At 73.7% G+C, this 57671-nt stretch carries 49 protein-coding genes (1 of these 49 only partly in view); 24 read left to right on the top strand and 25 right to left on the bottom strand.

From position 1 onward, the window contains the following. The 3 genes from gyrA to DQ240_RS04505 all read right to left on the bottom strand — a co-directional run. Positions 1-2423: the 5' portion of a DNA gyrase subunit A gene (gene gyrA / locus DQ240_RS04515; protein WP_113838420.1), read on the bottom strand. The gene continues 46 nt to the left of window position 1, outside the view; only the first 2423 of its 2469 coding nucleotides appear in the window; its start codon is at positions 2421-2423; the stop codon falls past the left edge of the window. 94 nt (positions 2424-2517) lie between these two features. Beyond that, the gene (gene gyrB / locus DQ240_RS04510; protein ID WP_113838419.1) at positions 2518-4566 is read right to left on the bottom strand and encodes a DNA topoisomerase (ATP-hydrolyzing) subunit B; all 2049 of its coding nucleotides are present in this window, start codon (positions 4564-4566) and stop codon (positions 2518-2520) included. A gap of 309 nt (positions 4567-4875) precedes the next feature. After that, positions 4876-6300 (bottom strand): APC family permease, encoded by a 1425-nt coding sequence (locus DQ240_RS04505; protein ID WP_113838418.1) that lies wholly within the window; start codon positions 6298-6300, stop codon positions 4876-4878. Positions 6301-6421: 121 nt separating this feature from the next. Here DQ240_RS04505 and DQ240_RS04500 point away from each other — a divergent pair, with 121 nt between their 5' ends. Beyond that, positions 6422-7939, top strand: coding sequence for an SDR family oxidoreductase (locus DQ240_RS04500; RefSeq protein ID WP_113838417.1), 1518 nt, complete (start codon positions 6422-6424; stop codon positions 7937-7939). Positions 7940-7961: 22 nt separating this feature from the next. Here DQ240_RS04500 and DQ240_RS04495 read toward each other — a convergent pair whose 3' ends face one another. From DQ240_RS04495 to dnaA, 7 genes are all read right to left on the bottom strand, one after another. Next, a complete protein-coding gene (locus tag DQ240_RS04495; RefSeq protein WP_255410872.1) occupies positions 7962-9623 on the bottom strand; it encodes an ABC transporter ATP-binding protein in 1662 nt (553 codons plus the stop codon). Positions 9624-9733: 110 nt separating this feature from the next. After that, entirely contained in the window at positions 9734-10684 is a 951-nt protein-coding gene (locus tag DQ240_RS04490) for a hypothetical protein (RefSeq protein WP_113838574.1), read from the bottom strand. Positions 10685-10750: 66 nt separating this feature from the next. Next, complete coding sequence (locus DQ240_RS04485; protein WP_113838416.1) at positions 10751-11251, bottom strand: DUF721 domain-containing protein; 501 nt, start codon at positions 11249-11251, stop codon at positions 10751-10753. Beyond that, entirely contained in the window at positions 11248-12423 is a 1176-nt protein-coding gene (gene recF, locus DQ240_RS04480) for a DNA replication/repair protein RecF (protein WP_113838415.1), read from the bottom strand. Before recF ends, DQ240_RS04485 begins: the two co-directional genes overlap by 4 nt. 85 nt (positions 12424-12508) lie before the next feature. Continuing rightward, a complete protein-coding gene (gene gnd, locus DQ240_RS04475) occupies positions 12509-13471 on the bottom strand; it encodes a phosphogluconate dehydrogenase (NAD(+)-dependent, decarboxylating) (protein WP_233498492.1) in 963 nt (320 codons plus the stop codon). Positions 13472-13526: 55 nt separating this feature from the next. Beyond that, the gene (gene dnaN / locus DQ240_RS04470; RefSeq protein ID WP_233498491.1) at positions 13527-14705 is read right to left on the bottom strand and encodes a DNA polymerase III subunit beta; all 1179 of its coding nucleotides are present in this window, start codon (positions 14703-14705) and stop codon (positions 13527-13529) included. Between the two features lie 772 nt (positions 14706-15477). Further along, positions 15478-17187: a chromosomal replication initiator protein DnaA gene (gene dnaA, locus DQ240_RS04465; protein ID WP_113838414.1), complete on the bottom strand. Its 1710-nt coding sequence runs from the start codon at positions 17185-17187 to the stop codon at positions 15478-15480. Between the two features lie 650 nt (positions 17188-17837). Here dnaA and rpmH point away from each other — a divergent pair. The 8 genes from rpmH to DQ240_RS04425 all read left to right on the top strand — a co-directional run bounded on the left by rpmH (position 17838) and on the right by DQ240_RS04425 (position 23375). Then, the gene (gene rpmH / locus DQ240_RS04460; protein WP_029430705.1) at positions 17838-17975 is read left to right on the top strand and encodes a 50S ribosomal protein L34; all 138 of its coding nucleotides are present in this window, start codon (positions 17838-17840) and stop codon (positions 17973-17975) included. Between the two features lies 1 nt (position 17976). Continuing rightward, the gene (rnpA, locus tag DQ240_RS04455) at positions 17977-18345 is read left to right on the top strand and encodes a ribonuclease P protein component (RefSeq protein ID WP_113838413.1); all 369 of its coding nucleotides are present in this window, start codon (positions 17977-17979) and stop codon (positions 18343-18345) included. Next, positions 18342-18728, top strand: coding sequence for a membrane protein insertion efficiency factor YidD (gene yidD / locus DQ240_RS04450; protein WP_233498490.1), 387 nt, complete (start codon positions 18342-18344; stop codon positions 18726-18728). Before rnpA ends, yidD begins: the two co-directional genes overlap by 4 nt. Beyond that, the gene (gene yidC / locus DQ240_RS04445) at positions 18721-19818 is read left to right on the top strand and encodes a membrane protein insertase YidC (RefSeq protein ID WP_199589064.1); all 1098 of its coding nucleotides are present in this window, start codon (positions 18721-18723) and stop codon (positions 19816-19818) included. The genes yidD and yidC overlap by 8 nt, the downstream gene beginning before the upstream one ends. Before the next feature lie 82 nt (positions 19819-19900). Next, positions 19901-20479 (top strand): protein jag, encoded by a 579-nt coding sequence (locus DQ240_RS04440; protein ID WP_113838412.1) that lies wholly within the window; start codon positions 19901-19903, stop codon positions 20477-20479. Then, positions 20476-21174, top strand: a complete 699-nt coding sequence (gene rsmG, locus DQ240_RS04435) for a 16S rRNA (guanine(527)-N(7))-methyltransferase RsmG (protein WP_113838411.1) — start codon at positions 20476-20478, stop codon at positions 21172-21174. Before DQ240_RS04440 ends, rsmG begins: the two co-directional genes overlap by 4 nt. Before the next feature lie 90 nt (positions 21175-21264). Further along, complete coding sequence (locus tag DQ240_RS04430; RefSeq protein ID WP_113838410.1) at positions 21265-22350, top strand: ParA family protein; 1086 nt, start codon at positions 21265-21267, stop codon at positions 22348-22350. Continuing rightward, positions 22347-23375, top strand: a complete 1029-nt coding sequence (locus tag DQ240_RS04425) for a ParB/RepB/Spo0J family partition protein (RefSeq protein WP_113838409.1) — start codon at positions 22347-22349, stop codon at positions 23373-23375. Before DQ240_RS04430 ends, DQ240_RS04425 begins: the two co-directional genes overlap by 4 nt. 41 nt (positions 23376-23416) lie before the next feature. Here DQ240_RS04425 and DQ240_RS04420 read toward each other — a convergent pair whose 3' ends face one another. From DQ240_RS04420 to DQ240_RS04380, 9 genes are all read right to left on the bottom strand, one after another. Then, positions 23417-24412, bottom strand: a complete 996-nt coding sequence (locus tag DQ240_RS04420; RefSeq protein WP_113838408.1) for a D-alanine--D-alanine ligase — start codon at positions 24410-24412, stop codon at positions 23417-23419. Next, positions 24409-25815, bottom strand: a complete 1407-nt coding sequence (locus DQ240_RS04415; RefSeq protein ID WP_233498489.1) for a PLP-dependent aminotransferase family protein — start codon at positions 25813-25815, stop codon at positions 24409-24411. The genes DQ240_RS04420 and DQ240_RS04415 overlap by 4 nt, the downstream gene beginning before the upstream one ends. 140 nt (positions 25816-25955) lie before the next feature. Continuing rightward, the gene (locus DQ240_RS04410; protein ID WP_113838406.1) at positions 25956-27110 is read right to left on the bottom strand and encodes an N-acetylmuramoyl-L-alanine amidase; all 1155 of its coding nucleotides are present in this window, start codon (positions 27108-27110) and stop codon (positions 25956-25958) included. 145 nt (positions 27111-27255) lie between these two features. Then, positions 27256-27582 (bottom strand): thioredoxin, encoded by a 327-nt coding sequence (trxA, locus tag DQ240_RS04405; RefSeq protein WP_113838405.1) that lies wholly within the window; start codon positions 27580-27582, stop codon positions 27256-27258. A gap of 87 nt (positions 27583-27669) precedes the next feature. Continuing rightward, complete coding sequence (gene trxB / locus DQ240_RS04400) at positions 27670-28647, bottom strand: thioredoxin-disulfide reductase (protein ID WP_113838568.1); 978 nt, start codon at positions 28645-28647, stop codon at positions 27670-27672. A gap of 93 nt (positions 28648-28740) precedes the next feature. Continuing rightward, the gene (locus DQ240_RS04395) at positions 28741-30387 is read right to left on the bottom strand and encodes a hypothetical protein (RefSeq protein ID WP_113838567.1); all 1647 of its coding nucleotides are present in this window, start codon (positions 30385-30387) and stop codon (positions 28741-28743) included. Positions 30388-30463: 76 nt separating this feature from the next. Then, positions 30464-32242 carry a murein biosynthesis integral membrane protein MurJ gene (gene murJ / locus DQ240_RS04390; RefSeq protein WP_233498487.1) on the bottom strand — a complete coding sequence of 593 codons (1779 nt, stop codon included), beginning with the start codon at positions 32240-32242 and terminating at the stop codon, positions 30464-30466. A 206-nt stretch (positions 32243-32448) separates the two neighbouring features. Beyond that, the gene (locus tag DQ240_RS04385; protein ID WP_147261936.1) at positions 32449-34773 is read right to left on the bottom strand and encodes a DUF6049 family protein; all 2325 of its coding nucleotides are present in this window, start codon (positions 34771-34773) and stop codon (positions 32449-32451) included. Next, the gene (locus DQ240_RS04380) at positions 34770-35246 is read right to left on the bottom strand and encodes an NUDIX hydrolase (protein WP_113838402.1); all 477 of its coding nucleotides are present in this window, start codon (positions 35244-35246) and stop codon (positions 34770-34772) included. The genes DQ240_RS04385 and DQ240_RS04380 overlap by 4 nt, the downstream gene beginning before the upstream one ends. A gap of 42 nt (positions 35247-35288) precedes the next feature. On the opposite strand from DQ240_RS04380, the gene DQ240_RS04375 reads away from it, so the two are divergent. Continuing rightward, a complete protein-coding gene (locus tag DQ240_RS04375) occupies positions 35289-36791 on the top strand; it encodes a CCA tRNA nucleotidyltransferase (RefSeq protein WP_113838401.1) in 1503 nt (500 codons plus the stop codon). A gap of 104 nt (positions 36792-36895) precedes the next feature. Further along, complete coding sequence (locus DQ240_RS04370) at positions 36896-37840, top strand: hypothetical protein (RefSeq protein ID WP_113838400.1); 945 nt, start codon at positions 36896-36898, stop codon at positions 37838-37840. Here DQ240_RS04370 and DQ240_RS04365 read toward each other — a convergent pair. Next, positions 37784-39112 (bottom strand): MFS transporter, encoded by a 1329-nt coding sequence (locus DQ240_RS04365; RefSeq protein ID WP_199589062.1) that lies wholly within the window; start codon positions 39110-39112, stop codon positions 37784-37786. The two genes, DQ240_RS04370 and DQ240_RS04365, sit on opposite strands and share 57 nt — an antisense overlap. Positions 39113-39242: 130 nt before the next feature. Between DQ240_RS04365 and DQ240_RS04360 the strand changes: the two genes are divergently transcribed. Then, positions 39243-39902 (top strand): YqgE/AlgH family protein, encoded by a 660-nt coding sequence (locus DQ240_RS04360; RefSeq protein ID WP_113838399.1) that lies wholly within the window; start codon positions 39243-39245, stop codon positions 39900-39902. A 144-nt stretch (positions 39903-40046) separates the two neighbouring features. On the opposite strand, the gene DQ240_RS04355 is transcribed toward DQ240_RS04360, so the two are convergent. The 3 genes from DQ240_RS04355 to DQ240_RS04345 form a co-directional block, all read right to left on the bottom strand. Further along, a complete protein-coding gene (locus DQ240_RS04355) occupies positions 40047-40820 on the bottom strand; it encodes a hypothetical protein (protein WP_113838398.1) in 774 nt (257 codons plus the stop codon). Positions 40821-40920: 100 nt separating this feature from the next. Next, positions 40921-42000, bottom strand: a complete 1080-nt coding sequence (locus DQ240_RS04350) for an inositol-3-phosphate synthase (protein ID WP_113838397.1) — start codon at positions 41998-42000, stop codon at positions 40921-40923. A gap of 71 nt (positions 42001-42071) precedes the next feature. Beyond that, positions 42072-42695 (bottom strand): PadR family transcriptional regulator, encoded by a 624-nt coding sequence (locus DQ240_RS04345; protein WP_113838396.1) that lies wholly within the window; start codon positions 42693-42695, stop codon positions 42072-42074. 165 nt (positions 42696-42860) lie between these two features. Between DQ240_RS04345 and DQ240_RS04340 the strand changes: the two genes are divergently transcribed. The 3 genes from DQ240_RS04340 to DQ240_RS04330 all read left to right on the top strand — a co-directional run bounded on the left by DQ240_RS04340 (position 42861) and on the right by DQ240_RS04330 (position 47387). Further along, on the top strand, positions 42861-43274 hold the full coding sequence (locus DQ240_RS04340; protein ID WP_113838395.1) for a DUF5318 family protein: 414 nt from the start codon (positions 42861-42863) through the stop codon (positions 43272-43274). A 171-nt stretch (positions 43275-43445) separates the two neighbouring features. Then, complete coding sequence (locus DQ240_RS04335; RefSeq protein ID WP_113838394.1) at positions 43446-45839, top strand: transglycosylase domain-containing protein; 2394 nt, start codon at positions 43446-43448, stop codon at positions 45837-45839. 21 nt (positions 45840-45860) lie between these two features. Beyond that, entirely contained in the window at positions 45861-47387 is a 1527-nt protein-coding gene (locus DQ240_RS04330) for a glycosyltransferase family 87 protein (RefSeq protein WP_233498486.1), read from the top strand. On the opposite strand, the gene DQ240_RS04325 is transcribed toward DQ240_RS04330, so the two are convergent. After that, positions 47368-48180: a deoxyribonuclease IV gene (locus tag DQ240_RS04325; protein WP_113838392.1), complete on the bottom strand. Its 813-nt coding sequence runs from the start codon at positions 48178-48180 to the stop codon at positions 47368-47370. The two genes, DQ240_RS04330 and DQ240_RS04325, sit on opposite strands and share 20 nt — an antisense overlap. Positions 48181-48289: 109 nt before the next feature. On the opposite strand from DQ240_RS04325, the gene DQ240_RS04320 reads away from it, so the two are divergent. The 7 genes from DQ240_RS04320 to DQ240_RS04290 all read left to right on the top strand — a co-directional run bounded on the left by DQ240_RS04320 (position 48290) and on the right by DQ240_RS04290 (position 54873). Further along, positions 48290-49363, top strand: a complete 1074-nt coding sequence (locus DQ240_RS04320; protein WP_147261935.1) for a hypothetical protein — start codon at positions 48290-48292, stop codon at positions 49361-49363. Between the two features lie 217 nt (positions 49364-49580). Continuing rightward, a complete protein-coding gene (rpsF, locus tag DQ240_RS04315; protein ID WP_113838390.1) occupies positions 49581-49871 on the top strand; it encodes a 30S ribosomal protein S6 in 291 nt (96 codons plus the stop codon). 2 nt (positions 49872-49873) lie between these two features. Then, positions 49874-50362 carry a single-stranded DNA-binding protein gene (locus DQ240_RS04310; RefSeq protein WP_113838389.1) on the top strand — a complete coding sequence of 163 codons (489 nt, stop codon included), beginning with the start codon at positions 49874-49876 and terminating at the stop codon, positions 50360-50362. 106 nt (positions 50363-50468) lie between these two features. Further along, positions 50469-50705, top strand: coding sequence for a 30S ribosomal protein S18 (gene rpsR / locus DQ240_RS04305; RefSeq protein ID WP_014378671.1), 237 nt, complete (start codon positions 50469-50471; stop codon positions 50703-50705). A 2-nt stretch (positions 50706-50707) separates the two neighbouring features. Beyond that, entirely contained in the window at positions 50708-51163 is a 456-nt protein-coding gene (gene rplI / locus DQ240_RS04300; RefSeq protein ID WP_255410870.1) for a 50S ribosomal protein L9, read from the top strand. Positions 51164-51707: 544 nt separating this feature from the next. After that, entirely contained in the window at positions 51708-54320 is a 2613-nt protein-coding gene (gene dnaB / locus DQ240_RS04295; RefSeq protein ID WP_113838388.1) for a replicative DNA helicase, read from the top strand. Positions 54321-54417: 97 nt separating this feature from the next. Next, positions 54418-54873 (top strand): hypothetical protein, encoded by a 456-nt coding sequence (locus tag DQ240_RS04290; protein ID WP_199589058.1) that lies wholly within the window; start codon positions 54418-54420, stop codon positions 54871-54873. Between the two features lie 127 nt (positions 54874-55000). Here DQ240_RS04290 and DQ240_RS04285 read toward each other — a convergent pair whose 3' ends face one another. Beyond that, a complete protein-coding gene (locus tag DQ240_RS04285) occupies positions 55001-55699 on the bottom strand; it encodes an NUDIX domain-containing protein (protein ID WP_113838387.1) in 699 nt (232 codons plus the stop codon). A gap of 93 nt (positions 55700-55792) precedes the next feature. Between DQ240_RS04285 and DQ240_RS04280 the strand changes: the two genes are divergently transcribed. Together DQ240_RS04280 and DQ240_RS04275 are read left to right on the top strand one after the other, a co-directional pair. Beyond that, positions 55793-56791, top strand: coding sequence for an SPFH domain-containing protein (locus DQ240_RS04280; protein ID WP_113838386.1), 999 nt, complete (start codon positions 55793-55795; stop codon positions 56789-56791). Next, positions 56788-57666, top strand: coding sequence for a hypothetical protein (locus DQ240_RS04275; RefSeq protein WP_113838385.1), 879 nt, complete (start codon positions 56788-56790; stop codon positions 57664-57666). Before DQ240_RS04280 ends, DQ240_RS04275 begins: the two co-directional genes overlap by 4 nt. Positions 57667-57671 lie beyond the last annotated feature (5 nt).

The raw sequence follows: 57671 nt of genomic DNA, 5'->3' as shown, positions 1-57671 counted from the left end.
ATGGAGACGTCCTCCGGCAAGTTCATGAGCTTGACACCCATCGTGGCGCGGTCCTTGTTGTGCCGCACGCCGTTGACCGGGGTGCGGATCACGCCGCCGCCGGAGGTGATGGCGTACAGCTCGTCCCCGAGCTGCACCGCGAGCGCCCCGACCAGGTTGCCCTTGCGGGCCTTCGGGTCGGCGGTGAGCACGCCCTTCCCGCCCCGGCCCTGGTTCGGGTAGTTCTCGATGCCGGTGCGCTTGGCGAAGCCGCGCTCGGTCGCGACGAGGACGTCGACCCCTTCCTCGACGACCATCATCGACAGCAGACGGTCGTCGGGAGACAGCGAGATGCCGCGGACACCCTCGGTCGCCCGGCCCATCGGCCGCAGCGTGGCGTCGTCGGCCTTGAAGCGGATCGACATCGCCTTGCGGGTGACCAGCAGCAGGTCCTGCTCGGGGTCGATCAGCGCCGCCCCGACGAGCTCGTCGCCGTCGCGCAGGTTGATCGCGATGACGCCGCCGCTGCGCGGGGAGTCGAAGTCGGTCAGCCGGGTCTTCTTGACCTGACCCTTCGCCGTCGCCAGGACCAGGTACGGCGCGACGCCGTAGTCCTTGATCTGCATGACCTGGGCGATCTTCTCGTCGCCCTGGAAGGCCAGGATGTTGGCCACGTGCGCGCCGCGGGCGGTGCGGTTGGCCTCGGGCAGCTCGTAGGCCTTGGCGCGGTAGACGCGGCCCTTGTTGGTGAAGAAGAGGATCCAGTCGTGGGTGGAGCCCACGAAGAAGTGGTCGACGATGTCGTCCTGCTTCAGCTGCGCGCCCATGACGCCCTTGCCGCCGCGGCGCTGCGACCGGTAGAGGTCGCTCTTCGTCCGCTTGGCGTAGCCGGTGCGGGTGATGGTGACGACGACCTCCTCCTGCGCGATGAGGTCCTCCATGGAGACGTCGCCCTCGTTCGCGATGAACTGGGTGCGCCGGTCGTCGCCGTACTTCTCCACGATCTCGGCGAGCTCGTCGCGGACGATCTGCCGCTGCCGCTCGGGGGAGTCGAGGATCGCCTGCAGGTCGGCGATGCGCGCCTCGATCTCGGCGAGCTCGTCCATGATCCGCTGCCGCTCGAGGGCGGCCAGCCGGCGCAGCTGCAGGTCCAGGATCGCGACGGCCTGGATCTCGTCGACGTCCAGCAGCTCCATCAGGCCGGTCCGTGCGGCGTCGGCCGAGGCGCTGTTGCGGATCAGCGCGATGACCGCGTCGAGCTGGTCCAGCGCCTTGGCGTACCCGCGCAGGATGTGCGCGCGCTCCTCGGCCTTGCGCAGCCGGTAGCGGGTCCGGCGCTGGATGACCTCGATCTGGTGGTTGACCCACTGGCGGACCAGCTCGTCGAGTCGCAGGGTGCGCGGGACGCCGTCGACGATCGAGAGCATGTTGCAGCCGAACGACGTCTGCAGCTGGGTGTGCTTGTAGAGGTTGTTCAGCACGACCTTGGCGACGGCGTCGCGGCGCAGCGTGATGACCAGGCGGCGGCCCACGCGGTCGGAGGACTCGTCGGCGATCTCGCTGATCCCCTGGAGGCGCCCCTCCTTGACCGACTCGGCGATCGACTCGGCCAGGTTGTCCGGGTTCACCTGGTAGGGCAGCTCGGTGACGACGAGCTGCACCCGGCCCCGGGAGTCCTCCTCGACGGTGACCACGGCGCGCATGCGGACCGAGCCGCGGCCGGTGCGGTAGGCGTCCTCGATGCCCTCGCGGCCGACGATCAGCCCGTGCGTCGGGAAGTCGGGGCCCTTGATCCGCTCCATGCACGCGGTGAGGGCCTCCTCGGCCTCCGCCTCGGGGTGCTCGAGCATCCAGAAGACGGCCTCGGCGACCTCGCGCAGGTTGTGCGGCGGCATGTTGGTCGCCATGCCGACCGCGATCCCGGCCGAGCCGTTGATCAGCAGGTTCGGGATGCGGGACGGCAGGACCAGCGGCTCCTGGGTCCGGCCGTCGTAGTTGGCCTGGAAGTCGACGGTCTCCTCGTCGATGCCGGCGAGGATCTCCATCGCCAGCGGCGTCAGCCGGCACTCGGTGTACCGCATGGCGGCCGCCGGGTCGTTGCCCGGGGAGCCGAAGTTCCCCTGACCGTCGATCAGCGGGTAGCGCATGGACCAGGGCTGGGCCAGCCGGACCAGGGCGTCGTAGATCGCCGAGTCGCCGTGGGGGTGGTAGTTGCCCATGACCTCGGCCACCGGGCGGGCGCACTTCACGTAGCCGCGGTCCGGGCGGAAGCCCTGGTCGTACATCGCGAACAGCACGCGCCGGTGCACCGGCTTCAGGCCGTCGCGCACCTCGGGGAGCGCGCGGCCGACGATCACGCTCATCGCGTAGTCGATGTAGCTGCGCTGCATCTCCTGCTGGAGGTCGACCGCCTCGATGCGGTCGCGGGCAGGGGTCTCGGTCACGTGGGGATCTCTCCGGTTCGTACGCGGATGAAGGACCCCGTCCTCCCCACCCTTCGCAAGCTCAGGGCGGGACCCGAGACGGGGCCGAATGGGCTTACACGTCGAGGAAGCGGACGTCCTTGGCGTTGCGGGTGATGAAGCTGCGACGGGCCTCGACGTCCTCGCCCATGAGGATGCTGAACAGCTCGTCCGCGGCGGCGGCGTCCTCGAGGGTCACCTGGCGCAGGATCCGGGTCTCGGGGTTCATGGTGGTCTCCCACAGCTCGCTGGCGTTCATCTCGCCGAGCCCCTTGAACCGCTGGATCATCTCCTCCTTGACCTTGCGACCGCTCTCGGCGCCGGCCTTGACGACGGCGTCGCGCTCCTTGTCGCTGTAGGCGTACTCGTCACCGATCTTGCCGCCCCACTTGATCTTGTACAGCGGGGGCTTGGCCAGGTAGACGTACTGCCCCTCGACCAGCGGCCGCATGAAGCGGAACAGCAGGGTCAGCAGCAGCGTGCTGATGTGCTGGCCGTCGACGTCGGCGTCCGCCATCAGGACGATCTTGTGGTAGCGGAGCTTCGAGATGTCGAACTCGTCGTGGATGCCGGTGCCGAAGGCCGTGATCATCGACTGGACCTCGGTGTTCTTGAGCACCCGGTCGATGCGCGCCTTCTCGACGTTGATGATCTTGCCGCGGATGGGCAGGATCGCCTGGAACATCGAGTCCCGGCCGGACTTCGCCGAGCCGCCGGCCGAGTCGCCCTCGACGATGTAGACCTCGGAGTTGCGCGGGTCGGTGGAGCGGCAGTCGGCCAGCTTGCCCGGCAGCCCGCTCACCGACAGCAGGCTCTTGCGGGCCAGCTTGCGGGCGTCCTGCGCGGCGCGGCGGGCGCGGGCGGCCGACGACGCCTTGGTGATGATCGTCTTCGCCTCGGCCGGGTTGGACTCGAACCAGTGTCCGATCTGCTCGTTGCAGACGCGCTGGACGAAGCCCTTGACCTCGGTGTTGCCGAGCTTGGTCTTCGTCTGTCCCTCGAACTGCGGGTCGCCGAGCTTCACCGAGACGATGGCCGCGAGGCCCTCGCGGATGTCGTCGCCGGTGAGCTTCTCGTCCTTCTCCTTGAGCAGCTTCTTCTCGACGGCGTACCGGTTGACGATCGAGGTCAGCGCCGCGCGGAAGCCCTCCTCGTGGGTGCCGCCCTCGTGGGTGTTGATGATGTTCGCGAAGGTGTGCACCGACTCCGAGTAGGCGTCGGACCACTGCATCGCGACCTCGAGCGACATCGCGGTGTCGTTCTTGCCGGTGCCGTCGGCGGAGAAGCTGATCACCGACTTGTGGATCGGCGTCTTGCGGCGGTTGATGTGCGCGACGTAGTCGACCAGACCGGCGTCGTACCGGTAGGTGATCTCGGTCGGCTCGAACGCCTCCGCCTCGTGGCCGGCCTCCGGGGCGGCCTCGGCGAGGGTCACCTCGTCGGAGAGACCGGTCTCGGCCTTGCTGTGCCCGGGGCGCTCGTCGCGCAGGACGATGGTCAGCCCCTTGTTCAGGAAGGCCATCTCCTGCAGGCGGCGGTTGATCGTGTCGAACGAGTACTCGGTGGTCTCGAAGATGTCGCCGTCGGCCCAGAAGGTGATCGCGGTGCCGCGCTTCTTCGTGGGCCCGACCTGCTCGAGCGGACCCGGCTTGGCGTAGGAGTAGTTCTGCCGCCACTCGATGCCGTTGTGCGCCCAGACCGTGACGTCCAGGCGCGTGGACAGCGCGTTGACGACGGTGACGCCGACGCCGTGCAGACCGCCCGAGACGCCGTAGCTCTTGCCGTCGAACTTCCCGCCCGCGTGCAGGACGGTCATGATCACCTCGACGGTGGGGCGCTTCTCCACCGGGTGCATGTCGACCGGGATGCCACGGCCGTTGTCCTCGACGCGGACGCCGCCGTCGGCCAGCAGGGTCACCCGCACCGTGTCGCAGTAGCCGGCCAGTGCCTCGTCCACCGCGTTGTCGACGACCTCCCACACCATGTGGTGCAGGCCGCGCTCACCGGTCGACCCGATGTACATGCCGGGGCGCTTGCGCACGGCCTCCAGGCCCTCGAGGACCGTGATGGACGAGCCGGAGTAGCCGTTGTCGGTCGTGCTGTCGGTCTTCGGTCGAGCGACCACGTGGGACCCTTCTGTCGCGCAACCGGCGGCCCGGGCGGCCCACTGCCGAGGGGCGCCCCGAGGGCGCAGGAGGGCACTGAGCCGGTTGCTGGCGGTGTTCGCCGTCCAGACTACCGGGTGGTCCGACGGGAACGACGCCGTCGAGCCCCTCAGCGCGTTCCTGCGCCACTCCCGGCACGTCCGCCACCACCGGGACTGCCCCCGGGGACGACGCGCCGTCTCCGGGCCGCTGGCGGTGGCCGCTGCCCCGGCCCCCGCGCAGGGGCCCGCGTCGAGCGGAGCGAGGCGTGGAGGGCGAGGGGTCCTTCCTCAGTTGCGCGGGCCGTGCGGGGCGTCGCCGCTGAGGTGGGTGGGGTCGAGCACGGCCGGCCCGGCGCCGGTGCGCTTGTTGACCGCGACGGTCACCAGCCAGAGCACCACGCCGATGGCCAGCAGGATCCCCGCGATGCGGTACTGCTCGGCGGCCCGCCCGGAGAACGGCGTGGCCAGGAAACCGCAGGCCAGGGCCCCGACGACGGGCAGGACCGTCGGCGTCCGGAAGTGGTCGGCGTCGACCCGGTCCTTGCGCAGCACGAGGACGGCGACGTTGACGACGGTGAAGACGACGAGCAGCAGCAGCGCCGTCGTCCCGCCCAGCGCGGGGACCTCGCCGACGAAGGTGATCAGGCCGAACGCCAGGAGCGTGGTGAAGAGGATGGCCGTCCACGGGGTGCGCCGGCCGGGCAGCACGCGGCCCAGCAGCGGCGGCAGCACCCGCTCGCGGGCCAGGCCGTAGACCAGCCGGCTGGCCATGAGCATGTTGATGAGCGCGGTGTTGGCGACGGCGAACATGGTGATGACGCCGAACAGGCTCAGCGGGAAGTCCGGCGCCCCCGCCTCGACCACCCGCAGCAGCGGCGGGGTGTCGGGGTCGCTGAGCTGGTCGGCGGGGACCAGGGCGATGGCGGAGACCGACACCAGCACGTAGATCAGGCCGGTGATCAGCAGCCCGGTCAGCAGCACCTTGGGGAAGATCCGCCGCGGCTCCTTGGTCTCCTCGGCCATGTTGACCGAGTCCTCGAAGCCGACCATCGCGAAGAACGCCAGGCCGGTCGCGGCGATGACGCCGGCCAGCACGCCCTTGTCGCCGGTGTCGAACTCGGTGACCCGGCCGAAGTCGCCGTCCCCGCCGAACAGCGCCCACGCACCGATCCCGATGATGATCAGCAGGCCGGAGAGCTCGACGCAGGTGAGGACGACGTTGCTCTTCACGCTCTCGCCGACGCCGCGCAGGTTCACCGCCGCGACCAGCGCCATGAAGCCGAGCCCGATGAACGTGATGCCCCAGCCGTTGATGTCGACCTCGAACACCTCGGCGGCGTTCTCGCTGAAGGCGCGCGCGGCCGTCGACGCCGACGTGATGCCGGAGCTCATGACGGCGAAGGCGACGAGGAACGTGACGAAGTGGATGCCGAACGCCTTGTGCGTGTACAGCGCGGCGCCGGCGGCCTGGGGGTACTTGGTGACCAGCTCCAGGTAGCTGAACGCGGTGATCAGCGCGACCACGAACGCGATGAGGAACGGCAGCCAGACGACCCCGCCGACCTCGGCGGCCACCGTGCCGGTCAGGGCGTAGATCCCGGTCCCGAGGACGTCGCCCACGATGAAGAGCAGGAGCAACCCCGGGCCCATGACCCGCTTCAGCGGCGGCTGGCCGTCGGTGGTGGTCTCCTCGCCGGTCTGCGCGCTCGCCATGTGCCGCCTCCTGCTCGTCCCGGTGCCCGGCGACCTCCGCTGGCCGTGGTCGAGATGATCTCCGCCCCGGCGTCGGCCCGCGACTCGGCGGCGACCGGCCGCAGCGCCGACACTCGGGCGCATGGCCCCGACCGCCGCCCGTCCGAAGACCTGCCTCGTCACGGGCGCCAGCGGCTACGTCGGGGGCCGGCTGGTGCCCGAGCTGCTCGCCGCCGGCCACCGGGTCCGGGTGCTGACCCGGTCGCCCGAGAAACTCCGTGACCACCCGTGGGCCGGTGCGGTGGAGATCGTCCGCGGGGACGCCGGCGACCCGGAGGCGGTGGCCGCGGCCTGCACCGGCGCCGACGTCGTCTACTACCTGATCCACAGCCTCGGCACCGGCCCCGCGTTCGAGGAGACCGACCGCCGCACGGCGGAGGTCATGGCCCGGGCGGTCGGTCCGGCCGGCGTCGGGCGGCTGGTGTACCTCGGCGGGCTCGACCCCGACGACGAGGAGCTCTCCGCGCACCTGCGCTCCCGCGCCGAGGTGGCGGCGATCCTGCTGGGCTCCGGGGTGCCGACGGTCGTGCTGCGCGCCGCCGTCGTCCTCGGGTCGGGCTCGGCGTCGTTCGAGATGCTGCGCCACCTCGCCGAGCGGCTGCCGGTGATGGTCACACCGCGGTGGGTGCACAGCCGGATCCAGCCCATCGCGATCCGGGACGTGCTGCGCTACCTCGTCGCCTGCGCCGACCTGCCGCCGGACGTGCACCGCTGCTTCGACATCGCCGGCCCCGACGTCATGGACTACGCCGAGATGATGCGCCGCTACGCCGAGGTGGCCCAGCTGCCGCGGCGGCGGATCCTGCCGGTGCCGTTCTTCAGCCCGGCGCTGTCCAGCCACTGGGTCGGGCTCATCACGCCGGTGCCGGCGTCGATCGCCCGGCCGCTGGTGCTGTCGCTGCGCAACACCGTCGTCGCCACCGAGCACGACATCGCCCGCTACGTGCCCGATCCGCCGGAGGGCCTGCTCGGCTTCGAGGACGCCGTCCGGCTGGCGATCCAGCGGGTCAAGGACCACGAGGTGGCGACGCGGTGGTCGTCGGCCTCGGTGCCCGGCGTGCCGTCGGACCCGCTGCCCACCGATCCGGCCTGGTCCGGCGGCAGCCTGTACCTGGACGAACGCACCCGGGAGACCGACGCCTCGGCCGAGTCGCTGTGGCGGGTCGTCGAGGGGATCGGCGGGGAGTCCGGCTGGTACTCCTTCCCGCTGGCCTGGCGGGTCCGCGGGCTGCTGGACCGCGCCGTCGGCGGCGTCGGGCTGCGCCGCGGCCGACGGCACCCGACCGACCTGTACGTGGGCGACGCCCTGGACTTCTGGCGGGTGGAGGAGGTCGAGGACGGCGTCCTGCTCCGGCTGCGGGCCGAGATGCGCGTGCCCGGGCTCGCCTGGCTCGAGTTCCACGTGGAACGGACGCCGGACGGCCGGACCCGGCTGCGGCAGAAGGCGACGTTCCACCCGCACGGCCTGGCCGGGCACGCCTACTGGTGGTCGGTCGCGCCGTTCCACGGGATCGTGTTCGGCAGCATGATCCGCAACATCTGCCGCGCCGCCGAGTCCGGCAACGATGACGTCGCCGGCCGGCCGGCCGCCGCAGCCTGAGCGCAGGACGCCCCGCGCACGATCAGACCAGCAGCTGGGCCGCGGCGAGCTCGCGGTAGAGCGGGCTGCCGTCCAGCAGTTCGTGGTGCGTGCCCGAGGCCACCACCCGGCCGCCGTCGAGGACGACGATCCGGTCGCTGTCGAGCACCGTGGACAGCCGGTGGGCCACCACCAGCAGCGCACGGTCGGCGCCCGCCGCGGCGAGGGTCCGCCGGAGCAGCTCCTCGTTGCGTGCGTCGAGGCTCGCCGTCGGCTCGTCGAGCAACAGCAGCGCCGGGCGGACCAGCAGCGACCGCGCGATCGCCAGCCGCTGCCGCTCGCCGCCGGACAGCAGGACGCCGTCGTCGCCGACCGGGACGTCGAGGCCGCGCGGCGAGCGCTGCACCACCCCGGTCAGGCCGACGTCGGCGAGCACCGCCCAGAGCTCCTCCTCGGCCGCGTCGGGCGCGGCCAGCAGCAGGTTGTCGCGGATGGTGCCGGCGAGCACCGGCGCCTCCTGCTCGACGTAGCCGAGCCGGGCCCGCAGTGCCGCCCGCGGCAGGTCGCGGACGTCGGTGCCCGCCCACCGGATCGCCCCGCCGGTGAGCGGGTAGAAGCCCTCGACCAGCGCCAGCACCGTGGACTTGCCCGCACCGGACGGGCCCACGAGCGCCACCCGGGACCCGGCCGGCACGGCCAGCGACACCCGGTCCAGGACCGGCGTCCCGTCGGCGTAGGCGAAGGAGACCTCGTCCAGCTCGAGCAGCGGCGTCCCGGCCGGCGGCACCGGGGGGACGGCGACGACGGCACCACCCCGCTCGGGCCGGGCGTCGTCCTCGGGCTCGAGGGCCAGCACCTCCTGGATCCGGGCGAGCGCCCCCAGCCCGGTCTGCAGCTGGGTGTACGCGCTGATCGCCTGCCCCAGCGGCATGACCAGCAGGAACAGGTAGAGCACGAACGCCACCAGCTCGCCGACCTCGATGGAGCCGGAGGCGACCCGGTAGCCGCCCAGGCCCAGGACCGCCAGGAAGGCACCCTGGACGGCGATCGAGCCCGCGGGCTCGACCAGCGCCTGCAGCCGGGCGACCGCCACGCCGGCGCCGTAGGCGCGGGTCGCGCTGGCGTCGACGACGGCGACCTCGCGGGCCGTGGCGCCGCTGGCCCGGATGGTGCGCACGGCCGACAGCGCGCGCTCCACCGCGGCGCTCATCGCGCCGACCTCCTCCTGCGCCCGTTGCGAGAGCCGGCGCACCCGGCGGCTGGTGCTCATGACGACGGCGATGCCGACCGAGACCGCGGCCACGGTCACGAGCAGCAGCCACACGTCGACCACCGCCATGGCGACCAGGGCGCCGACCGCGACGACCGCCGAGCCGGCGACCTCGACCACCCCGGAGGTCACCGTCGCCCGCAGGAGCGTCGTGTCGGCACCCACCCGCGACATGAGGTCGCCGGTGCGCCGGCGGTCGTACTCCGCCACCGGCAGCCGCAGCAACCGGTCGGCAACGGTCCGTCGCGTGGTGAGGACGACGCCCTCGGCCGCGCGCTGCAGCACGAACGACTGCACGGCCCCGAGCACCGACGCCACCACCAGCACGAGGACGAGGAGGCTCACCACCGGCAGCAGCGCCTCCCCGGCGCCGACGGCGGAGATCACCCGGTTCACCAGCGCCGGCTGGGCGAGCGAGGCCGCCGCGCCGGCCAGCGACAGCGCCGCGGCACCGGCCAGCGCGCGGCGGTGCGGGCGCAGCAGCGGGAGCAGCTGCCGCAGACCCGCCGACCGCGCGGCCGGCGGCGGCTCCTCCGGTGCCAGGACTACGCCTGTGCGGCGGCGAGCGCTCCGACGACGGCCGCCAGGAGCCGCGCGTGGTGCTCGATGAGCTCGGGACGCTGCCCGTCCGGGCGGATCGCGGCGACGTAGCCACCGGAGAGGCCGCCGGCGCCGGCCGACCAGAACTCGTCGCCGTCGTCGCTGTCCAGCAGCAGGCCGCGCACCGTCGGGTCCTCGACCAGCCGCCGGACGACGGGGGAGTCCTCGCTGCTCAGCAGCACCCACCGGTCGTCGAACTGGGGATCACCGCTGGGCACCGGAGCCAGGCCACCGGTCCGGTGCTTCCAGAACCGGACCGGCGACAGCCGCAGCGCCGGCAGGGTGGCCAGCACCGGTGCGGCGGTGATCGCGTACTCCGGCACCATCCGCCGGGTGTCGGCGTAGACGACGTCGAAGGCGACCAGGTCGAGGGTGCCGTAGCGGCCACGCATGACCCCCGCGGGGCGGTGGTCGCGGGTGAGCCGGGTCGGCGCCGTGGTCAGCAGCAGCCCCAGCGCGGCGTCCTCCGGACCGGTGCCGTCGGAGATCTCCCAGCCGTTCTGCACCGCCCAGCCCTGCGCGCCGACCGGGTCGCCCTGGTAGGCGAAGACCTTCTCGACCTCACCGGGCTGCCGCGGCCGGCGGGGGCCGAACAGCCCGCCGCCCCGGGCCGGCGGCTGCTGCGGCGGAGCCTGGGGACCGGGCCGGTCCGGCCACGGCTCGTACCCGGGGTCCCGGGGGCGGGCCGGCTCGGCCGCCGGCAGGTCCCAGCCGGGCGGCTGCCAGCCCGGATCGGCCGCCGGCCGCTGCGGCTCCTGCGGCGGATCCGCCGGCGGCGTGCCCCCGGGCGTGCTGTCGCCGCGCGACGAGCCCTCGCCCAGGTGCTCCGGCTCGCGCCAGCCGCTGCCGTCGCGGTCGTCGAACCCGTCCCGGTCCCGGTCCTGCGGACCGCTCATCGCCGGTCCCCCGTCGTGTCGCCCGTCATCTCGCCGTCCTCCCGGCCGCCCTCGTGCGAGGCCGGCCTATCCGTACGTGTCGCGGGGCCCCCGCCCGCGGACCGACCGCGGGCCCTTCTTCCAGCTCGGGGCCGTCGGTCCGACAACGCGCAAGCGGGTGACGACGTCCCCGCCCACCCCGGCGCGCAGCTTCCCCAGGATGCTCGGCGCCAGCAGGCGCAGCTGGGTGGCCCACGCGGTGGACTCGGCCACCACCAGCAGCTCGCCCTCGCTCAGCGACTGCGGCCGGCAGTGCGCGGCGATGTCCGCCCCGACCAGGGCGTCCCAGCGGCCGAAGACCGCGCCCACGCGGGTGTGCGACGTCCAGTCCTGGTCGCTGACCAGCGAGTCGACCAGCCGGCCGAGCGGCTGCGGGTCGTCGGCGCTGGGTCCGGCCGGGGTCCACCGCCGGCGCGGTCCGGCGATCCGCCGCCGGGTGGGTTGCGGCCGTGCGGCTGCGGCCGCGCGCGCCGCCTCCAGCGCCGCCCGGGCGACGTCGCTCGGACGGCTCGGTCGTTCCTCGGTCACCGCACGCCCCCCTCGAGCACCGTGTCGTCCTCCACCACGAACGCCGCTCCACCGGCCACCTGCACGCGGGTCCCGCGCAACTCGGCCGGGACGTCGTCGAGGACCGCCGCGGTGATCAGGGTCTGCTCCGCCGTCCGCGCCACGGCCGCCAGGGCCGCGCGCCGGTCGGTGTCCAGGGTGGCGAAGACGTCGTCCAGCACCAGGATCGGCTCCTCCCCGTCGGCCCGGTAGAGCGCCAGGCAGCCCAGCTTGAGCGCCAGCGCCAGCGACCAGGACTCCCCGTGGCTGGCGAAGCCCTTCGCCGGGACCGGACCGAGGGCGATCACCAGGTCGTCGCGGTGGGGGCCGACCAGCGTCATCCCCCGGTCGACCTCGTCCTGCCGCCGCTCGGCGACCCGCTCGCGCAGCGCGTTGGCCAGCTCGGCGACGTCGGGCAGCGGCGTCCCGGCGGTCATCGGCGTCCCGTCCCCGGCCAGCGGCACCGTGCTGGTGTAGCCCAGGCCGGCGAGCGGGGCCTCCGGCCCCGCCACCTGGGCGTGCGCGGCGGCCACGTGCGGCACGAGGTCGGCGACCAGCCGCAACCGGGCGGCCAGCAGCTGGCTGCCCAGGTCCACGAGGTGGCCGTCCCAGACGTCGAGGGTGGCCAGCGCGCCGCCGCGGGCCAGCCGGGCGGTCTTGAGCAGGGCGTTGCGCTGCTTGAGCACCCGCTCGTAGTCGCTGCGCACCCCGGCCAGCCGCGGGGTGCGGCTGACCAGCAGGTCGTCGAGGAACCGGCGCCGGTCCGACGGGTCGCCGCGGACCAGCACCAGGTCCTCGGGGGCGAAGAGCACGGTCTTCACGAGGCCGAGCAGCTCCCGCGGCCGGGGCAGCGGGGCGCGGTTCACCCGCACCCGGTTGGCCCGGCCGGGGTTGATCTCGATCTCGACGAGCAGCTCGCGGTCCTCCCGGCGCAACGCCGCCCGCACGACGGCCTGCTCGGCCCCGTGCCGCACCAGCGGGGCGTCGGCGCTGACCCGGTGGCTGCCCATGGTCGCGAGGTAGCCGACCGCCTCGACCAGGTTGGTCTTGCCCTCGCCGTTGCGCCCGACGAACACCGTCGGTCCCGGTCGCAGCGGCAGGTCGACCCGCTCCCAGTTGCGGAACGACCCGAGCTGCAGGTGCCGGACGTACATCAGGCCCCCGGTGACGTGCTGGAGCGGCCCCCTTGCAGGGTCCCGCCGCGAGCCTGCGAGTGGCGGGGGGCAAGGGGGTCCTTCCTCATGCGGGCCGCTCGGCCTCCTGCTCGCGGACCGCCTGCACCGCGTGACCGCCGAACTGGTTCCGCAGCGCGGCCACGGCCTTCATGGTCGGGGAGTCCTCCTGCCGGGAGGAGAAGCGCGCGAACAGCGACGCGGCGATCGTCGGCATGGGGACGGCGTTCTCGATCGCCTGCTCCACCGTCCAGCGCCCCTCGCCCGAGTCCTCGGCGTAGCCGCGGATCCGGTCCAGCCGGGGGTCCTCCTCCAGCGCGCGGACCAGCAGGTCCAGCAGCCACGAGCGGATGACCGTGCCCTGCGTCCAGGACTTGATGACGCCGGGCACGTCCTCGATGAGGTCCACGGCCTCCAGCAGCTCGTAGCCCTCGCCGTAGGCCTGCATCAGGGCGTACTCGATGCCGTTGTGGACCATCTTGCTGAAGTGGCCCGCGCCCACCGGCCCGGCGTGCACGAAGCCGGCGTCGCCGGGCACATCCTGCCCGGACTCGTCCTTCGGGGCGGGCGGCTTGAGCGCGTCGAAGATCGGCTGGACCTTGGCGACGTCCTCCTTCGTGCCTCCGACCATCAGCGCGTAGCCGTTCTCCAGGCCCCAGACACCGCCGGAGACGCCGGCGTCGACGTAGCCGATGCCCTTCTCCCGGCACAGGACGTCGTGGACCTGGTCGTCGGTGTACTTCGAGTTCCCGCCGTCGACGATCACGTCACCGGCCTCGAGCAGACCGGCGAGCTCCTCGACCGTGGACCGGGTGGCGTCCCCCGCCGGCACCATCACCCAGACCACGCGGGGTGCCGGCAGGGCACCGACCAGCGCCTCCAGGCTGTCGACGTCCCGCTTGCCCGGTGACCGGTCGTAGCCGACCACCTCGTGGCCGGCCCGGCGGATGCGCTCCGCCATGTTGCCGCCCATCTTGCCCAGCCCGACCAGTCCCAGCTGCACGGTGACGATCCCCTCTCGGCGTTCCACGACATCCGTGTCCATCGTGCTGGTCGGTGCCGCGGAGCGCGACGGCGGCCCTCCCTCAGCCCGGGAGGCGCACCGGCATGATCAGGTAGCGGTAGTCCGCGCCCTCCACGATCGCCCGGCCCCCACCCGCACCCTCGTCCTCGGCGGCCGGCTCGGCCACCCCGGAGAGGACGGCGGGCTTGAGCGGGCTGGTGAAGTCCATCCGCGCCCGGGGGGTGTGCACCGCGGCCAGCCCGTCGAGCAGGAACGACGGGTTGAAGCCGATGGTCAGCGGCTCGCCGTCGAACTCGACGTCGCAGCGCTCCTCCGCCTGGCCCTCGTCGTCGGTGCCGCCGGCGCGCAGGGTGACCTGGCCCGGCGTGAACTCGCAGCGCAGCGGCGTGCCGCGCTCGGCGACCAGGGCGACGCGCTTGGCCGCGTCGGTGAACAGGCCGACCGGCAGCGTCGCGTGGGCGTGGGACTCGCTCGGCATGATCGCGCGGTACTTCACGAACTCGGCGTCCAGCAGCCGGGTGGTGGTCTGCCGGTCCTTTCCGGAGAGGCCGAGGATGCCCTCGCCCGTGCCGCTCGAGGACAGCGAGAGCACGATCTCCGGGCCGCTGGTCAGCGTCTTGGCAGCGTCGGCGAGCGTGCGGGCCGGGACCAGGACCGCGGCCGACAGCCCCGGGGTCTCCGGACGCCAGGCGAACTCCCGCACCGCGAGCCGGTAGCGGTCGGTCGCCGCGAGCGTGACGCGGTCGTCGTCGATCTCCAGGCGGACGCCGGTCAGCATCGGCAGCGTGTCGTCCCGGCCGGCCGCGACGGCGACCTGCCCGACGGCCTCGGCGAAGACGTCGCTCTCGACCACCCCGGCCGCCGAGGGCATGGACGGCAGCGAGGGGTAGTCCTCCACCGGCAGCGTCGGCAGGCTGAACCGCGCGTTCCCGCACGTGATCGCCAGGCGGGGACCCTCGGCGCGGATGTCGACCGGGTGCGGTGGCAGGGCCCGGGTGATCTCGGCCAGCAGGCGGCCGGGCACCAGGGTGCGGCCGCTCTCCGTCGCCTGGACGTCGACCTCCGCCCGCGCCGAGACCTCGTAGTCGAAGCCGGACACCGACAGCTGGCTGCCGTCCACCTCCAGCAGGATCCCGGCGAGCACCGGCACGGACGGCCGCGGCGGCAGGCTGCGCGCCGTCCACGCGACGGCATCGGAGAGCACCTCTCGAGCCACCCGGAACTCCATGACCTGACCCACCCCTGCTCGTCGTCCACTGCTCCGTGCACTGCATGGTCCCCACGGCGGCGGCCACGAGGGCCGGACCGCGGTGCGGTCCCCCATCGTGCCGTGCGCACCGGGCCGGGGGGAAACCGCTGTCCCGCGAACGGGTCGTCGCACCCGCTGCATCCGGTCCTGTCAGTGGCTCCTGGTCTGCTGCTCCTGACGGCCCGCGAGGCACCTGCCAGCGGGCCGTCCCCACCCAGAGTGCTGTTCAAGGATCCCTCGAGAGAACTCCCTCATCCTCGTCATCACTGGTGTGGAAGCTGGGGATCGGAGCCGTTCGCGCAGGTCAGGCCAGAAGTCGACATGTGGGTGCGCTGTGCGTGGTGACCGTCACGGCTGTGTCGACACGTGGACAACTCCGCGGTTGTCAACCGTCGCGCGTCGTCGTCCACCCCCTGTCCCACCGTTTCCCCCGGTCGGTCCCCAGGCGACGCGACGGCGACGTGGACGGCGTCCGTCGGGCAGGTGACGGCGGGGGAACGAAGCCGCTGGTCAACAGGCTTATCCACCTCGGTGGACAGCCGTCCCGACGCCGGCGTCCGTCGATGCCCGGCACGGCCGCTCCACACCGGTGCCGGTCCGGATTCCCCAACCTGTGCACATCCCTGGGGACAACTCGGCGACGTGTCGACCGAGGTCACCGCCCTGCGGCCGTCGATGACCGCACAGGAGGCGGTCGATGACCGCACAGCCGGGTCCCCAGGGATGTGGACGGAGGGCCGGTCGTCGTCCACCCACCGGGAGGCTAGGAGCGGGCGCGGCTCTTGATGCGGGCGGTCAGCTCGGTGACCTGGGTGTACGTCGCGCGACGCTCGCTCATCAGGTTGGTGATCTTCTTGACGGCGTGCATGACCGTGGTGTGGTCCTTGCCGCCGAAGGAGGCGCCGATCCGCGGCAGCGACAGCTCCGTCAGCTCGCGGCACAGGTACATCGCGATCTGACGCGCGTTGACCAGCGTGCGGCTGCGGTTGGAACCCTGCAGCTCCTCCATCGTCACGGAGAAGTACTCCGCCGTCGCGGCCATGATGATGGCCGCGGTGATCTGCGGGCCCTGCTCGTCGCTGATCAGGTCCTTGAGCACGAGCTCGGCCAGCGGCAGGTCCACCGTCTGCTTGTTGAGGCTGGCGAAGGCGGTCACCCGGATCAGGGCGCCCTCGAGCTCGCGGATGTTGGTCTGCACCTTGCTGGCGATGAACTCCAGCACCGGGTCGGGCACCTGCAGCCGCTCGCCGTAGGCCTTCTTGCGCAGGATCGCGATGCGGGTCTCCAGGTCCGGTGCCTGGACGTCGGTGATCAGCCCCCACTCGAAGCGGGTCCGCAGCCGGTCCTCCAGCGTCGTCAGCTTCTTCGGCGCCCGGTCGGAGGTGATGACGATCTGCTTGCTGGCGTTGTGGAGCGTGTTGAAGGTGTGGAAGAACTCCTCCTGCGTGCGCTCGGCCCGCTCCAGGAACTGGATGTCGTCGATCAGCAGGAAGTCGATGTCCCGGAACCGGCGACGGAACTCCTCGGCCCGGCCGGAGTGCACCAGGTTGATGAACTCGTTGGTGAACTCCTCGGTGCTCACGTAGCGCACCCGCACGTTGGGGAACATCCGCGCCGCGTAGTGCCCGATGGCGTGCAGCAGGTGGGTCTTGCCCAGCCCGGAGTCGCCGTAGATGAACAGCGGGTTGTAGGCACGTGCCGGCGCCTCGGCGACCGCGACCGCGGCGGCGTGGGCGAACCGGTTGCTGTTGCCGATGACGAAACTGTCGAAGACGTACTTGGGGTTGAGCCCCGGGTCCGAGCCGCCCGCGCGCCGGTCGTTGCCGAACAGTGCGGCCGCGTCCCCGCCCCGGCCGCCGCGGCGCGTGCGGCCCCCGGTGTCCTCGCCGCCGGTGTCCTCGGGGGCCTGCGGCTCGTCGAACTCGAAAGGCAGCACGCCGGCCTCGTCGCCGCCGCCCCAGTCGCGCTCGGCGGCCCGGCGACGCCGGCCCGCGGGCCGCTCCGGCGGGAGCTCGGTCGGCGGCGTCCTCCCCTGCCCACCCGGCTCGCGCTCCCAGGCGGGCGGGGCGTCGGCGCGGACGCCGAAGGCGCTGCGCCCGTCGTCGGCGCGGTCCCGGGTCTGCTGGTCCTCCTCGAGGCGGGACGCCTCGGCCGCCGACCACGGACGGCGGGTGGGCAGGTCCTCGGCCTCGGGCTCGGGCCCGCTCTCGGCCGGGGAGTCCTCCAGCTGCACGGCGACGCGGATGGCCCGGCCGAGCTGCTCGGACAGCGCCTCGGCCAGGACCCGGCGCATCCGGCTCTCGAGCACCGCCTGGGTGAAGCCGTTCGGAGCGGCGAGCACCATGGTGTCCTCGAACAGGCCCAGCGGTCGCGTCAGGTTGAGCATCGCGTTCTGCTGGGGGGACAGGCTGGTCGACAGCCGCTCCCGGATCTGGTCCCAGACCGTGGCCAGGTCCACCGTGGCATCGGCCATGGCCGTGTCCTCCTCCAGCTCCAGCTGTGTCGTCCGGCGGATCCCGCCGCGCGCCCCGGGCGGTCCGTGGTGTGGACATCCGGACACAACCGTTCCACACCCGTGTCCACAGGATGTGCACGGCCGGGAGGGTTCGGGGACCGGGCTCGTGGTGCGGGCCCGGCTCCGGCCGTCCTCCCTGGTCAGAGCGGAGAAGAGGAGCCGGCGGGCGGGTGTGGCGCTCGGCGGGTCGAGGGATCGGCCCGTGCAGCCGGACCGGGGGAATCGGGCCGGAGCGACGGCGACGCTAACAGCCCCGTCCACAGGCGGGCAACGACGGCTCCCCACCTCCCCGGCGCGTCGCCGGGCGTGTCGCGCCCCGTCCGACGGCGCGTCGGCGTCGTCGGACGGGGGGACCCGTGGGAGAACCTGGGCAGTCACCGGTCCCGACCGGTCGCCCGGGAGGTCGCCGTCCTCGGTTATGCTGGTCGGAGTCCGTGGCACGTCCGCGGCACCTCGGCGCGCTCGCGTGCCGGTGTGCACCGGGGGCCGTCGCGGTCCACCAGCTTCCGGGGAGCACCAGCAGCGGCGATCGCCGCGCCGGTGTCACCCCGCGCGCATCCGCCCGCCGGCGGGTGCGCACCGCCGATGTCGTGTAGTGGGAGTACTCCGTGAGCAAGCGCACGTTCCAGCCGAACAACCGCCGTCGGTCGAAGACGCACGGCTTCCGGCTGCGTATGCGCACGCGCGCCGGGCGGGCCATCATCGCCACCCGTCGGCGCAAGGGCCGCGAGAAGCTCTCCGCCTGACGTGCTGCCCGCGCAGGCACGCCTGCGCCGGCGTCCGGAGTTCACCGCGGTCGTCCGGTCCGGTCGGCGTGCCGGGCGACCGACCATGGTGCTCCACCTCCTCCCCGAACGCCCGGAACCGCGCCCCGAGGGGGCCGGTCCCCGGGCGGGCTTCGTCGTGGGCAAGGCCGTGGGGAACTCGGTCGTCCGTCACCGGGTCACCCGGCGGCTGCGGGCGGTCGTGCGCGACGAGCTGCACCGCCTGCCCGACAGTGCCGATCTCGTGGTCCGGGCGCGGCCGGAGGCGGCCGACGCCCCCTCGGAGCGGCTCCGCGCCGACCTCGTGGCCGGACTGAGCCGGGTCCTCGACCCGGGGGTGCGGTCCCGATGACCGGCGCCGGCCGCGGACCGGTCGCGCGGGCGATGCTCGCCGTCGTCTCCTTCTACTCGCGGGCGATCAGCCCGGCGCTGCCGCCCCGGTGCCGGTTCGCGCCGACCTGCAGCGCCTACGCGGCCGAAGCGATCGCCACCCACGGCGCCGGTCGTGGCGCCTGGCTGGCGCTGCGCCGGCTGCTGAAGTGCGCGCCCTGGCACCCCGGCGGCTACGACCCGGTGCCGCCGCGCAGCAGCGGCGGAACCCCGGGGTGCGGCCACTCGTCGGGCAGTGCGGCACCCGCGCCGGCCCCCGCCGCCGCTCCCGACCGGTCGCACCGCGACCCCACCACCTCGCCGGCTCCGGGCCGGTCAGCGCAGCAGGAGGCTCGCGTTGCTTGACTGGCTGTACACCGCGATCGCGTGGGTGATGAAGCAGTGGCACGCACTGTTCTCCACGTTCCTGGACCCGGCCGCCGGCATCACGTGGGCGCTGTCCATCGTGATGCTCGTCGTCACCATCCGCGTGCTGCTGTTCCGCCTGTTCATCAAGCAGGTCAAGAGCCAGCGCGCGATGCAGGAGATCCAGCCCGAGATCCAGAAGCTGCGCAAGCAGTACGGATCAGACCGGCAGGGCTTCAGCGAGGCGATGATGAAGCTCCAGAAGGAGCGCGGGGTCAACCCGCTCGCCGGCTGCCTGCCGATCCTCCCGCAGATCCCGATCTTCATCGCGCTGTTCCACGTGCTGCGCCGGCTGCGGCCGGGCGCCGAGGGGCTCTACAGCTGGGACAGCACGCTCACCGACCAGGCGGCCAAGGCCGAGCTGTTCGGGGCGCCGATCTCCTCGTCGTTCAACATGACCGGCGACAAGGCCCGCGAGCTCCTGGCGCTGCCCGGGGTGAGCGAGGGCGGGATCCGCGTCGTCGCGCTGACGCTCATGGTGATCATGTGCGCGACGACCTTCTTCACGCAGAAGCAGATCATGCGCCGCTCCGGGCCGGTCGAGGGCCAGGCCGCCATGGTGCAGAAGCTGATGCTCTACGGCATGCCGATCAGCCTCTTCGTGACCGGCTTCTTCTTCCCGATCGGCGTGCTCCTGTACTGGTTCACGAACAACCTGTGGACCCTGGGCCAGCAGTTCTACATCCTGCGCAAGCTGCCCCCGCCGAACTCGCCCGCCGCGCTGGCCAAGAAGGCCGCCGAGAAGCTGGCGATCGACCCCAAGGCGCTCGCCCCCAAGCCCGGGGCCAAGCCCGTGCGCACCAAGGGCGGCCGTCCGGCCGCCCCGGCGGCGCCGGCTGCCCCGGTGTCCGACGCCCCGTCCCCGGACGCCGCGGCGAACGGCACCGGCGGGTCCTCGGCGGACGGCGCCGGCGGGTCCTCGGCGAACGGCTCGGCTCCGCCGTCCGCCGGGAGCAAGGGCGCCGGTAAGCGACCGGGTGGCGCAGGGAGCACCGCGCCGGGCAACCGGGCCAGGCGCAAGCGCCGCTGAGCCGCCGGCGCCGCCCGCCCGGCGCCGCACCGATACCACCGGGGACGCCCCGGCCGCCTGCACCCACAGGGAGGAACCCCTCATGAGCGCCCCGCACCCCTCGGCGACGGACCCCGACACCGAGCTGCCCGACCCCGGCGCCGCCGACGCCGACGCGTCGATCGAACCGGCCGACACCCAGGAGCGCAGCTCCGGCGGGGACGACCTGCTCGTCCGCGAGGGCGACGTCGCCGGTGACTACCTCGAGCGGCTGCTCGACATCCTCGACGTCGACGGCGACATCGACCTCGACGTGGAGGGCGACCGGGCCTCGGTCGCCATCGTCGGTGGTCAGCTGGACGACCTGATCGGCGGCGACGGCGCCGTCCTCGAGGCGCTGCAGGAGCTCACCCGGCTCGCGGTGGCCCAGTCCACCGGGGTGCGCAGCCGGCTGATGCTCGACATCGGTGGGTACCGCGCCAAGCGGCGTGCCGACCTGACCAGCCTGGCTGCGGACACCGCGGGCCGGGTCGCCCAGAGCGGCCAGCCCGAGCGGATGGCGCCGATGAACCCCTTCGAGCGCAAGGTCGTGCACGACGTCGTGGCCGGTGTGGCCGGTGTGCACAGTGAGTCGGAGGGTGAGGAGCCCAACCGCCGGGTCGTGGTCCTGCCGGACCGGTGACGCAGCCCCCGCAGCGGCCCGGCGGGAGCGCTCCGGAGACCTCGGCCGCCCCGGACGTCCCTGCTCCCCCGGCGCCAGAGCTCGCCGCCGCGGTCTTCGGCGACGCCCTGGGCCGGGCCGAGGCCTATGTCGCCCGGCTGGCCGGTGACGGGGTCACCCGCGGGCTGATCGGGCCGCGCGAGGTGCCCCGGCTGTGGGAGCGGCACGTGCTGAACAGTGCCGCGGTGGCCGAGGCGGTGCCCGACGGTGCCCGCGTGGTCGACGTCGGCAGCGGCGCCGGCCTGCCGGGCATCCCCCTGGGGCTGGCCCGCCCCGACGTCGTCCTGACCCTGGTCGAGCCGATGGCGCGGCGGGTGGACTTCCTGACCGAGGCCGTGGCCGAGCTCGGGACCCCGTGGCGGGTCGTCCGCGGTCGGGCCGAGGAGCGCTCGGTCATCGCCGCGGTCGGTCCCGTCGACGTGGTGACGGCGCGGGCGGTCGCTCCGCTCCCCCGCCTGGTGGCGTGGTGCCGCGGTCTGCTCCGTCCGGGCGCCTCGCTGGTCGCGCTCGTGGGCGCCCGGGCGCTCGAGGAGCTGCCCGGGATGCTCGGCGAGCTCAAGGCCGCCGGGATGCGGGACATCCACCCGCGGGCCGTCGGTGCGGAGTGGGGCGACGCTGCCACTACCGTGGTGGTGATGACGCGGGGACGACGGTGAGGCCGTTCTCCAGACACTCCGTTCCACGTGGAACGCGCTCCGTGAGGACGCGCGTGTTCCACGTGGAACGGCACGCAGGAAGGACCCGTGATGAGTGACCCGGGCCAGCGGCTGCGGAGCAGTCTCGCCGCCGATCAGGCGGCCATGGCCCAGTTCTCCTCGAAGGGTGAGGAGTTCGACAGCCCGATCGCGATGGAGGCACTGCGGGCCACCCGCGTGCTGCACGCGGCCAACCAGGACCCCTTCCCCCGTCCGGGCCGGATCCGGGTCATCACGATCGCCAACCAGAAGGGCGGCGTCGGGAAGACCACCTCCACGGTCAACCTGGGGGTCGCCCTGGCGCTCTACGGCCTGCGGGTGCTCGTCATCGACCTCGATCCCCAGGGGAACGCCAGCACCGCGCTCGGCGTCGAGCACAGCGTCGGGACGCCGTCCATCTACGACGCCCTCGTCGGTGACCGGGAACTGGCGGAGTGCGTCCACCCGACGTCGGCCAGCCCGCACCTGCGCTGCGTGCCGGCGACGATCGACCTGGCCGGCGCCGAGATCGAGCTGGTCTCCGTCGTCGCCCGCGAGTACCGGCTGCGCCGCGCCATCGAGGGCTACCTGCAGTCCCTCCCCGAGGGGGAGCGGCCCGACTACGTCCTCGTCGACTGCCCGCCGTCGCTCGGCCTGCTCACGCTCAACGCGCTGGTGGCCGGCGACGAGGTGCTCATCCCCATCCAGTGCGAGTACTACGCGCTCGAGGGCCTGGGGCAGCTGCTCAACAACATCGAGCTGGTGCGGGCCCACCTCAACCCGGGGATCTCCGTCCGGACGATCCTGCTGACCATGTACGACGGGCGGACCAAGCTCGCCGACCAGGTCGCCGACGAGGTCCGCAACCACTTCAAGGACCTCGTGCTCACCACCGTCATCCCCCGCAACGTGCGTGTCAGCGAGGCGCCCGGATACGGGCAGTCGGTGCTGACCTACGACCCGGGTTCCCGGGGCTCCACGAGCTACGTGGAGGCCGCCCGCGAGCTCGCCGAGCGGGGCGTCCACCTGCCCCCGCTCACCGACGGCCGGCCCACCGGTGCGCGGTCGAGCTATCCCCCGCCGCTGCCGCCCCGCGCTTTCCCCGACACCGATGCGGCCGTCGTCCCGGCCCCGTCCCCCGAGGAGTCCTCCCGATGAACAAGCGTGGCGGTCTGGGCCGGGGGCTGGCAGCGCTCATCCCGACGAGCGCCCCGCCCGAGGAGCACTCCCCCACCCCCGTGCCGGCTCCGGCCGGCCCCGGTGACGGCACGGAGGCCTCGCCCGTCCACCTGCTCCCGAAGGCGGCGCAGGCGGCGGACTCCGTGGCCGAGACCGTGGCGCGGCAGGTCGAGGAGACGGTCGGTGTCCCGGGCGCGCAGCTGCGGGAGGTCGCCGTCGCCGACGTCGTCCCGAACCCCAAGCAGCCCCGCCAGGTCTTCGACGACGAGGCACTGGAGGAGCTCACCCATTCCGTGCGCGAGTTCGGTCTGCTCCAGCCGATCGTGGTCCGCGAGCGCGCCGACGGCGGCTACGAGCTCATCATGGGCGAGCGGCGGCTGCGGGCCGCCCGCGCGGCCGAGCTGGAGACCGTCCCGGCCATCGTCCGGGACACCGAGGACGACGCCCTCCTGCGCGACGCCCTCCTGGAGAACATCCACCGCGTCCAGCTCAACCCCCTGGAGGAGGCCGCGGCCTACCAGCAGCTGCTGGAGGAGTTCGGCGCCACGCACGAGGAGCTGGCCCAGCGGATCGGGCGCAGCCGGTCGCAGGTGACGAACACGATCCGGCTGCTCAAGCTGCCGGTGAAGGTGCAGACCCGCGTCGCGGCCGGCGTCATCTCCGCCGGTCACGCCCGCGCGCTGCTCGGGCTCCCCGACGCCGAGGCGCAGGAGGCCCTGGCCGCCCGGATCGTGGCCGAGGGGATGTCGGTGCGGGCCACCGAGGAGGCGGTCGCGATGGCCGCCGCGGAGCAGCCGGCCGCCACCCGGCGCACGCGGCGGCTCGTGGCGCCCGGGGTCGAGGACCTGGCCGGCCGGCTGTCCGACGCCTTCGAGACGAAGGTCAAGATCCAGATCGGGCGGGCGAAGGGCCGGATCGTGGTCGAGTTCGGATCCGTCGACGACCTGCAGCGGATCATCGGCCAGATGGCCCCGGACATCACCGGCCGCCGCCCCGAGGCCTGATCCCCGGGGATTCCGTCACATCGGAATCCCGGGGCTGGTCCTCAGCCTGCGGACGCGGCCCGGCGGGCGAGCAGCGCGGCCAGGAGCTCGCCGAGCTCGTGGCCGGCCGCCTCCACCGCCATGGGGAACATCGAGGTCTCGGTCAGCCCCGGGGACACGTTCACCTCGAGGAAGTGCACGGCGCCGTCGGCGTCCACGATCGCGTCGGTCCGGGAGAGGTCGGCGAGCCCCAGCTCGCGGTGCACCGTCACGGCCAGCTCGGCGGCGCCCTGCGCGACGTCGTCGGGGATGCGGGCCGGCGTGTGGTACTCGGTGAGGCCCGGCGTGTACCGCGCGGTGTAGTCGAAGACACCCGATGCCGGCGCGAGCTCGACGGCCGGCAGGGCCTCCGGCCCGTTCCCCAGGTCGACGACGGAGATCGCGAGCTCGGTGCCCTCGACGAACCGCTCCACCATCACCGTGTCGCCGTAGGCGAAGCAGCTGACCATGGCGGCCGGGAGGTCCTCCACCCGGCCGACCTTCTGCACGCCGAGGGAGGAGCCACCGGAGGCCGGCTTGACCATCAGCGGGAGGCCCAGCCGGGCGACGATCAGGTCCAGGACGGCGCCGGCACCCAGCTCGCGGAAGGTGCTGTGCGGCAGGGCGACCCAGTCCGGCGTCGTCCCGCCCGCCCCGCGGACGACGGACTTGGCGGCCGGCTTGTCCCAGGCCAGGCGGCACGCCGCGGCCGGGGAGCCGACGTACGGGACGCCGGCCAGGTCGAGGACCGCGCGCAGGGAGCCGTCCTCGCCGGTCGCCCCGTGCAGCGCGATGAAGACCGCGTCGGCGGGGGCGGCGGCGAGCCCGGGCAGCAGCTCGGCGTCGGCGTCCCGCAGCTCGGCGTCGACGCCGGCGCGGGTCAGCTCCTCGGCGACCTGCGTCCCGGAGGAGAGGCTGACCTCGCGCTCGAAGGTCAGCCCGCCGGCGAGGACCACGACCCGCAGCGGGTCGGAGCCCGACGGCGCGTCGGCGGTGGGAGCTGCAGCGGACTCGGTCATGCTCGGCCGTCCTCGAAGCGGTTGCCGTTGGCGGGGCCCACGATGTTCTCGGCCTCGTGGCCGGGCACCGGGCGGGTCACGGCGCGGAAGGTGCCGGTGTCCACGGAGTCGAAGGTGGAGTGCAGGTCCAGCTCCGCCTCGATGACGCGGGCCAGCCGGCGCACCCCCTCGCGGATCTGGTCGGGCTCGGGGTAGCAGTAGGAAAGCCGCATGTACTCGCGGCCGCTGCCGTCGGCGTAGAAGCCGATCCCCGGCACGTACGCCACGTGCGCGTTGACCGCGCGCGGCTGCATGAGCTTGCTGTCCAGCCCGTGCGGCAGCTTCAGCCAGACGTAGAAGCCGCCGTCGGGGCGGGTCCACGTGGTGCCGCGGGGCATGAGCGCCTCGAGGGACTCCAGCGTCGCGTCCCGCCGCTCCCGGTACAGCTCGGTGAAGAGCTTGATCTGCTCGCGCCAGGGCTGGGTGTCCAGATACCGGGCGACGGCGTACTGGGTGAGCGAGGGCGGGCAGAGCACCTGCGCCTCGGTGGCCAGCACCAGCTTCTCGCGGACGGCGAGCGGCGCCAGCACCCAGCCGACCCGCAGGCCCGGGGAGAAGGTCTTGGAGAACGAGCCGAGGTACACCACGCGCTGGGCGTTGCGCGCCCGCAGCGCCCGCATCGGCTCGCGGTCGAAGCCGAGCAGGCCGTAGGGGTTGTCCTCGACGATCAGCAGGTCGTAGCGGTCGGCGATCGCCATGATCTGCTCGCGGCGCGGCTCGGAGAGCGTCACGCCGGCGGGGTTGTGGTAGTTCGGCACCGTGTAGAGGAACTTCACCCGGTCGCCGTTGGCGCGGCACTCGAGCAGCGCCTGCTCCAGCGCCTCGGGGATCAGCCCGTCGTCGTCCATGGGCACGTGGCGCACGCGCGCCTCGGCGGCCTGGAAGACGCCGAGCGCGCCCACGTAGGAGGGGCCCTCGGCGAGGACGACGTCGCCCGGGTCGCAGAAGACGCGTGTGACCAGGTCCAGGCCCTGCTGGGACCCGACCGTCACCACGACCTCGCTCGGGGAGGCGTCGGTGATGCCCTCCAGCGCCATCACGTCGCAGATGCGCTCCCGCAGCCGGGGGTCGCCCTGCCCGGAGCCGTACTGGAGCGTCTGGGCGCCCATGCCGCTGACCAGGTCGCCGATCATCGAGCCGACGGCGTCCAGGGGCAGGGCGGTGACCGCGGGCATGCCACCGGCGAGCGAGACGACCTCGGGCCGGCTCACGACGGAGAAGAGCGCGCGGATCTCCGACGTCTTCATGCCGTGGGTGCGTGCGGCGTACCGGTCTGCCAGCGGGTCCAGCCGCGGGTGGCGGGGGACGACGGGGTGCGCGTTCGCGCCGGGGCCCGGGGGCACACCGGGCGGGAGAGTGGCCACCCGTCGAGTGTAGGGAGCCCGCCCAGCGGGTTCTCCGTACACGCCGGGGAGTGTGACGGACGGGTCCCGATGAGGCATGGGTACCGATACCCCCGTGCCGGGCGCGCGAGACGGGGGTATCGGTACCCATGCCTCGGAGGTCAGGTGCGGGCGGGCAGCACGAAGGTGCCGGTCGGCGGGTCGGCCTCGGCGGGCAGGAAGAGCCGCTGGACGGCGGCCAGGACGGCCGAGGCGATCGTGCCGCGCAGCCGGGCGTCGAGCAGCAGCAGCCGGTCCACGTCGTGGGACAGGTAGCCGCAGTCCAGCCGGACGGCGGGCATGCGGCTCATCCGCAGCAGGTCCCAGGTCCGGGGGTAGCCACCCAGGTCGATGAGGCCGGTGCGGGCCACCACCTCGCGGCGGACGAGGTGGGCGAACTGCTCCCCGACCGTGGAGGAGGCCCCCGAGCCGGTGCCGTAGTAGTAGCTGGCCACCCCGCGGGCGTGCTCGGACCCGTGCGCGTCCATGTGCAGCGAGAGGAAGAGGTCGGCGCGGGCGTCGTTGGCGAAGGCGGTGCGCTCGGCCGCCGTCGGGTTCTGGTCCCGGCCGCGGGTCTGGTAGACGGTCGCACCGGCGGCGGCGAGGCTGCCCTCGATGCGCGAGGCGAGGTCGAGCACGAGGTCGGCCTCGGTGGTCTCCCCGGCGGTGAAGCCGGTCTCGTCCCCACCGTGGCCGGGGTCGACGACGATGACGCGGCCGATGAGGTGCGGGCCGCTCTCCACCATCGAGGCGCTCTGCCGGAGCAGCTGCGGGCGGCCGCCGGTGACCTTGCGCCCGAGCTGGCGCAGGGCACGGAGGGTGGCCGGCCCGCACTGGCCGTCCGAGGACAGGCCGTAGTCGCGCTGGAACGCCCGCAGGCCCGCCTCGGTCTCCGGCCCCAGGATGCCGTCGGCGCGGCCGGCGTCGTAGCCGAGCTCCAGCAGCCGCTCCTGCAGGTTGGTGACGTCGTCGCCGCGCATGGGGCGCTCGGGGTCGTGGTGCAGGAGCCGGTCGCCGAGGGACCAGCGGGCCTCGGAGAGGGCGCGGTAGGTCTCCTCGCCGACGTGCCCGTCGACGGTCAGGCCCCGGACCTGCTGGAAGTGCCGGACCGCGAGCTCGGTGGCCTCGTCGTAGACCGCGCCGTCGTGCTCTGCTGCTCCGTCGTCCCCGGCGGCCGGCTGCAGCAGCGCCAGGCTGCGCAGGGCCGCCCGGACGTCGGCCACCGCGGCGCCGCGGTCCCCGGGCCGCAGGGGGAACGTGCCGTCGTTGCTCACCATCGTGCGCCGATTGTCGTCCTCGTCGTCGGGAGAGGCCCGTCGGGGGGGACGGACGGGCACCCGGACGCGTCGGGGCCCACCCGGCCGGGTGGCCGGGTGGGCCCCGTGGTCACGCTCCGCCGTCCCGCCCTCCGGGGCGGGGGGCTCAGATGTAGTCGGACAGGTCCGACAGGATCGCGCCCTTCGGCTTGGCGCCGATGATGCTCTTCACCGGCTTGCCGCCCTGGAAGACCGTCATCGTCGGGATCGACATGACCTGGTAGTCACGGGCGATCTGCGGGTTCTCGTCGATGTTCAGCTTGGCGATCGTGAGCTTGTCGCCGTGCTCGGCGGCGATCTCCTCGAGCACCGGGGCGACCATCTTGCACGGCCCGCACCACTCCGCCCAGAAGTCGACGAGGACGGGCTTGTCGCTGCCCAGCACGTCGTCGGCGAAGCTCGCGTCGGTCACCGTCACGGTGTTGGCTGCCATGGTCGTTCTCCCTCTGTGGTCTGCGTGGAGTCGGGCTCCGGTCAGGACAACCGGGAGCCCGGTGGATCTATGCCCGGGGGCCCGGGTTCAGCGCTCGTCGAACGTCTCGGCCAGCCAGCGCTCGGCGTCGATCGCCGCCGCGGCGCCCGTGCCGGCCGAGGTGATGGCCTGCCGGTAGATGTGGTCGACGACGTCGCCGCAGGCGAACACGCCGTCGATGTTGGTGCGCGTCGTCGGGTGCTCGACCTGCACGTAGCCCTCGTCGTCGAGCTTCAGCTGGCCGGCGAAGAGCTCGCTGCGCGGGTCGTGGCCGATCGCCACGAACATGCCGGCCACGGGCAGCTCCTCGGTGGCGCCGCTCTCCACGTCGGCGAGGCGGACGCCGGAGACGGTGTCCTCGCCGAGCACGTCGGCCACCTGCTTGCCCAGCGCCCAGCGGATCTTCTCGTTGTCCTGGGCGCGCTTGACCATGATCTTCGAGGCGCGCAGCTCCTGGCGGCGGTGCACGACGGTCACGCTCTTGGCGAAGCGGGTGAGGAACGTGGCCTCCTCCATCGCGGAGTCCCCGCCGCCGACCACGACGATGTCCTGGTCGCGGAAGAAGAAGCCGTCGCAGGTGGCACAGGCCGAGACACCGCGGCCGAGCAGCCGCGCCTCGTTGTCCAGGCCGAGGTACCGGTACTTGGAGCCGGTCGCGACGATGACGGCGTGCGCCCGGTACACCTGGTCGCCGACCTCGACGATCTTCGGGCTCGCGGTCAGGTCGACGCGGGTGACGTCGCGCGGCTCCAGCTCGGCACCGAACCGCTCGGCCTGGGTGCGCATGTCGTCCATCAGCTGCGGGCCCTGGATGCCCTCGGCGAAGCCGGGGAAGTTCTCCACCTCGGTGGTGGTCATGAGCGCGCCGCCGAACTGGGAGCCCTCGAAGACCAGCGGGTGGAGGTTGGCCCGGGCGGCGTAGATCGCGGCGGTGTAGCCGGCCGGCCCGGAGCCGATGATGATCAGATCGCGCACGCCGTCGTGCTCCGCCGGCGGGATCACGGGGTCCGTCACCTCGGTGGTCACCGCGGGGCCGGGGGCGGGCTGGTGGTCGTTCGTCACGGGCGGCACAACCCGGATCGTAGGGGGCTCATTCCCGCGGCCGCTCCCCCGGCGGGGTCACCCCGCGGCGCGGACGGCGACCTCGGCGATGTCGGCGGAGAACCCGTCGGGACCCTGCGCGAGCGAGGTCACCCAGACCAGCAGGTAGCGGGTGGTCACCGGCTCGTCGAAGGCGAGGTCCGTCGTCCCGGCGACCGTGCCGGTGGCGACGACCTGCCACTCGGCGATGTCCCCGGTGGGGCTCCCGCCGATCCGGGCCTCCATCGTCACGCCGGGGGTGTTCGTGGTGACCGTGACCGCGGCCAGGGCCTGGTCGCTGCCGAGGTCGTAGACGATCCCGACGCCGTCCTTGAGGCCGGCGAAGTCCGCCGACCCCTGGTAGTCGACGGTCGACCACGCGGTGCCCGGGTCGCCGTCGAGGGTCAGCGGGACGTCGCCCTCGTTCTCCGGGTCGCTGTCCTGAGGGTTGTAGAGCGTGCCCCCCGTGATCACGGCCGGGGTGTCCCCGGCGGGGGCGGGCGTCTCGCCGGCGGAGGGGTCCTGCGGTGCGGAGGAGGACGGCCGGCCGGAGGGGCCGGCGTCGTCGTCGGAGTCGGCGACCGACAGCACGTAGGTGCCGAACCACCAGGCGAGGAGGACGACGACGGCCAGCGCCACCAGCGGCAGGCCGACGACGACGAGCTTGCGCCGGGCGGGCCGCTCGTCGTCCCCGGGGTCGGCGGCCTCGTCCGACCGGACGTCGTCGGCGTCGAAGGCGTCGTCGAGCGGCAGGCGATCGGCACCCCGGTGCGCCGGCACGGGCGGGAGCACCCCGAGGCCGAGCGGCCGCTCGTCGTCGTCCGGGTCGTCGTCGTACCCGTCCTCGTCGTACCGGTCGTCGTACTGCTCGTCGTCGTAGTCGTCGGCCTCGTGCCGCTCGCGGAGCCGGCGCAGCCAGCCGCTGTCGCTCTCGTCGGGGTCGCGCACGAGGTGCCCGGACTGGCTCGGCCGCGGCGGCTGGGCCAGCAGTGCGGCCATCGCGGCGGCGCTGGACAGCCCGGTGGCGGGGTCGGTGGAGCGGGCACGACGGACCAGCGCGGCGAGGTCGGGCTGGGCGATCACGGTGGGGCGCGGCGGCCGCCCGTCCGGACCGGGGCGTCCGGCCTGCCGGCCGGTGAGGCAGAACTCCAGCAGGGCGCCGAGCGCCGCGATGTCGCCCTGCATCGTCCCGGTCGCCGCGGGGACGGCGCGGAGCCCGACGAGCCCGTTGGGGCGCAGGACGACGGTGTCGGGGCCGATCCCGCCCACGGCCAGTCCGACGCGGTGCGCCTCGGCGACGCCCTCGGCCAGCCGGCGCAGGACCGTGCGGACCTCGCGCTCGGGCATGGGGCCCTCGGCCAGGCGCTCGGTGAGGGTGCGGCCCTCGATCCACTCGTTGACGACGTACGCGGCGCCACCGGGCGCATCGACGGCTCCGGTGCCCTCCGCGGCGTCGTAGACCATCGCCAGGGCGGGGGTGGCCAGTCCGCCGGAGGTCAGCGCGCGGGCGATCCACGCGCGGGCCGCGGGCCCGCCGGGGGTGTGCACGCGGATCGCGACGTCCCGGTTGAGCACCCGGTCCTTGGCCCGCCAGCAGCGGATGACGCCGGTGGGGGTGGTCTCCTCCGGGCCGATCTCGTCGAGCGGCCGGTAGCGGTCCGGCAGTCCGGTGACGGTGGACGTCATCGCCGCGACCCCCTCGTCCACTCGTCAGCTGCGGCGCGTCCGCTCCGCTACGGGCGCCGCGACGCCCGGCCGCCGGTCACCCGCGCCTCCGGCGGGCCAGGACCGCGGCGAGCGGTCCGGTCACCTCGGGAACCCGGGCGAGCAGCATGCCGCCGACGGCTGCGACTCCGATGACCACGGTACCGATGAGGAGGGTGCCGAGCGAACCCGCCAGGGAGGTCCCGAGCACACTCCGAGACGCGATCGTGACCCCCCACCCGACCAGCGCAGCGGCCAGCGACGCCGCGGTCACGCGGAGTACCGGAACGAGGGTCGCGCGGTTGTCGAGCGCGCCGAGGCGACGGGTCAGGGCGACGTGCCCGAGGACCCAGCCGGCGAGGTAGGTCAGGCTGGTCACGAGCATGATCCCGGAGACGACGTGCTCCGGTTCGACGACCGCCGGCACCGCGACCAGCAGCGGAACGCGGACGGCGACCATGCCCAGCTGGATCAGCGTCGGCGTCCGGGCGTCCTTCATGGCGTAGAAGACCCGCAGCTGCAGCAGGGTCACGGCCATGGGCAGCAGCCCGAAGGCACCGATGGCCAGGGCCTCCCCGATGACCTGGGCCTCGGCGACGCTCGTCTTGCCGCGGGCGAAGGCCACCGTGGCCAGCGGCGGACCGAGCACGGTCAGCGCGGCGGTGATCGGCAGCAGGCCCAGTGCGGACAGCCGGGTGCCCAGGGAGAGGTCCTGGACCACCCCGTCGGTGTCGGACCGGGCGGCGGCCCGGCTCATCCGTGGCAGCAGCGCCGTCAGCAGGGCGACGCCGATGATCCCGTAGGGCATCTGGAACAGCAGGCTGGCGATGGCGTACGCGCTCGACCCGAGGCCGCCCTCGCGCTGCGCGGCGTTGGCGATGCGGGTCGCGACGAGCACGCCCACGGCGCTCACCGCGGAGTACGCGATGACCCACAGGCCCAGCGAGCCGGCCTCGCGCAGGCCGGTGTTCCGCAGGCCCCAGCGCGGCCGCAGCGGCACGCCGGCCCGACGCAGCAGCGGGAGCAGCACCACCGCCTGCACGACGATGCCCAGCGTCGTCCCGCCGCCGAGCAGCCACACCTGGCCCGCGCTGATCGTGCCCGGGGTGAGCTCGCCGTCGTCGGCGGCCATGAAGAGGACGCCGGTGGCGATGACGACCACGTTGTTCAGCACCGGCGCCCAGGCCGGTGGCCCGAACACCCCCCGGCTGTTGAGCACCGCCTGGGCCAGCGCGCCGAGGCCGTAGAAGACTATCTCCACGAGCAGGATCCGGGCCAGCCAGTTGGCCAGCCGGACCTGGTCGGGGTCGCCGTAGATGCCGTACAGGCGGGTGAGCAGCGGCGCGGCGAGGATCGCGACCACGGTGACCAGCGTCAGGCCCGCCATGCCGATGGTGGACAGCCGCTGGACGTAGCCCACCCCGCCGTCCCGGTCGCGCTCCTGGGCGTGCACGAACAGCGGGACGATCACCGAGCTGAGCACCCCGCCGAGGAGGAGCTCGTAGACGATGTTGGGCAGCGTGTTGGTCGTGTTGTAGGCGTCGTTGACCAGGCCGACGCCCAGCGCGGCAGCGAGCACCATCGTGCGCAGCAGGCCGGTGATCCGGGAGACCAGCGTGGCCACGGCCATCGTGCCGGCGGCCCGCAGGATGCCCTTGCTGGCGCCCGGGGCGCCCTCGCGGGCCTCGAGCTCCTCGTCGGTCTCGTCGACGGCCGGGGGGACGGCCGGGAGGACCGGGATGATCTGGGTGTACTCGGGGCTCGGCACGAACCGCCGGCGGGGCGGCGGGACCGGCGGCAGCGGGCGGTCCCGGACGACCGGCCGGTCCCGACGCACGGCCGCCGGGGGGACCGGCCGCAGGGGTACGGCCGGAGGACGGCGCGCGGGCGCTCCCTCCGCGTCGGGCACCACCGGATACGGCGGTGGAGGCAGCGGAGCGGCCGCGGTCCGGGGTCGCCGCCCGTCGGCCGGCGGACGCCGGACGGGCGGCGGGGGGACCGGCGGCAGCCGGCGGTCCCGCTCCCCGACCCGCTCGTCGCCGCTCACACCGGGCTCCGCGTGGGCGGCAGCGGGACGGCGGCTCCCTCGGGCGCCGCGGTCAGCTCGTCGTCCTCGCCGTCGCCGCGGGCGCGACGGCGGAGCAGGAACAGCACCAGCCGGCGGAGGAAGAGCAGGCCGAGCAGCACCGCCGCGCCGATCGTGATGGCGAGCGAGATGACGCCGTAGGCGGTGCTGGTCACCTGCAGCTCCACCGCCTCCCCCAGGGCGCCGCCGCCGGGGGTGGTCAGCTGCGCGGTCACCCCGAAACGGCCGGACTGCCGGACCTCCGTCGGCACCTGCAGGGTCGTGCGCTGGCTCGGTGCGAGCTGTTGCACGCCGATGTCGGAGACCGAGAGCCCGACGCCGCTACGGGTGCGGACCTGGAGCCGGACCTGGACGGCGAACGGGAGGTCGTTCTGGACCGTGAGCACCAGCGGGGCGTCGCTCGACGCCAGGCTGTAGGTGCCGTCGGCCGGGGAGAGCAGCGTGACCCGGTCCAGGACCGTGCCCACCGTACGGCGGAGGTCGGTCGCGGCCTCCTGCGCCCGCTCGGGGTCGTCGCGCCAGGCCACGGAGGTGGCCCGCGCGGCGGCCGCGTCGTACGGCGCGAGGGCGGCGGCGGCATCGCCGACGACCGCGCCGGAGAGGTCGTCGCGCACGGCCACCGCGGCCTGCACGTCGGCGAGGACCGCGGGGTCGAACCCGGCGGGGTCGGCGGGCGGGCTGAGGCCGCCGGTGTCGGCCGCGGGACCGGAGAGCAGCTCCTCCAGTCCGGCCGGGCGGATCCCGGGCAGCTGCGCGGTGGAGCCGATCATCGCCGCCAGGGCCTCGGGGTCGCCGTCGAGCTCGCGGGGCGGGGCGATCAGCACGGTGCGCGGGCCGAACGGGTCGCCGCCGGGCTGGCGGGCGAGCAGCGTCAGCTCGGCCAGCAACCGCTGGGCCGCGATGCGGGAGCCCCCGGCGGTCGTCTCGGCGGCACCGACGAGCGCGCTCAGCTCGGCGTCGGCGACCAGGCCTCCCGTGCCCTCGGCGAGGGTCGTCCGGGCCGCGGCGCCCCCCGAGCCCAGGCCGACCGCCTCGCCGCCGTCGGCCAGCGCGGCGGAGCTGACGACGACGGAGGAGACCTCGCCGTCGCGGAGCACCCCGAGCGTCTGGCCGTGCAGCGCGCCGCCGGCGGCCCACACCAGGTCGGTGCGCGGCGCGACCCCCAGCACCTCGCGGAGGATGCGGGCCCCGGCGCCGGTCTGCGCGACCGGGGAGCCGTCCTCCTCCGGGGGTGCGGGCGCGGCCGCGGCGGTGCCGGTGGCGGGCAGGCTGCGCGCGGCGACGGCGGACAGCCCGGCCGTGGTCAGCGCGTCGAGGTCGGCGTCGCCGTAGGGCAGCGCGACCAGACCGTGCTCGGCCACGACGGCACGCAGCCGGTCCAGGAAGGCCGCGGCCGCCTCGGTGCCCTCGCCGGTGCCGGTGCCCACCTCGTAGGGACCGTCGGCCATGACCGCGAGGGCCTCGACGAGCGCGGGGTCGACGGCCAGGGTGACGCGGACCGACGGCTGCGGCTGGCCGCCGAGGGGAGCCACCTCCGGGATGCTCTCCACCGCGGCGAGCGCCCGGTCCAGGCGGCCACCGGAGGCGACGACCTCGGCCAGCTCGTCGTCGAGGAAGCGGCCGTCGGCGCCGCGGTGGGTCGGCTCGACCAGCGGCCACAACCAGGCGACGCCGGTCGCCCCACCGGCGGGCGCGGTGGACTGGACGACGTACGTGGACAGCTCGCCCACCCGCCGCTGCTCGCCGTCCGCGGCCGCGCCGTTGAGGTTCAGCAGGACCGGGTAGACGCCGTCCTCCCCGAGCGCCAGGTCGACGGTGCTGGTCGTGTAGACGAGCGACCGCGAGTCCCCGGCGGCCAGCGTGCCGTCGATCGGGACGAAGGCACCGGCACCGGCGGTCGCCGTGTCCGGGTCGGCGACGGCCGCCAGCAGGTCGGCCCGCGTGCGCACCTGGTCCGCTCGCTGCAGGCGGATGCTGAGCCCGGTGAGGTCCTCCTCGCCGGTGTTGGTCAGCGTGAGGGCGACCGTGACGACGGCGCCCGGGGTCACGACGGCCGGGTCCATCCGCGTGACGTCGATGCGCACCGGGCGCTCGGCGTCGGTCGCGCCGTCGTCGCCCGGGGCCGCGGCGGCGGGCGGCGCGGCGGGGACGACGGTCCCGCCGAACAGCGGCAGCGTCAGCAGCGCGGCCACGAGCACTCGCAGCAGCGCCGAGCGGCGACCGGGGCGGTCGCCCCGGCGTCCGGTGCCGTGCCCGTGCGCAGTGGAGGGGAGGCGGCTCACGCGCTGTCGGCGAGCAGGGCCGGCGCGCGCTCGACGAGGGCCCGCTCGTCGGCGTAGGCCAGCCGCTCGCTCAGCTCGTCCAGGGGCACCCAGGCGACCTCGGTGACCTCGATGTCGGCGTCGGAGAGCGCGCCGCCGATCGCGCGGAGCAGGAAGTGGTGGACCGTCTTGTGCACCCGCCGCCCGTCCGCGACGAACCAGAAGTCGATGATGCCGAGCGGGGCGAGGACCTCGCCGATGATCCCGGTCTCCTCCGCGACCTCGCGGACGGCCGTGTCCTCGGGGGTCTCGCCGGCCTCGATGTGCCCCTTGGGCAGCGACCAGAGGAGCCGGCCGCGGCGGTCGGTGCGGCCGATGAGGGCAGCCCGGGGCCCGGTCACCCCGTCGTCGGCCACCACCAGGCCCCCGGCGGAGGTCTCGTCGACCCGGCGCAACCGGCGGCCGGGGCGTCCGCGCGCGCCCGTCCCAGCCATGCCAGGAGGGTAGCGCGCACCTCCGCACTACTCTGGCTCGTCGTGTCCGAGCAGCCTGCGAGTCCTCTCGTCCCCGAGCCGGTGCCCGCCGCCGTCCAGGAGACCGTGCGGGCGCTCGTCGACGTCTCCCCCGTGCTCGGCGAGCTGGGCGAGCGCTTCGCGGCGGCCGGCTTCCAGGCCCACCTGGTGGGCGGGTCCGTGCGCGACGCGCTGCTGGCCGCCGGCGGAGCCGGGCCCGCGGGCCAGCCCGACCTCGACGTCACCACCGACGCCCGGCCGGAGCAGACGCTGGAGCTGCTGCGCGGCTGGGCGGGTTCCACGTGGAACCAGGGGATCGCGTTCGGGACGGTCGGCGCGGAGGTGCGGGGCCACCGGTTCGAGATCACCACGTTCCGGGCCGACCGCTACGACCGGATCTCGCGCGACCCCGAGGTCGCCTGGGGCTCCTCGCTGGTCGACGACCTGGCCCGCCGGGACTTCACGGTGAACGCCATGGCCGTGTCGCTCGCGGCCGACCGGACCGTCACCGACCCCTTCGGCGGTCTGGGTGACCTGCTGGCCCGGCGGCTGCGCACGCCGGGGGCCGCGGTCGACTCGTTCGCCGACGACCCGCTGCGGATGCTGCGGGCGGTGCGCTTCGTCGCGCAGCTCGGCCTCACCCCCGATCCGGAGGTGGTGGCGGCGATGACGTCGATGTCGGGCGAGCTCGCGCGGATCACCCCGGAGCGGGTGCAGGCGGAGCTGTCCAAGACGCTGCTGCAGGACGCCCCCCGGCCGGCGCTCGAGCTCTTCGTGGAGACCGGGCTGTCCGACGTCGTCCTCCCGGAGCTGTCGGCGCTGCGGATGGAGATCGACGAGCACCACCAGCACAAGGACGTCTACACCCACTCGCTGACGGTGCTCGACCAGGCGATCGACCGGGAGCGGTCGCTGGCGGCCGCGGGCACCCCGGGTGTCGAGAGCCCCGACCTGGTCCTGCGGCTGGCGGCGCTGCTGCACGACCTCGGGAAGCCGGCGACCCGCCGGCACGAGGCGCGGGGGCGGGTGTCCTTCCACCACCACGAGGTGGTCGGCGCGAAGCTCGTGCGCAAGCGGCTGACCGCGCTGCGGTACCCCAAGGACGTCGTCGAGGCGGTGGCCCGGCTGACCTTCCTGCACCTGCGCTTCCACGGCTACGGCCGCGGGGAGTGGACCGACTCCGCGGTACGCCGCTACGTCACCGACGCCGGCGACCTGCTCCCCCGCCTGCACACCCTGGTGCGGTCGGACTGCACGACGCGGAACAAGCGGCGGGCGGCGACGCTGGCGGCGACCTACGACTCGCTGGAGCAGCGGATCGCGGAGCTGTCGGAGGCCGAGGACCTGGCGCGGGTCCGGCCGGACCTCGACGGCAACGCGATCATGGAGATCCTCGGGATCGGTCCCGGCCGCGAGGTCGGCGAGGCGTGGCGGCACCTCAAGGAGCTGCGGCTCGAGCGCGGGCCGCTGGACCCCGACGAGGCCGAGGCCGAACTCCGCCGCTGGTGGGCCGACCGCTCGGGGTGAGCGGAGTCGCTGGGTGACGGTTTTCGCACTCGAGCGACTCCGATGGGGCACCGTGGCTGTGGACAGACCTTCGCTCCTGCGGCCCTTGTGGCGATCATCCGCCGGTGTCCACCGCCGTCCACCCCGGATTCGACGACGACCTGGTCGCCCATCGCCGTGAGCTGACCGCGGCCGGCGTCAGCGTCGGCCGCGTCCGTCGCGCCATCGCCTCCGCGCGCTGGCAGGAGCCGGTCCCCGGAGTCGTCGTGGCTCACCGCGGGCCGCTGACCCAGCGGCAGAGGTGGGTGGTCGGACTCCGGCACGCCGGGCCCCACGGATGCCTCTCGCACCGCAGCGCACTGGTCATCCGCGGAGCCCGGCTGGAGGAACTCCCGGCGGCTCCGCGAGTGGCAGGGGTCCGCGGTGGCTTCACCGACCCGCCAGAGGGCGGGATCGTGGAGGTCTCGGTCCCGCATGGCCGACACCTGCGGTCGTCCGGCTTCGTCGTCGTCCACCAGACCCGGCGGCCGTTGCAGCCGGTCCTGGTGGCCGGGCTGCCCACGGTGAGGCCGGCGCGCGCCGCCGTCGATGTGGCGGTGACGGCGACGCGCCGAGCGGACGTCGACCACGTCGTGTCCCACGTCCTGCAGCGCGGCCTCACCGGGGTCGAACAGCTCGCCGAGGAGACGGAGTGGCTGGGCAGGCGCGCCACCACATGGCTCCGAGCCGCGGTGGCGGACGCAGCCCGCGGCATGCGATCGGTGGGCGAGAGCGAGCTGCGGCGAGTGGTCGCCCGAGCCGGCCTCCCGGAGCCGGAGTGGGGCGCCGAGGTCCGGACGCCGGCTGGCAGCTTCCACGTCGACGCGCTCTGGCGGGCACAGGGCGTCGCCGTCGAGGTCGACGGCGCGGCGTTCCACCTGTCAGCAGAGGACCGGACCTGGGACCTGACGCGGCAGAACGCCCTGCTGATCACCGGACTGGTGTTGCTGCGGTACCCCGTGCGGCGGCTGCGGTCAGCGCCCGAAGCCTGCGGCCGGGAGATCGGCACCGCCATCGGAGTCGGTGGGTGACGCTTCCTGCACTCGAGCGACTCCGTACCAGAGGGCGGCGGCGAGGTAGGTGAGGGCGACGCCGGCGAGGACGGGGTACGAGACGCCCGACGACGGCAGCAGGAACGCCCCCGCCACCACGGCGACGACGAACGTGACGTTGAACAGCGTGTCGTAGAAGGAGAAGACCCGTCCGCGGTGGTCGTCGCCGACCGTCTCCTGCAGCGTCGTGTCGGTGCAGATCTTCACGCCCTGCCCGACGAACCCGAGCACGAAGCCGGCCGCGATCGCGGTGGGCGGCAGGAACGGCACGCCGAGCCCCACCTGACCCACGCCCAGGGCGAGCAGCAACGTCGTCCAGCGCGGCTTGCCGATGCGGCGGACCACCCGCGGCGTCACCGCCGCCGCCAGCAGCGAGCCCGCCGCCCCGGCGAACACCCACTGGCTGATCCCGGCCAGCCCGCTGGGCAGCAGGGGACCCCACGGGTCGAAGGTGTTGCGGTAGAGCAGCAGCGTCATCAGCGTCAGGAACCCGAAGCAGATCCGGTGGACGGCGACGGCGGTGAGCGCCGCGGCCGCCGGCGGGATCGCCGCCACGTGCCGGGCGCCCTCGACCATGCCGCGCGCGACGTCCGCGGCACCCAGCCGTTCACCGCCGACCGCGGAGTCCGGGCCCAGGTGCGTGCGGGAGAAGCCGGCGGCCACGACGGCAGCGGTCAGGTACGGCACCGCGGCGGCCGCCGCGACGAGGGCGTAGGCCGCGTCCCCCGACCCGGCGAGCGTGGCGATGCCCACGGCCGTCCCCCCGCCGACGACGGCGGCCGCCGTGCCGGCCGTCGTCGTGAAGGCGTTGGCCGTGACCAGCCAGTCCTGCTCGATGGTGTGCGGCAGCCCGGCGGAGAGCGCGGCGAGCAGGAAGCGGTTGACGCCGAACACGAGCAGCCCCGCGCCGTACAGGGGTACGCCCGCCACGCCGGCGGCGATGAGGGCCGCCACGACGAGCACCAGCGCGCTCCGGACGACGTTGGCGAAGACGAGCACCTGCCGCCGGCTCCACCGGTCCAGCAGCACGCCCGCGAACGGCCCGACCAGGGAGTAGGGCAGCAGCAGGACGGCGAAGCTCGCGGCGACGTCGACCGGGTCGGCGGCCCGCTGGGGGTTGAACAGCACGGTGCCGGCCAGCGCCGCCTGGAGGACGCCGTCACCGGACTGGGAGATCAGCCGGGTCGCCAGCAGCCGGCGGAAGTCGGCCCGGCCGAACAGCAGCCGGACCCGGTTCGGCGCCTGCTGCACGTGGTCACCCTAGGTGGAGGACCCCGCTGCCCCCCGCCACTCGCAGGCTCGCGGCGGGCCCCTGCACCGGAGCCAGATGGGGCGGGCCTCGGGGCGTCACCTCCCGCCGAGGTGGGGCACACTGGAGGAGATGAGCGCGACGCCCGATCCCGAGTACGGACCGCCGGCGCGGCCCGCCACCGGACGGCGCCGACCCGACGCGGTCCCGGCGCTGTCCACCGGGTCGGTCGACGACGTCCGCCCCGGGTCCCTGCTGGTCGCCATGCCGTCGCTGACGGACCCGACCTTCGCCGGCACCGTGGTCTACGTGCTGGACCACAACGAGACCGGCACCCTCGGCGTGGTCCTCGGCCGGCCGAGCCAGGTCGGGATCCGGGACGTGCTGCCCGGCTGGTGCGACCTCGCCGTCGACCCCGGGGTGTTCCACGTGGGCGGCCCCTGCGAGACCGACACGGCGCTGTGCCTGGCGACCTGCCCGCCCGGGCCGCTCGACGAGGAGTCGGGCCTGCGCCGGGTGGCCGGGGAGGTCTGCCTGGTCGACCTGGACGTCGATCCGGAGGCCCTCGAGGACCGGGTGAGCGGCCTGCGGGTGTTCGCCGGGTACGCCGGCTGGTCGCCCGGCCAGCTCGCCGGTGAGGTGGGCGAGGGTGCCTGGGCGTGCGTGCCGGGTGTGGCCGGTGACGTGGTGAGCGAGCTGGCCGGTCCGGAGCTGTGGCGGCACGTCATGGGCCGTCAGACCGGGCGGCTGGCCGTCCTCTCGACCGCGCCGGCCGATCCGTCCGTGAACTGAGGGCAGCGCGCGCGGCCGGATTCTGGTAGGAAGGACGTCGGGAAGGGGCGGTCTGGGGAAGAGGCCGCCCCTTCCCGCACGAGAAGGACCTGCCCGCCCCCCACGCCTCGCGAGCTCGCCGCGGGCCCCTGCAGGCAGGCCGAATCAGAGGCCGACTGCGGCGAGTAGCTCCGGGTACGCCGCACCGTCCACCGTCTCCTCCGCCGCCGGCGGCACGATGTCCCGCGGCCCGTGGTCGGCCAGCGAGACCGTCACCCGCTGCTCCTGGCCGGGGAGTTCCGTGACGTACTGCAGCAGCAGGTCCGTGGAGCTGTCGACGGCCACCGTCCAGCCGGCCGGCGAGCCGAACTCGGCGCTCAGGTTCCCGTCGATGGAGCGCTGCCCCTCCCAGGTGTAGTCGCCCGCGCGGAAGGTGCCGGGGTCGTCGTCCTCGGCCGCGGAGAGGTTGAGCACCAGCGCCACGAGGACGTCGGCCAGTGGCGGGCTGGCGCCGGGCTCGAGGGCGGCGAGCGGTCGGCGGACGTAGCCGGCCGGGGCCAGACCGGCGGCGGTGAGCGCCTCACCCAGCCCGGGCACGTCGCCGAACCACAGCTCGTCGGCGGTGAAGAAGACCGTGCGGACCTCGGGGGCCTCGTCCCCGCGGGTGGTGACCGCCTGGGCCCGCCCGACGGCGTCGGCGTAGTCCACCTCGCCGGTCAGCGTCAGCAGCGAGTCCTCGCCGAAGGGTGCGGTGACGACGAAGTCCGCCCCACCCTCCTCGGCGTTGCGGGCCAGCAGGCCGGCCAGGACCTCGGCCTCGCCGGCGGTGACCTCGTCCCCCGGCTGCCGCTCCGCGCCGTCGTCGGAGCAGCCGGCGAGCACGGCGACCACCGCCAGCAGCACGCCCGCGGCCGGCGGGGGACGGCGGCGCGGCGGCATGCGGTCAGCGTAGGCAGCGCGACAGCCGTCGACGGGCGCCACGCGCAACGCGACAGGGCCCGCCTCCCCGAGGGGAGACGGGCCCTGAGGACCGAGGTCCTTACCGCTCGATGTCGCCGCGGATGAAGGCCTCCACGGCGTCGCGGGCCTCGCTGTCGTCGTACTGCACCGGCGGCGACTTCATGAAGTACGAGGACGCCGACAGGATCGGGCCGCCGATGCCGCGGTCCTTGGCGATCTTCGCGGCGCGGACGGCGTCGATGATGATGCCGGCCGAGTTCGGGGAGTCCCAGACCTCGAGCTTGTACTCCAGGTTCAGCGGGACGTCGCCGAACGCGCGGCCCTCGAGCCGGACGTAGGCCCACTTGCGGTCGCTCAGCCACGGCACGTGGTCCGACGGACCGATGTGCACGTTGTCCTTGCCCATGTCCCGGTCGACCTGGCTGGTGACGGCCTGGGTCTTGGAGATCTTCTTGGACTCCAGGCGCTCGCGCTCGAGCATGTTCTTGAAGTCCATGTTGCCGCCGACGTTCAGCTGCATCGTGCGGTCGAGCTGGACACCGCGGTCCTCGAAGAGCTTGGCCAGCACCCGGTGGGTGATGGTCGCGCCGACCTGGCTCTTGATGTCGTCGCCGACGATCGGGACACCGGCGGCGGTGAACTTGTCGGCCCACTCCTTGGTGCCGGCGATGAAGACCGGCAGCGCGTTCACGAACGCCACACCGGCGTCGAGGGCGGCCTGCGCGTAGAACTCCGCGGCCTGCTGCGACCCCACGGGGAGGTAGCAGACGAGGACGTCGGCACCGGACTCGCGGAGCGCGGCGACGACGTCGACCGGCTGCTCGTCGGACTCCTCGATGGTCTCCCGGTAGTACCGGCCGAGCCCGTCGAGAGTGGTGCCGCGCTGCACCGGGACGCCGAGCGGCGGCACGTCGGTGATCTTGATCGTGTTGTTCTCGCTGGCGACGATGGCCTCGGAGAGGTCGCGACCGACCTTCTTGGCGTCGACGTCGAACGCGGCGACGAACTCGACGTCGGACACGTGGTACTCGCCGAAGCGGACGTGCATCAGGCCCGGGACGGAGGCGCTCTCGTCGGCGTCCCGGTAGTAGTGCACGCCCTGCACGAGCGACGCGGCGCAGTTGCCGACGCCGACGATGGCGACCTTGACGGCTCCCATGAGCTTCCTTCCTCCGTGGACCCTCGGGTCCGTCGTGTGGTGGGGGTGGCGGGGCCACCCCCGAGTGCCGGTCAGCGCGTGCCGTCGTCTCCGGCGTCGGCGTCCCGGCGTTCTCTGTCTGTGGGGGACTTGTCCCCGGGCCCGCTGTCGGTGAGCTCCTTGTCGATGAGCTCCGACAGCCAGCGGACCTCCCGGTCCACCGACTCGAGCCCGTGACGCTGGAGCTCGAGGGTGTAGCGGTCGACCCGCTCGCGGGTCCGGGCCAGCGAGGTCCGCAGACCTTCGCGCTGCCGCTCGACGGTCCGCCTGCGGCCCTCGAGGATCCGCAGCCGCACGTCCGCGGCGGTGTGCCGGAAGAAGGCCAGGTGGACGCCGAAGTGGCCTCCGTCGTCGTAGGCCTCCGGACCGGCCTGGCTGACCAGTTCCTGGAAGCGCTCCTTGCCCTCCGCGGTGATCGTGTAGACCACCTTCCCCCGGCGGCCGGTGAGCGGTGGTGCGTCCGCCGGCAGCAGTTCCCCGGGTCCGGGTTCGGCGACGGCGACGAGCCCGGCCTTGTGGAGCCGCTTCAACGCTGGGTACAGCGAGCCGTAGGAGATGCTGCGCAGGCCCCCGAGCACCGAGGCGAGCTGCTTGCGCAGCTCGTATCCGTGCATCGGCGACTGTTGCAGCAGGCCGAGGATGGCGAACTCGAGCACTCCGCCTCCCAGCCTCTCTGCCGGTCGATGTATCGCGACGATACATCGACGACCGAACACTGGGCGAACTCCGCTCACCCGGGAGTGGCGGACCCCCCCCGTCGGGTGTCCCGTGCGGCCTCGCGGAGGCACCGCCGGGAGCGGCCGCGCGCGTACCCTGGCGCGGTGCCCGGACGACGCTCCGTCGTGGACTACTCGCTGCAACGGCGAGCCGTCCTCGCCGGCGTGCAGGCCGGGCGCACGAGCCTGTACGACGTCTGCGACGCCAGTCCGTACCTGACCCGCGCCGCCCGGTACCACGGGGACCCGACCGAGCAGCCCTGCCCGGTCTGCCGGGCGCAGCGGTTGACGACGGTCAGCTACGTCTACGGCGACGGGCTCGGGCACGTGTCGGGCCAGGCCAAGACGCGCGCCGAGCTGGCCCGGATGGACGCCATGCAGGAGGAGTTCTCGGTCTACGAGGTCGAGGTCTGCCGGGCCTGCGGCTGGAACCACCTGGACTGCTCGTACGTCCTCGGCAACGAGCCCGAACCCGGTCGCTCCCCCCGTCGCACCCGTCGGCGGACGGCGGCGGAGTAGTTCCGGCGGGCAGAATCCTCCCGCCGCCCGCCTCGTTGTCCAGGGGCGGCGCCGGGGTGAGGCTCGTCGCAGAACGGGCGGGCCTCCCCCGCACGCACAGCAATACACGTCACCCTGGGCAGCGGGACGTACCCGTCCCGTCCCACTCGACTGTCAGGAAGGGGCTCGCTGGTGCCCTCCCACGACGAGACGTCGCCGGTCGGCTCGGGCGCCGGCCCGGTCCGCCGTCCCCCGCCCGCCCGCTCCGGTGCGGCCGGCCGGGGCCGGACGACGGCCTCGCGCGCCGGCTCCGGCGGCAACCGTCCCCCGGGCAGCCGCTCCGGTGGCGGGGGGAGCCGCCCGCCGGGCAACGGGGGCGGCGGCCGCGGCTCCGCCCGCGGGGGCAACGGCGGCCGCAAGGGCAAGCCGGTCCGCACCAAGAAGCAGCGCCGTCGGCGTCGGCTCAAGATCTTCGCCGGCATCGTCGCCGGCATGTTCGTGCTGCTCGCCGTCTTCGTCGGCGTCGTCTACGCGACGACGGAGGTGCCCGACCCCAACAGCGTGCAGAACGCCCAGACGACGGTCGTCTACTTCGCCGACGGCACCACCGAGATGGCCCGCCTCGGCGACGAGAACCGCACCAACGTGAGCCTCGACCAGGTGTCGGAACCGGCGCGCAACGCGATCCTCGCCGCGGAGAACCGGGACTTCTACTCCGACCCCGGCATCTCCTTCACCGGCATCGTCCGCGCCGCGTGGAACAACGTGACCGGCGGCTCGACGCAGGGTGGCTCGACGATCACCCAGCAGTACGTCAAGAACGCGTTCCTGACCTCGGAGCAGACGTTCAGCCGGAAGTTCCAGGAGCTCTTCCTGGCCATCAAGCTCGACAACGAGTACTCGAAGGACGAGATCTTCGAGAACTACCTCAACACCATCTACTTCGGCCGCGGCGCGTACGGCATCGAGGCCGCGGCGAACACCTTCTTCGGCGTCCCGGCCGGCGAGCTGACCGCCGAGCAGGGCGCCGTCCTCGCCGTCCTCATCCGCAACCCCAGCGGCAACGACCCCGAGACCAACCCCGAGGGCGCGACCAGCCGCTGGGAGCGGGTGCTCGACGCGATGGTCGAGGAGGACTGGCTCACCGACGAGCAGCGCTCCGCCGCGGTGTACCCGCCGGTCCTGCCGCGCACCGGTTCCAGCCTCGGCATCCCGAGCGGTCCGGAGGGGCTGATCGTGCAGCAGGCCCTCCAGGAGCTGCGGGCCAAGGGCTACACCGACCAGCACATCCAGGCCGGCGGTCTGCGGATCACCACGACCATCGACAAGCCGGCCCACGACGCCGCGCTCGCCGCGGTCGCGGACGTCATGCAGGGCGAGCCGGAGAACCTGCGGTCGGCGCTCGTGGCGATCGACCCGCGCACCGGTGCGGTGCGCGCCTACTACGGCGGGCTGAACGGCCGTGACTTCGACTACGCCCAGGCGCTGCGCCAGCCCGGGTCGTCGATGAAGCCCTACGTGCTGGCGACCGCACTGGAGCAGGGGATCGGTGTGGAGTCGCGGCGGGACGGTTCCTCGCCGCAGACCTTCCCCGACCGCGACGCCCCGGTCCGGAACTCCGGCGGCGCCTCGTGCGGCAACTGCACGCTGGTCGAGGCGATGACCCGGTCGTTGAACACGACCTACTACGGGCTCGCCCTGGAGGTCGGACCGGAGAACGTGCGGTCGACCGCGCTGGCCGCGGCCGGACTGCCGGAGACCTGGGACAACGGCGACACGACGCTGGCCAACGCCGACGGCGGGACCGGCGCCTCGATCGGCATCGGTGAGTACGAGATGCGCCCGATCGACCAGGCGCACGGGTTCGCCACCCTCGCCGCCGGCGGCGTGGAGCGGGCTCCGTACTTCGTCTCACGGGTCACCGACAGCTCCGGGGCGGTACTGCTGGAGTACGGCGGCGAGCCCGGTGACCAGGTGATCCCGGCCGACGTCGCCAGCGACACGACCTACGCGCTGGAGGGCGTCGCGGACTACTCCCGCCGCTCGCTGGACGGCGACCGCCCGGTGGCCAGCAAGACCGGTACGCAGGGCCTCAACGCCGAGGACAACTCCGACGCGTGGATGGTCGGCTACACACCGTCGCTGTCGACGGCGGTGTGGATGGGCAGCGACGCCCGGGAGCCGATCCGGACCATCGGCGGGCAGATCATCTACGGCTCGGGGCTGCCGGGCGCGATCTGGCAGCAGTTCATGGACGCCGTGCTCGCCGGGACACCGGAGGAGCCCCTGCCCGAGGAGCCGCTGATCGACGCCGACCGGAACGGCCCGCCGGCCAGCTCGTCGGCGCCGCCGACCAGCGAGGCGCCGGTGACGACGTCGCAGGCGCCGCAGACCCAGACGGTGCCGGAGCCGAGCGCGCCGCCGACGTCGTCCGCGCCGCCGACCAGCATCCCGCCGACGACCACCGCACCGACGACGACGGTCACGCCGGGGACGCTGCTCCCGCTGCCCGGGGGCGGTCAGCCCGGCGGCGGCGGCGGCGGTGGTGGCGGCGGCGGTGGCCCACAGGGGCCGCCCGGTGGCTGACGCCCCGGCAGACTGGTCCCCGTGACCGGCACGCACTCCCCCACGGACCCCTCGGACAGCTCAGCTGCCGGGGGGTCCGTGCCGTTCGGTGGGTCGGGCCGCGTCGCCGTCCCCGTCCCGGACGAGCCGGACCGCGTCGTGCCGACCTGGACCGACCCGGTGGCCCGTCAGGCCAGCGAGGCCGTGGGGGGGCCGTGGGGCCGGCACGCGGTCACCGGCCGGGCGCTGTTCTGGACGCCGCTGCGCGTGTGCCTGCTCTTCGCGTCGACGGTGCTGGCCCTGGCCTGGGTCAAGCAGGCCCCGTGCTCCTCCGGCGACTGGAGCGGGAGCATCCAGTACACGCACTTCTGCTACGGCGACGCCATCCCGCTGTTCGGGGCGCACGGGCTGGACCGGGGCGCCCTGCCCTATCTGGACTCCGCCGTCGAGTACCCCGTGCTGACCGGTGGCCTGATGGCGCTGGCGGCCGTCCTGGCCCGCGGGTACACCGCCGTCTCCGGGCCGCAGAGCCTGCTGCCGACGGTGCCGGAGGTGCAGGTCTACTACGTCGTCACCTGCCTGCTGCTGTCCCTGCTGGCCCTCGTCGCGACCCGCGCCGTGATGGCGGTGGCCGGCCGACGCCCCTGGGACGCCGCCCTCTTCGCGCTGTCTCCCCTGCTGCTGGTGCACGCGTTCACCAACTGGGACCTGCTGGCGGTGGCCCTGACCGGGCTGGGCCTGTGGGCGTGGGCGCGGGACCGGGCGGTCCTGGCCGGTGCGCTGCTCGGCCTCGCGGTGGCGGCGAAGTTCTACCCGCTGCTGGTGCTGGGCGCGCTGCTGCTGCTCTGCCTGCGGGCGGGCCTCTGGCGGACGTGGCTGCGGGCCGCCGGGGCGGCGGTCGTCGCCTGGCTCGTGGTCAACGTGCCCGTCGCGCTGCTGGCCCTCGACAACTGGGCGACGTTCTTCACGTTCAGCCGCAGCCGGCCGGCCAACCCCGAGACCCTGTGGAACCTCGTCCTCACGCTCACCGACGGCCGCGCCTTCGACGGTCCGCTCGCCGAGGGGCAGACGCCGACGGTGCTCAACACCGTCATCACCGTGGTGCTGCTGCTCTACGGCCTGGGTGTCGCCTGGCTGACGCTGGCGGCGCCGGTGCGACCGCGGGTCGCCCAGGTGGCGTTCCTGCTGGTGGCCGGCTTCCTGCTGTTCAACAAGGTGTGGAGCCCGCAGTTCTCGCTGTGGCTGCTGCCCTTCGCGGTGCTCGCCCGCCCGCGGTGGCGCTCCCTGCTGCTCTGGCAGGTCAGCGAGGCGCTGGTGTGGATCGGGACCATGCTCTGGTACCTCGGCACCGCCAACCGCGGCATCGACGAGGAGTGGTTCTGGATGGCCGTCCTCGCCCGCGACGTCGCCGTCGTGGTGCTCGTCGCGCTCGTCGTCCGGGAGATCTGGCGGCCCGACTCCGACGTCGTCCGCGCCGGCCGACCGGGGGTCGACGACCCCGCCGGCGGCCCGCTGGACCACGCCCCGGACCGGCTGGTCCTCGCGGCGCTCAGCCGATCGCGGACCTGACCAGCGCGACCTCCTCCGCGTGGGCGGCCGCGTCGCCGGGGGTCTCCAGCACGATCGGGGCGTCGGCGGCACGAGCGACGCCGAGCAGGAGCTCGGTCGGGATCTCGCCGCCCACCAGCGGCGCGTGCCGGTCGCGGCTGGAACCGGCCGGGTCGCGGCTGTTGTTCAGGTGGACGAGGTCGATCCGGCCGGTGATCGCGCGGACGTCGTCCACCGCCGTCGCCAGGTCCCAGCCGGCCGCCCAGGCGTGGCAGGTGTCGAGCACGAAGCCGCCGCCGAACTCGCCGACGGCCTCCCACAGCCGGGCCAGGGCGTCGAGGTCACGGGCCATGGCGTTGCTGCCACCGGCGGTGTTCTCGACCAGCAGCGGGACGGGGAACCCGCCGGCCTCGGCCTGCCGCGTGAAGGTCTTGCGCCAGTTGTCGACACCCACCGCCGGGTCGTCGGCGGCCAGCACGTGCCCGCCGTGCACCACGAGGCCGATCGCCCCGACCGCCGCAGCGGCCTGGGCGTGCTGGCCCAGCAGCTTGCGGCTGGGGATGCGGATCCGGTTGTTCGTCGTCGCGACGTTGAGCACGTAGGGCGCGTGGACGACCACGGTGACGTCGCCCTCGCGCAACGCGTCGGCGTCGGGCCGGGGCCGCGGCGCCTTCCAGCCCTGGGGGTCGCCGAGGAAGACCTGGACGCCGTCGGCGTCCATCTCCGCCGCGCGGGCGATCGGCCCGCCGTCCACCAGTTCGTCGTCCTCGGTCAGGCCGGGGCCGACGTGTACGCCGATCGGGTGGGGAGCCACGCACGGACAGTAGTTCCGGTGGGCGACAGGTTTAGGCGTAACCCCGGGCACACATCATCGTTGGGCACCGTGACGAGGGTTACTCGCCGGTAGCGACGGAGAGGTGGACATGGCGACGGGACGGATCCGACGCAGTGCCCGGCGGGGGCTCGCCGCGGCGCTGCTCGCCTGGGTGGCGATCCTGGGTGCCTCCGTGCTGGCGGCGCCGAGCGCGACCGCGGCGGAGACGGTCCCGGTCGACATCCGCGACCTCACGCCGCCGCTGGTGAGCATCGACCCCGGTGACACGGTCCGCTTCACCAACCTCATCGAGGACAAGACCGTGCAGGTCGGCGGCGGGGGCCTGCTGCCGAACCTGGTCACGGTCACCGTGCACACCGACGTCTCGCTGCGGCTCCCCTCCGGCGACCACCCGCTGCAGCGCGGGCAGTCGTGGGAGGAGCGGTTCGCCGATCCGTGCATCGGGCCCTGCTGGATCACCTACACCTACCGGGTCAGCGTGCCCGACCGGTCGATCGTCGGGTCGCTGCTGAACACCGTCACGAGCCGGGCGCTCGCGCTGCTGCCGCAGAACCAGGTCGTCACCTACAACGGCACCCAGACCACGGTGGCGATCGGCGTCCCGACGCCGTTCATCGTCAACACGCTGATCCCGCTGCCGAACCTGCCGTCGATCAACCTCCCCCAGCTGCCCGTGATCGACGTGCCCACGCTGCTGCCCGGCAACCTCGTCCCGCAGCTGCCGCAGACCCAGCCCCCCGCCCCGGCCCCGGCCCCGGCGCCTGCCCCCGCGCCGCCGACGTCGGGGGTCGACGGGCTGCCCTACGCCTACGACACCGGGCTCGGTGCGGCCGACATGTCGCCGGCCGGCCCCGTGCGACTGGACCTCGCCGAGTTCACGCCGGCCTCCGGCGGGAGCGCCGTCGCCGCCGGGAGCGGCCCGGCGGGCGGTGCCGGCGGCGGTGCCGGCGGCTACGACGGTGCCTCGGTCCCGGTGTTCGGCCAGCTGTCGGGGCTCGACAGCCCGGCGCTGGACGAGGCCGGCGCGACCACCGACCGGTCCGCGGAGGCCGGCACCCTGCCCCTCCCCGCGCTGCTCGCCGTCATCGCGCTGGCCGCGGCCACGGCCGTCCTCGTCCGCACCCGCACGGCCGGCCGGACCGGCGGACGCCACTCTCGCTGACCCCGCTCCGTCCCGGCGGCCGCCGTCCCCCCGCTGGGGCCGGCGGCCGTCGCGCGTCCGGCCTGTGGACGACGGGGGAGCCGGTCCCGGGCGCGCTGGTAGCCTGTGGGAGCGCGTTCCGGGCCCGCACTGCGGAGCCGGGGCGCGCGACGCATGTACGACCCTCCTGCTGCAGATGCACTGCAGCCGCCGAGACCAGAGGAGGTGGGGTTACTCCATGCGCAATTACGAACTGATGGTCATCCTCGACCCCGAGCTCGAGGAGCGCACGATCGCGCCCTCCCTCGACCGGTTCCTGACCGTCGTCACCAAGTCCGGTGGCACGGTGGGCAAGGTCGACATCTGGGGCCGCCGTCGGCTGGCCTACGAGATCAAGAAGCAGATCGAGGGCATCTACGCCGTCATCGACATCAACGCCGAGCCGGCCGCCGTCGCGGAGCTGGACCGTCAGCTGAACCTCAACGAGTCGGTCCTGCGCACCAAGCTGATGCGGCCCGAGGTCCACTGACCATGGCCGGCGAGACCGTCATCACCGTCATCGGCAACCTGACCTCCGACCCGGAGCTGCGGTTCACGCCGTCAGGGGCCGCGGTCGCCAACTTCACCGTCGCCTCCACCCCGCGGACGTTCGACCGTCAGTCGCAGGAGTGGAAGGACGGCGAGGCGCTGTTCCTCCGCTGCAACGTGTGGCGTCAGGTGGCGGAGAACGTCGCCGAGTCCCTCACCCGCGGTTCGCGGGTCATCGTCAGCGGGCGGCTCAAGCAGCGCTCGTTCGACACCAAGGAGGGCGAGAAGCGCACCGTCATCGAGCTGGAGGTCGACGAGATCGGCCCCTCGCTGCGCTACGCCACCGCGAAGGTCACCAAGGCCTCCCGCGGTGAGGGTGGCGGCGGCTTCGGTGGCGGCGGTGGTGGCGGCTTCGGTGGCGGAGGCGGTGGCGGTGGCGCCAGCGACCCGTGGTCGACGCCCGCCGGCCCCTCGGACGAGCCCCCCTTCTGACGAAGGACCCCCTCGCCCCCACGCCTCGCTCCGCTCGGCGCGGGCCCCTGCGAGGGGGCCGTTCCATCCCCTCACTTCCTGAACCACGTCGTATCTGGAGAACCCAGTGCCCAAGCCCCCTGTGCGCAAGCCCAAGAAGAAGGTCTGCCAGTTCTGCAAGGACAAGGCGACCTACGTCGACTACAAGGACACGACCCTGCTGCGGAAGTTCATCTCCGACCGCGGCAAGATCCGTGCCCGCCGCGTGAGCGGCAACTGCAGCCAGCACCAGCGTGACGTCGCCACGGCCGTGAAGAACAGCCGTGAGATGGCCCTGCTGCCCTACACCTCCACGGCGCGCTGATCATGAGCACCCTGAAGCTGATCCTGACGCAGGAGGTCACCGGTCTCGGTTCCTCCGGTGACACCGTCGAGGTCAAGGGCGGCTACGGCCGCAACTACCTCCTGCCCCGCGGGCTGGCCATCGTGGCCTCGCGCGGTGCCGAGAAGCAGGTGGAGTCCCTCCGCCGGGCCCGTGCCGCCCGCGACGTGCGCAGCCTCGAGGAGGCGCAGGCCGTGGCCGGTCGCCTCACCGGGCTGACCGTGCGCGTTCCGGCCCGCGCCGGCGAGGGTGGCCGCCTGTTCGGGCGGGTCACCACCGCCGACGTCGCTGCCGCGGTGACCGCTGCCGGTGGTCCGGAGCTGGACCGTCGTCGCATCGAGCTGCCCAGCAGCATCAAGACGACCGGCCAGCACAAGGTGACCGTGCGGATCCACCCCGAGGTGAGCAGCGAGCTGACGATCGACGTCGTCGCTGCCTGATCCTGCTCTGCCCACGAGGGGCGTCGGACTCCGGTCCGGCGCCCCTCGTGGCGTTCTCCGGGCCCTGGGGCCTCATGGCGGGCGGCCGGCACGAGCACCCGCTGCCTGTGGACGACGACCGTTCCTGTGACCGGTGGGACGGGTGCGCCGGGCGGGCGACACGCCGGGGGACGACACGTCGAGTTCTCCCGGATTTCTTGCGTCCACACCCGTTCCGCTGTTCCGCCGCAGGTCAGGCGCGTGACCGCCGGGGAGCGTCCTCCCCGTCCCCCGGTGTCTCCACATGTCGACACGCCTGTGTCCACCGACTTGTCCACAAGTTGTGCAGAGAGAGGCCCACAGCGGTGTTGGACGGACCGGTCCGCCGTTCCTAACGTCGTCCTCGCCTGTCCGGCCGGCCCGAACTGTCGGTGCCCCGCGATAGGAATCTCCTCGAACGGACGTTCGAGATCAGGTGGACGACGTCCTGGTGCTCCCCCACCAGGCCCTGGCCGGTGGCCGGGGTCTGCGACGGGTGCGCCGGAGAGTGGATGGAGGACCGATCGTGGCGGTGGCCGACGACTTCAGCCGGCCCCAGGTGACGGCGCCGGAGTACGACCGGCAGCCGCCGCAGGACGTCCAGGCGGAGCAGTCGGTGCTCGGCGGGATGCTGCTGAGCAAGGACGCGATCGCCGACGTCGTCGAGCAGTTGCACGGCAACGACTTCTACCGGCCGGCGCACCAGATCATCTTCGACTGCATCCTCGACCTCTACGGGCGCGGTGAACCGGCCGACGCGATCACCGTCGCCGCGGAGCTCAATCGCACCGACCAGCTGTCGAAGATGGGCGGCGCGGTCTACCTGCACACGCTGATCGCCTCGACGCCCACGGCCGCGAACGCCGGCTACTACGCCGCGATCGTCGCCGAGCAGGCCGTCCTGCGGCGGCTGGTGGAGGCGGGGACCCGCGTGGTGCAGCTGGGCTACGGCGCCGCCGGTGGCAAGGGCGACGTCGACGACATCGTCGACCGCGCCCAGCAGGAGATCTACGACGTCACCGAGAAGCGGATGAGCGAGGACTACTCGCGGTTGGAGGACATCCTCCAGCCGACGATGGACGAGCTCGACGCCATCGCCAGCCGCGGCGGGGTCAGCCGCGGTGTGCCGACCGGCATCCGCGACCTCGACGAGCTGACCAACGGCCTCCAGGCCGGCCAGATGGTCGTCATCGCGGCTCGTCCGGGTGTCGGGAAGGCCCTCGCCCTCGACACCCCGATCGCGACGCCGACCGGCTGGACGACGATGGGCGAGATCGCCGTCGGCGACCGGGTCCTCGGCTCCGACGGCCGGCCGACGACCGTCGTCGCCGCGACCGACGTGCTGACCGATCGGTCCTGCTACGAGGTGCACTTCTCCGACGGCTCGGTGATCGTCGCCGACGGCCAGCACCAGTGGCTCACCGAGACGCGGGCCAGTCGTCGATCCGCCCAGCAGGCGCGCACTGGCTACAACGGCCACCGGAGCCAGCAGACCTCCGCCGAGGTGCGGACCACCGAGGAGATCGCCCGCACCGTCCGGTGCGCGACGAAGGACGCTCGGCTGAACCACTCCGTGACGAATGCCGAGCCGCTGCAGCTGCCCGAGGCGGACCTGCCGGTGCCGCCGTACGCGCTGGGCGTCTGGCTGGGTGACGGCACCTCCGCCGCGGCGCAGTTCACCAGCGCCGACCCCGAGATCGCCGTCCACATCGAGGCCGAGGGGCTGGTCGCGGAGCCGACCGGGGTCGACCGCCGGTACTCGCTCACGCTGCCTCGCGCCGAGGTCGCTGCGCGGACCTGCCCGATGTGCGGCGAGCGCTTCGTCCCGCGGACGTCGCAGGTGCAGACCTGCGGCACGACCTGCGGCGGGCGGCTGCGCGCCAGTGGCGGCGTCGGGCTGCAGGCGACCTGCCCGGACTGTGGCGGCCCGTCGTCGGGCATGGCACAGTGCCAGGCCTGCCGCGACGACCACGGGACCGTGGAGGCGCTCCTGCGGCGCCTGGGCGTGCTCGGGGACAAGCACATCCCGACGGAGTACCTCCGGGCGTCCATCGCGCAGCGGCGCGCGCTGCTGGCGGGGCTGCTCGACACCGACGGGACCGTGGCGCCGAGCGGTGTCGTCCAGTTCGCCGTGACCAGCCGCCGGCTGGCCGAGGACACCCGCGAGCTGATCGCGAGCCTCGGCTACCGCGTCCGGCTCAGCACCAAGCGGGTGCGTGGCCGCACCGAGGAGTCCTCGACCTGCTTCACGCTGACGTTCAGCACGGACGACGAGGTCTTCCGGCTCGAGCGCAAGAAGCTGGTGCACAAGGAGCGCGGGGCGCGCACGTTCACCGCTCGCGGCGCTCGATTCATCACCGAGGTCCGGCCGATCGCGAGCGTGCCGGTGCGGTGCATCCAGGTGGACGCGCCGGACTCGCTGTTCCTCGCCGGCCGCAGCTTCATCCCGACGCACAACTCCACGCTCGGCCTCGACATCGCCCGCTCAGCGGCGATCAAGCACCACATGGCGACGGTGATCTTCTCGCTGGAGATGAGCAAGCACGAGATCACCATGCGTCTGCTGTCGGCCGAGGCGAAGGTGCCGCTGCACCACATGCGCGCCGGCACGCTGTCGGACGAGGACTGGTCGAAGCTGGCCCGGCGGATGGGCGAGGTGGCAGACGCTCCGCTCTACATCGACGACTCCCCGAACATGACGATGATGGAGATCCGGGCCAAGGCGCGTCGCCTCCGTCAGCGCAACGACCTCAAGCTCGTGGTCATCGACTACCTGCAGCTCATGACGTCGGGCAAGCGCGTGGAGAGCCGCCAGCAGGAGGTCTCGGAGTTCTCCCGTGCGCTCAAGCTCCTCGCCAAGGAGATCGAGTGCCCGGTCATCGCGATGTCGCAGCTGAACCGTGGTTCGGAGCAGCGTCAGGACAAGAAGCCGATGCTCTCCGACCTTCGCGAATCGGGCTCGATCGAGCAGGACGCAGATATGGTGATGATGATTCACAGAGAAGACATGTACGAGAAGGAGTCACCGCGGGCCGGTGAGGCCGACATCATGCTGGTGAAGCACCGCAACGGCCCCACCGCCAACGTCACGGTCGCCTTCCAGGGTCACTACAGCCGCTTCGTGGACATGGCCAACTGATCCGCGAGTGAGACCCGACGGGCCCGGAGCGTTCCTCGCTCCGGGCCCGTTGTGGATGACCGCGGGGACTGTCACCGGCGGCGGCGACGGTTCTCGTATGAAGCTGTTGACTGCGACCTCTCTCACCCAGGGCGACCTGCCCGGTGACTTCTGCTTCGCCACCCAGGGCGAGTTGGTGTGGCTCGGGGAGGTGTGCGCACGGGATCGCGCCGACCTCGACGGCGGCTGTGGCTGTGGACGCGCCTTCGCCGGCCTGACCTCTCGGCGCGCGACGACGACCGCGGTGGTCGCCGAGCTCGACCTGTCCTACGACGACCTCCGCGCGCAGGTGGCCGAGGGCTTCGAGCGGAGTGGCTTCACTCCTGCCGTCCTCGACCCCCTGGACTTCACCGAGCTGGCCGAGGAGACGGCCGACGAGATGCTGCACATCGCCCGCATCTGGCCCGTCGGCACGGTGGTCGGTCGACGGCTCGACAACGTCCACCGCCGCCGGCCACTGCCGCCGGGGATGACCCTCGAGGAGATGCTCCGACGGCTCTCCCCACTGCCCTGACCTCGGGTCGACGGCGTGTTCCACGTGGAGCGGCCGGAGCGCTGAACGTCCGTAGCCCAGGACCAGCTGTGTTCCGGGCCGCCGAGGTCCAACGCTCGAGCCCGTGCCCTACCAGGGAACGGCCCGGTCAGTTCTCCGCGCGCAGCAGGGGCGGGTGCAGGACGGCGGCGTCGCCCCGGCGGTAGAGCTGGGCTGGGCGGCCGCCGTCCCGCGTCGTCGTCTCCCCCGTCGGCTCCAGGAAGCCCGCCGCGGTGGTGACCTTGCGGTGGAAGTTGCGCGGGTCCAGCGGGCGACCCCACACGGCCTCGTAGACGCGCCGGAGCTCGGCGACCGTGAAGGTCGGGCCGCAGAACGACGTCGCCAGCGCGGTGTACTCGAGCTTGGCCCGTGCACGGGCCACGCCGTCGGCCAGCACCCGGTCGTGGTCGAAGGCGAGACCCGGGGACACCTCCTCCACCGGCGCCCACCGCGCCGCGGCCGCGTCGCTGCCCGCCCGCGGCTCCGGCAGGTCGGCGACCAGCGCCAGGTGTGCCACGGTCACCACCCGCATCCGGGGATCGCGGTCCGGCGCCCCGTAGGACGCCAGCTGCTCCAGATGGGCCGCCCCCGGCGCCAGGCCGGTCTCCTCCGCCAGCTCCCGCGCGGCCGCGGCCAGCAGGTCCTCGTCCGGGCGGACGAACCCGCCGGGCAGCGCCTCCCGCCCGGCGTAGGGCTCCTCGCCGCGGCGGACGACGAGCACGCACAGCCGGCCCCGCCGGATGGTCAGCACCACGAGGTCCACCGTCACCGCGACGGCGGGGAAGGCCTCCGGGTCGTAGTCCGTCACGGCACCGACCCTACCGAGAAATCGTCAGCTTGACGACAAGCCGGTGGGTGCTTATCGTCAGGACGACGACAACGCCTCGTGAGGGAGGACCCGATGGCCGACATCACCCGCTACCCCTTCGTCCGCCACCTGCGCAGCAGCGCGACGGCGCACGTCCTCAGCGTCCGCAACGGCCGGGTCGTGCAGGCGGCGACCGGCGCCAGCTTCTGGTTCCGGCCGCTCTCGGCGGTCCTCTCGGAGATCCCGGTCGACGACCGCGAGCTGCCGCTGCTCTTCCACGCCCGGACGGCGGACTTCCAGGACGCCACGGTGCAGATGACCCTCACCTTCCGCGTCGTCGACCCGGGCCTGGCCGCCGCGCGCGTGGACTTCTCGATCGACCCGGTCACCGGCCGCTGGCGGGGGACGCCGCTGGAGCAGGTCGCCGGCCTGCTCACCGAGTCGGCCCAGCAGCACGCGCTCGACCTGCTGGCCACCGTCGACCTCGGCACCGCGCTGACCGGCGGAGTCGCACCGATCCGGCAGGCGGTCGAGCGCGGGCTGGCCGCCGACCCGCGGCTGGCCGAGACCGGGATCGCGGTGATCGGCGTCCGAGTGGTCGCCGTCCGTCCGGAGGCCGACGTCGAGCGGGCGCTGCAGACGCCCACCCGCGAGCGGGTGCAGCAGGAGGCCGATCGCGCGACCTACGAGCGGCGCGCTCTGGCGGTGGAGCGGGAGCGGGCGATCAGCGAGAACGAGCTGGCCAACCAGATCGAGCTGGCCCGCCGTGAGGAGGAGCTGGTCGGTCAGCGGGGGGTGAATGCCCGGCGCGAGGCGGAGCAGGCCGCGGCCGCCGCCGAGGTCGCCAGCGAGGCCCGGGCCCGCCGGGAGCAGCGCGAGGCCCAGGTGCGGGCCGACGCCGAGCGGCTCGCCGGAGCCGCCCGCGCCGATGCCACCGCGGCCTACCTGGCCGCGCACGCCGACGTCGCCCCGGACGTCCTGCTCGCCCTGGCCGCCGCGGAACTGGCGAGGAACCTGCCGCAGATCGACAGCCTGGTGCTCACCCCCGACCTGCTGGCTCCCGTGCTGGCGAAGCTGGGCGGGACCCGGTGAGCCTGGCCCCGCGGGTGGTCGTGGTCTCCCGCAGCACCGAGCTGCGGGAGCTCGTCGCCCGGCACGGGACGGCGGCGCAGGCGGCCTTCTTCCTGCGCACCCGCGGTCGCGACCTGGCCGAGGTGACCGAGCGGGACGCCGCCCAGGCCCGTGCACTGGCGGCGGCCACCGCGGCGATCCCGGTCGACTGGCGGCGGGGCAGCGTGGAGCGGGCCGACCTGTCCCGCTTCCTGTTCGCCCCCGACGACGTCGTCCTCGTGGTCGGGCAGGACGGGCTGGTCGCCAACGTCGCCAAGTACCTCGACGGTCAGCCGGTCATCGGGGTCGATCCAGAGCCGGGCCGCAACCCCGGCGTGCTGGTGCGCCACCGGCCGGACGAGGTGGCCGCGCTGCTGCGCGACCGGCCGCGGCCCACGCCGTTGACGATGGTCGAGGCGCAGGCCGACGACGGGCAGGTGCTGCGGGCCCTGAACGAGGTGTACCTCGGCTCACCCACCCACCAGACGGCGCGCTACCGGCTCACCGCGCCCGGTGCGCAGGCCGAACGCCAGGCGTCCTCCGGTGTGCTGGTGAGCACCGGGACGGGGGCGACGGGCTGGTGCCGCTCGGCGTGGCTGGAGCGGCGCAGTGCGCTGCCGCTGCCCGCGCCGGCCGATCCGGAGCTGGCCTGGTTCGTCCGGGAGGCCTGGCCGTCGCCGGCGACCGGCACGACGTCCACCGAGGGTCTGCTCGCCGCCGGTGCCGCGCTGGAGCTGGACGTGGAGTCCGACGGCCTGGTGGTGTTCGGTGACGGGCTGGAGGCCGACCGGCTGACCCTCTCCTGGGGTCAGCGGGTCACCGTGCGCCGCGCGAACCGGCAGCTGCGCCTGGTCTGACCCGG

The organism is Blastococcus sp. TF02A-26, from assembly GCF_003319125.1.
Lineage (GTDB): Bacteria > Actinomycetota > Actinomycetes > Mycobacteriales > Geodermatophilaceae > Trujillonella.
The sequence above is the reverse complement of the archived record's forward strand: the minus strand, read 5'-3'. Positions and strand labels throughout refer to the sequence as shown.

What these genes read in the sequence shown, in the direction of transcription:
- trxA (WP_113838405.1), bottom strand. Translation starts at nt 27,582, where the DNA reads ATGGCAGCCAACACCGTGACGGTGACCGACGCGAGCTTCGCCGACGAC.
- DQ240_RS04420 (WP_113838408.1), bottom strand. Translation starts at nt 24,412, where the DNA reads ATGACCGAGTCCGCTGCAGCTCCCACCGCCGACGCGCCGTCGGGCTCC.
- DQ240_RS04360 (WP_113838399.1), top strand. Translation starts at nt 39,243, where the DNA reads ATGAGCGCGACGCCCGATCCCGAGTACGGACCGCCGGCGCGGCCCGCC.
- DQ240_RS04505 (WP_113838418.1), bottom strand. Translation starts at nt 6,300, where the DNA reads ATGGCGAGCGCGCAGACCGGCGAGGAGACCACCACCGACGGCCAGCCG.
- DQ240_RS04290 (WP_199589058.1), top strand. Translation starts at nt 54,418, where the DNA reads ATGAAGCTGTTGACTGCGACCTCTCTCACCCAGGGCGACCTGCCCGGT.
- DQ240_RS04380 (WP_113838402.1), bottom strand. Translation starts at nt 35,246, where the DNA reads ATGGCTGGGACGGGCGCGCGCGGACGCCCCGGCCGCCGGTTGCGCCGG.
- DQ240_RS04280 (WP_113838386.1), top strand. Translation starts at nt 55,793, where the DNA reads ATGGCCGACATCACCCGCTACCCCTTCGTCCGCCACCTGCGCAGCAGC.
- DQ240_RS04320 (WP_147261935.1), top strand. Translation starts at nt 48,290, where the DNA reads ATGGCGACGGGACGGATCCGACGCAGTGCCCGGCGGGGGCTCGCCGCG.
- DQ240_RS04355 (WP_113838398.1), bottom strand. Translation starts at nt 40,820, where the DNA reads ATGCCGCCGCGCCGCCGTCCCCCGCCGGCCGCGGGCGTGCTGCTGGCG.
- DQ240_RS04425 (WP_113838409.1), top strand. Translation starts at nt 22,347, where the DNA reads ATGAACAAGCGTGGCGGTCTGGGCCGGGGGCTGGCAGCGCTCATCCCG.
- DQ240_RS04430 (WP_113838410.1), top strand. Translation starts at nt 21,265, where the DNA reads ATGAGTGACCCGGGCCAGCGGCTGCGGAGCAGTCTCGCCGCCGATCAG.
- DQ240_RS04490 (WP_113838574.1), bottom strand. Translation starts at nt 10,684, where the DNA reads ATGAGCGGTCCGCAGGACCGGGACCGGGACGGGTTCGACGACCGCGAC.
- DQ240_RS04395 (WP_113838567.1), bottom strand. Translation starts at nt 30,387, where the DNA reads ATGACGTCCACCGTCACCGGACTGCCGGACCGCTACCGGCCGCTCGAC.
- dnaA (WP_113838414.1), bottom strand. Translation starts at nt 17,187, where the DNA reads ATGGCCGATGCCACGGTGGACCTGGCCACGGTCTGGGACCAGATCCGG.
- DQ240_RS04350 (WP_113838397.1), bottom strand. Translation starts at nt 42,000, where the DNA reads ATGGGAGCCGTCAAGGTCGCCATCGTCGGCGTCGGCAACTGCGCCGCG.
- DQ240_RS04500 (WP_113838417.1), top strand. Translation starts at nt 6,422, where the DNA reads ATGGCCCCGACCGCCGCCCGTCCGAAGACCTGCCTCGTCACGGGCGCC.
- recF (WP_113838415.1), bottom strand. Translation starts at nt 12,423, where the DNA reads ATGTACGTCCGGCACCTGCAGCTCGGGTCGTTCCGCAACTGGGAGCGG.
- rpsF (WP_113838390.1), top strand. Translation starts at nt 49,581, where the DNA reads ATGCGCAATTACGAACTGATGGTCATCCTCGACCCCGAGCTCGAGGAG.
- rplI (WP_255410870.1), top strand. Translation starts at nt 50,708, where the DNA reads ATGAGCACCCTGAAGCTGATCCTGACGCAGGAGGTCACCGGTCTCGGT.
- DQ240_RS04410 (WP_113838406.1), bottom strand. Translation starts at nt 27,110, where the DNA reads ATGGTGAGCAACGACGGCACGTTCCCCCTGCGGCCCGGGGACCGCGGC.
- DQ240_RS04310 (WP_113838389.1), top strand. Translation starts at nt 49,874, where the DNA reads ATGGCCGGCGAGACCGTCATCACCGTCATCGGCAACCTGACCTCCGAC.
- DQ240_RS04440 (WP_113838412.1), top strand. Translation starts at nt 19,901, where the DNA reads ATGAGCGCCCCGCACCCCTCGGCGACGGACCCCGACACCGAGCTGCCC.
- yidD (WP_233498490.1), top strand. Translation starts at nt 18,342, where the DNA reads ATGACCGGCGCCGGCCGCGGACCGGTCGCGCGGGCGATGCTCGCCGTC.